This window comes from Variovorax sp. Varisp36 (assembly GCF_047304235.1).
GTDB lineage: Bacteria > Pseudomonadota > Gammaproteobacteria > Burkholderiales > Burkholderiaceae_C > Variovorax.
On the sequence record NZ_JBGLYU010000022.1, the window covers coordinates 1 to 55,807 of the forward strand.

Annotated in this window: 57 protein-coding genes and 1 pseudogene (1 of these 58 cut by a window edge); 42 read left to right on the plus strand and 16 right to left on the minus strand. The window is 66.1% G+C overall.

Annotated elements, in window-relative coordinates; all coding sequences use genetic code 11:
* Positions 1-269: 269 nt before the first annotated feature.
* The 6 genes from ACCD11_RS14840 to ACCD11_RS14865 all read right to left on the minus strand — a co-directional run bounded on the left by ACCD11_RS14840 (position 270) and on the right by ACCD11_RS14865 (position 6,803).
* On the minus strand, positions 270-1,706 hold the full coding sequence (locus tag ACCD11_RS14840) for an aldehyde dehydrogenase family protein (RefSeq protein WP_007836411.1): 1,437 nt from the start codon (positions 1,704-1,706) through the stop codon (positions 270-272).
* A gap of 85 nt (positions 1,707-1,791) precedes the next feature.
* The gene (gene gudD / locus ACCD11_RS14845; protein ID WP_413314439.1) at positions 1,792-3,147 is read right to left on the minus strand and encodes a glucarate dehydratase; all 1,356 of its coding nucleotides are present in this window, start codon (positions 3,145-3,147) and stop codon (positions 1,792-1,794) included.
* Positions 3,148-3,258: 111 nt separating this feature from the next.
* Positions 3,259-3,708 carry a nuclear transport factor 2 family protein gene (locus tag ACCD11_RS14850; RefSeq protein WP_413314440.1) on the minus strand — a complete coding sequence of 150 codons (450 nt, stop codon included), beginning with the start codon at positions 3,706-3,708 and terminating at the stop codon, positions 3,259-3,261.
* A 44-nt stretch (positions 3,709-3,752) separates the two neighbouring features.
* Positions 3,753-4,664, minus strand: a complete 912-nt coding sequence (kdgD, locus tag ACCD11_RS14855; protein ID WP_007836417.1) for a 5-dehydro-4-deoxyglucarate dehydratase — start codon at positions 4,662-4,664, stop codon at positions 3,753-3,755.
* A gap of 156 nt (positions 4,665-4,820) precedes the next feature.
* Positions 4,821-5,822 carry a Bug family tripartite tricarboxylate transporter substrate binding protein gene (locus ACCD11_RS14860; protein WP_413314441.1) on the minus strand — a complete coding sequence of 334 codons (1,002 nt, stop codon included), beginning with the start codon at positions 5,820-5,822 and terminating at the stop codon, positions 4,821-4,823.
* Between the two features lie 111 nt (positions 5,823-5,933).
* Positions 5,934-6,803, minus strand: a complete 870-nt coding sequence (locus tag ACCD11_RS14865) for a FadR/GntR family transcriptional regulator (protein ID WP_413314442.1) — start codon at positions 6,801-6,803, stop codon at positions 5,934-5,936.
* Positions 6,804-7,022: 219 nt separating this feature from the next.
* Between ACCD11_RS14865 and ACCD11_RS14870 the strand changes: the two genes are divergently transcribed.
* The 19 genes and pseudogenes from ACCD11_RS14870 to ACCD11_RS14960 all read left to right on the plus strand — a co-directional run bounded on the left by ACCD11_RS14870 (position 7,023) and on the right by ACCD11_RS14960 (position 28,749).
* Positions 7,023-7,838, plus strand: a complete 816-nt coding sequence (locus ACCD11_RS14870) for an NAD-dependent epimerase/dehydratase family protein (RefSeq protein ID WP_007836424.1) — start codon at positions 7,023-7,025, stop codon at positions 7,836-7,838.
* Positions 7,828-8,718, plus strand: coding sequence for an SMP-30/gluconolactonase/LRE family protein (locus ACCD11_RS14875; protein ID WP_413314443.1), 891 nt, complete (start codon positions 7,828-7,830; stop codon positions 8,716-8,718). Before ACCD11_RS14870 ends, ACCD11_RS14875 begins: the two co-directional genes overlap by 11 nt.
* 68 nt (positions 8,719-8,786) lie before the next feature.
* Positions 8,787-9,764: a TRAP transporter substrate-binding protein gene (locus ACCD11_RS14880; RefSeq protein WP_413314504.1), complete on the plus strand. Its 978-nt coding sequence runs from the start codon at positions 8,787-8,789 to the stop codon at positions 9,762-9,764.
* A gap of 57 nt (positions 9,765-9,821) precedes the next feature.
* A complete protein-coding gene (locus tag ACCD11_RS14885) occupies positions 9,822-10,316 on the plus strand; it encodes a TRAP transporter small permease (protein WP_007836430.1) in 495 nt (164 codons plus the stop codon).
* Positions 10,307-11,659 carry a TRAP transporter large permease gene (locus ACCD11_RS14890; protein ID WP_007836432.1) on the plus strand — a complete coding sequence of 451 codons (1,353 nt, stop codon included), beginning with the start codon at positions 10,307-10,309 and terminating at the stop codon, positions 11,657-11,659. The genes ACCD11_RS14885 and ACCD11_RS14890 overlap by 10 nt, the downstream gene beginning before the upstream one ends.
* Before the next feature lie 18 nt (positions 11,660-11,677).
* Entirely contained in the window at positions 11,678-13,261 is a 1,584-nt protein-coding gene (garD, locus tag ACCD11_RS14895; RefSeq protein WP_413314444.1) for a galactarate dehydratase, read from the plus strand.
* 22 nt (positions 13,262-13,283) lie between these two features.
* On the plus strand, positions 13,284-14,045 hold the full coding sequence (locus ACCD11_RS14900) for an SDR family NAD(P)-dependent oxidoreductase (RefSeq protein ID WP_413314445.1): 762 nt from the start codon (positions 13,284-13,286) through the stop codon (positions 14,043-14,045).
* Positions 14,046-14,117: 72 nt separating this feature from the next.
* Complete coding sequence (locus ACCD11_RS14905) at positions 14,118-15,095, plus strand: Bug family tripartite tricarboxylate transporter substrate binding protein (RefSeq protein ID WP_042673906.1); 978 nt, start codon at positions 14,118-14,120, stop codon at positions 15,093-15,095.
* Between the two features lie 10 nt (positions 15,096-15,105).
* Entirely contained in the window at positions 15,106-16,173 is a 1,068-nt protein-coding gene (locus tag ACCD11_RS14910) for a lactonase family protein (RefSeq protein WP_007836439.1), read from the plus strand.
* A 35-nt stretch (positions 16,174-16,208) separates the two neighbouring features.
* Positions 16,209-17,204 (plus strand): Bug family tripartite tricarboxylate transporter substrate binding protein, encoded by a 996-nt coding sequence (locus ACCD11_RS14915; protein WP_007836441.1) that lies wholly within the window; start codon positions 16,209-16,211, stop codon positions 17,202-17,204.
* A gap of 94 nt (positions 17,205-17,298) precedes the next feature.
* Positions 17,299-18,150, plus strand: a complete 852-nt coding sequence (gene asd, locus ACCD11_RS14920) for an archaetidylserine decarboxylase (protein WP_042673904.1) — start codon at positions 17,299-17,301, stop codon at positions 18,148-18,150.
* 176 nt (positions 18,151-18,326) lie between these two features.
* Positions 18,327-18,629: pseudogene (locus ACCD11_RS14925) on the plus strand (winged helix-turn-helix transcriptional regulator); the annotation flags it as partial.
* Between the two features lie 201 nt (positions 18,630-18,830).
* Positions 18,831-19,181 (plus strand): FKBP-type peptidyl-prolyl cis-trans isomerase, encoded by a 351-nt coding sequence (locus ACCD11_RS14930; RefSeq protein WP_007836448.1) that lies wholly within the window; start codon positions 18,831-18,833, stop codon positions 19,179-19,181.
* Between the two features lie 229 nt (positions 19,182-19,410).
* The gene (gene grpE, locus ACCD11_RS14935; protein ID WP_413314446.1) at positions 19,411-19,986 is read left to right on the plus strand and encodes a nucleotide exchange factor GrpE; all 576 of its coding nucleotides are present in this window, start codon (positions 19,411-19,413) and stop codon (positions 19,984-19,986) included.
* Positions 19,987-20,098: 112 nt separating this feature from the next.
* A complete protein-coding gene (gene dnaK, locus ACCD11_RS14940; RefSeq protein WP_007835137.1) occupies positions 20,099-22,036 on the plus strand; it encodes a molecular chaperone DnaK in 1,938 nt (645 codons plus the stop codon).
* 108 nt (positions 22,037-22,144) lie between these two features.
* Entirely contained in the window at positions 22,145-23,284 is a 1,140-nt protein-coding gene (dnaJ, locus tag ACCD11_RS14945) for a molecular chaperone DnaJ (protein ID WP_007835135.1), read from the plus strand.
* Positions 23,285-23,965: 681 nt separating this feature from the next.
* Positions 23,966-25,888 carry a PrkA family serine protein kinase gene (locus tag ACCD11_RS14950; RefSeq protein WP_413314447.1) on the plus strand — a complete coding sequence of 641 codons (1,923 nt, stop codon included), beginning with the start codon at positions 23,966-23,968 and terminating at the stop codon, positions 25,886-25,888.
* Positions 25,889-25,936: 48 nt separating this feature from the next.
* Positions 25,937-27,229, plus strand: coding sequence for a YeaH/YhbH family protein (locus tag ACCD11_RS14955; RefSeq protein ID WP_007835132.1), 1,293 nt, complete (start codon positions 25,937-25,939; stop codon positions 27,227-27,229).
* Positions 27,226-28,749 (plus strand): SpoVR family protein, encoded by a 1,524-nt coding sequence (locus ACCD11_RS14960; RefSeq protein WP_007835130.1) that lies wholly within the window; start codon positions 27,226-27,228, stop codon positions 28,747-28,749. Before ACCD11_RS14955 ends, ACCD11_RS14960 begins: the two co-directional genes overlap by 4 nt.
* 70 nt (positions 28,750-28,819) lie before the next feature.
* Here ACCD11_RS14960 and aroQ read toward each other — a convergent pair whose 3' ends face one another.
* A complete protein-coding gene (gene aroQ, locus ACCD11_RS14965; RefSeq protein WP_007835124.1) occupies positions 28,820-29,260 on the minus strand; it encodes a type II 3-dehydroquinate dehydratase in 441 nt (146 codons plus the stop codon).
* A gap of 27 nt (positions 29,261-29,287) precedes the next feature.
* On the minus strand, positions 29,288-30,259 hold the full coding sequence (locus tag ACCD11_RS14970; protein ID WP_413314449.1) for a LysR family transcriptional regulator: 972 nt from the start codon (positions 30,257-30,259) through the stop codon (positions 29,288-29,290).
* A gap of 195 nt (positions 30,260-30,454) precedes the next feature.
* On the opposite strand from ACCD11_RS14970, the gene ACCD11_RS14975 reads away from it, so the two are divergent.
* Genes ACCD11_RS14975 through ACCD11_RS15020 form a run of 10 tightly spaced genes read left to right on the plus strand, consistent with a single transcriptional unit; the run spans position 30,455 to position 37,550 of the window.
* Positions 30,455-31,132 carry a Rieske 2Fe-2S domain-containing protein gene (locus ACCD11_RS14975; RefSeq protein WP_413314451.1) on the plus strand — a complete coding sequence of 226 codons (678 nt, stop codon included), beginning with the start codon at positions 30,455-30,457 and terminating at the stop codon, positions 31,130-31,132.
* A 10-nt stretch (positions 31,133-31,142) separates the two neighbouring features.
* A complete protein-coding gene (locus ACCD11_RS14980) occupies positions 31,143-31,985 on the plus strand; it encodes an aromatic ring-hydroxylating dioxygenase subunit alpha (protein WP_413314453.1) in 843 nt (280 codons plus the stop codon).
* Entirely contained in the window at positions 31,982-32,632 is a 651-nt protein-coding gene (locus ACCD11_RS14985) for a glutathione S-transferase family protein (protein ID WP_413314455.1), read from the plus strand. The genes ACCD11_RS14980 and ACCD11_RS14985 overlap by 4 nt, the downstream gene beginning before the upstream one ends.
* 39 nt (positions 32,633-32,671) lie before the next feature.
* Positions 32,672-33,778, plus strand: coding sequence for an S-(hydroxymethyl)glutathione dehydrogenase/class III alcohol dehydrogenase (locus ACCD11_RS14990; RefSeq protein ID WP_413314457.1), 1,107 nt, complete (start codon positions 32,672-32,674; stop codon positions 33,776-33,778).
* Between the two features lie 20 nt (positions 33,779-33,798).
* Positions 33,799-34,722 (plus strand): alpha/beta fold hydrolase, encoded by a 924-nt coding sequence (locus tag ACCD11_RS14995; RefSeq protein WP_413314459.1) that lies wholly within the window; start codon positions 33,799-33,801, stop codon positions 34,720-34,722.
* Positions 34,719-35,597 carry an S-formylglutathione hydrolase gene (fghA, locus tag ACCD11_RS15000; RefSeq protein ID WP_413314460.1) on the plus strand — a complete coding sequence of 293 codons (879 nt, stop codon included), beginning with the start codon at positions 34,719-34,721 and terminating at the stop codon, positions 35,595-35,597. The genes ACCD11_RS14995 and fghA overlap by 4 nt, the downstream gene beginning before the upstream one ends.
* 43 nt (positions 35,598-35,640) lie before the next feature.
* Positions 35,641-36,135: a GNAT family N-acetyltransferase gene (locus ACCD11_RS15005; protein WP_237726109.1), complete on the plus strand. Its 495-nt coding sequence runs from the start codon at positions 35,641-35,643 to the stop codon at positions 36,133-36,135.
* A 25-nt stretch (positions 36,136-36,160) separates the two neighbouring features.
* Positions 36,161-36,550 (plus strand): VOC family protein, encoded by a 390-nt coding sequence (locus tag ACCD11_RS15010; protein WP_056520849.1) that lies wholly within the window; start codon positions 36,161-36,163, stop codon positions 36,548-36,550.
* Positions 36,547-36,942, plus strand: coding sequence for a TfoX/Sxy family protein (locus tag ACCD11_RS15015; RefSeq protein ID WP_413314463.1), 396 nt, complete (start codon positions 36,547-36,549; stop codon positions 36,940-36,942). The genes ACCD11_RS15010 and ACCD11_RS15015 overlap by 4 nt, the downstream gene beginning before the upstream one ends.
* A complete protein-coding gene (locus ACCD11_RS15020) occupies positions 36,939-37,550 on the plus strand; it encodes a 3'-5' exonuclease (protein WP_413314465.1) in 612 nt (203 codons plus the stop codon). Before ACCD11_RS15015 ends, ACCD11_RS15020 begins: the two co-directional genes overlap by 4 nt.
* Before the next feature lie 4 nt (positions 37,551-37,554).
* Here ACCD11_RS15020 and ACCD11_RS15025 read toward each other — a convergent pair whose 3' ends face one another.
* Complete coding sequence (locus tag ACCD11_RS15025) at positions 37,555-38,283, minus strand: alpha/beta fold hydrolase (protein ID WP_007835108.1); 729 nt, start codon at positions 38,281-38,283, stop codon at positions 37,555-37,557.
* 140 nt (positions 38,284-38,423) lie between these two features.
* Between ACCD11_RS15025 and ACCD11_RS15030 the strand changes: the two genes are divergently transcribed.
* From ACCD11_RS15030 to gnd, 4 genes are all read left to right on the plus strand, one after another.
* Positions 38,424-38,741: an ArsR/SmtB family transcription factor gene (locus ACCD11_RS15030; RefSeq protein WP_007835104.1), complete on the plus strand. Its 318-nt coding sequence runs from the start codon at positions 38,424-38,426 to the stop codon at positions 38,739-38,741.
* Complete coding sequence (locus tag ACCD11_RS15035; RefSeq protein ID WP_413314467.1) at positions 38,735-40,027, plus strand: arsenic transporter; 1,293 nt, start codon at positions 38,735-38,737, stop codon at positions 40,025-40,027. The genes ACCD11_RS15030 and ACCD11_RS15035 overlap by 7 nt, the downstream gene beginning before the upstream one ends.
* Entirely contained in the window at positions 40,024-40,455 is a 432-nt protein-coding gene (arsC, locus tag ACCD11_RS15040; RefSeq protein WP_007835100.1) for an arsenate reductase (glutaredoxin), read from the plus strand. Before ACCD11_RS15035 ends, arsC begins: the two co-directional genes overlap by 4 nt.
* Positions 40,456-40,632: 177 nt before the next feature.
* On the plus strand, positions 40,633-42,054 hold the full coding sequence (gnd, locus tag ACCD11_RS15045; RefSeq protein WP_413314470.1) for a decarboxylating NADP(+)-dependent phosphogluconate dehydrogenase: 1,422 nt from the start codon (positions 40,633-40,635) through the stop codon (positions 42,052-42,054).
* 94 nt (positions 42,055-42,148) lie between these two features.
* On the opposite strand, the gene ACCD11_RS15050 is transcribed toward gnd, so the two are convergent.
* The 3 genes from ACCD11_RS15050 to ACCD11_RS15060 form a co-directional block, all read right to left on the minus strand.
* Complete coding sequence (locus tag ACCD11_RS15050; RefSeq protein ID WP_413314471.1) at positions 42,149-42,823, minus strand: hypothetical protein; 675 nt, start codon at positions 42,821-42,823, stop codon at positions 42,149-42,151.
* Positions 42,824-43,188: 365 nt separating this feature from the next.
* The gene (locus tag ACCD11_RS15055; protein WP_413314472.1) at positions 43,189-44,115 is read right to left on the minus strand and encodes a LysR family transcriptional regulator; all 927 of its coding nucleotides are present in this window, start codon (positions 44,113-44,115) and stop codon (positions 43,189-43,191) included.
* Between the two features lie 344 nt (positions 44,116-44,459).
* Positions 44,460-45,554, minus strand: coding sequence for a PA0069 family radical SAM protein (locus tag ACCD11_RS15060; RefSeq protein ID WP_413314473.1), 1,095 nt, complete (start codon positions 45,552-45,554; stop codon positions 44,460-44,462).
* Between the two features lie 117 nt (positions 45,555-45,671).
* Here ACCD11_RS15060 and ACCD11_RS15065 point away from each other — a divergent pair, with 117 nt between their 5' ends.
* From ACCD11_RS15065 to ACCD11_RS15090, 6 genes are read left to right on the plus strand one after another with little or no spacing between them, the layout of a single operon-like run.
* Positions 45,672-46,256: a GbsR/MarR family transcriptional regulator gene (locus ACCD11_RS15065; protein ID WP_007835089.1), complete on the plus strand. Its 585-nt coding sequence runs from the start codon at positions 45,672-45,674 to the stop codon at positions 46,254-46,256.
* 60 nt (positions 46,257-46,316) lie between these two features.
* Positions 46,317-46,739: a thiol-disulfide oxidoreductase DCC family protein gene (locus ACCD11_RS15070; protein ID WP_413314475.1), complete on the plus strand. Its 423-nt coding sequence runs from the start codon at positions 46,317-46,319 to the stop codon at positions 46,737-46,739.
* Between the two features lie 32 nt (positions 46,740-46,771).
* Positions 46,772-47,731, plus strand: coding sequence for an SAM-dependent methyltransferase (locus tag ACCD11_RS15075; RefSeq protein ID WP_413314476.1), 960 nt, complete (start codon positions 46,772-46,774; stop codon positions 47,729-47,731).
* Between the two features lie 40 nt (positions 47,732-47,771).
* Positions 47,772-48,836, plus strand: a complete 1,065-nt coding sequence (locus ACCD11_RS15080) for an SRPBCC family protein (protein ID WP_413314478.1) — start codon at positions 47,772-47,774, stop codon at positions 48,834-48,836.
* 51 nt (positions 48,837-48,887) lie between these two features.
* A complete protein-coding gene (locus ACCD11_RS15085) occupies positions 48,888-49,091 on the plus strand; it encodes a DUF4166 domain-containing protein (protein ID WP_007835082.1) in 204 nt (67 codons plus the stop codon).
* A 7-nt stretch (positions 49,092-49,098) separates the two neighbouring features.
* Complete coding sequence (locus ACCD11_RS15090) at positions 49,099-49,446, plus strand: DOPA 4,5-dioxygenase family protein (RefSeq protein ID WP_007835080.1); 348 nt, start codon at positions 49,099-49,101, stop codon at positions 49,444-49,446.
* Here ACCD11_RS15090 and ACCD11_RS15095 read toward each other — a convergent pair whose 3' ends face one another.
* Positions 49,447-50,763, minus strand: a complete 1,317-nt coding sequence (locus tag ACCD11_RS15095) for a Rieske 2Fe-2S domain-containing protein (protein WP_413314479.1) — start codon at positions 50,761-50,763, stop codon at positions 49,447-49,449.
* Positions 50,764-50,783: 20 nt separating this feature from the next.
* The gene (locus ACCD11_RS15100; RefSeq protein ID WP_413314481.1) at positions 50,784-51,770 is read right to left on the minus strand and encodes a tripartite tricarboxylate transporter substrate binding protein; all 987 of its coding nucleotides are present in this window, start codon (positions 51,768-51,770) and stop codon (positions 50,784-50,786) included.
* 110 nt (positions 51,771-51,880) lie between these two features.
* Between ACCD11_RS15100 and ACCD11_RS15105 the strand changes: the two genes are divergently transcribed.
* Positions 51,881-52,708 carry a helix-turn-helix domain-containing protein gene (locus tag ACCD11_RS15105; protein ID WP_413314482.1) on the plus strand — a complete coding sequence of 276 codons (828 nt, stop codon included), beginning with the start codon at positions 51,881-51,883 and terminating at the stop codon, positions 52,706-52,708.
* A 21-nt stretch (positions 52,709-52,729) separates the two neighbouring features.
* On the opposite strand, the gene ACCD11_RS15110 is transcribed toward ACCD11_RS15105, so the two are convergent.
* Complete coding sequence (locus ACCD11_RS15110; RefSeq protein WP_413314483.1) at positions 52,730-53,386, minus strand: glutathione S-transferase; 657 nt, start codon at positions 53,384-53,386, stop codon at positions 52,730-52,732.
* An 81-nt stretch (positions 53,387-53,467) separates the two neighbouring features.
* On the opposite strand from ACCD11_RS15110, the gene ACCD11_RS15115 reads away from it, so the two are divergent.
* Positions 53,468-54,685, plus strand: coding sequence for a polyhydroxyalkanoate depolymerase (locus tag ACCD11_RS15115; RefSeq protein WP_413314484.1), 1,218 nt, complete (start codon positions 53,468-53,470; stop codon positions 54,683-54,685).
* Between the two features lie 5 nt (positions 54,686-54,690).
* Here ACCD11_RS15115 and ACCD11_RS15120 read toward each other — a convergent pair whose 3' ends face one another.
* On the minus strand, positions 54,691-55,656 hold the full coding sequence (locus tag ACCD11_RS15120) for a LysR family transcriptional regulator (RefSeq protein WP_413314485.1): 966 nt from the start codon (positions 55,654-55,656) through the stop codon (positions 54,691-54,693).
* 86 nt (positions 55,657-55,742) lie between these two features.
* Between ACCD11_RS15120 and ACCD11_RS15125 the strand changes: the two genes are divergently transcribed.
* A protein-coding gene (locus ACCD11_RS15125) for an adenosine deaminase family protein (protein ID WP_413314486.1) crosses the window boundary here: on the plus strand, positions 55,743-55,807 show its beginning. 1,027 nt of this gene lie beyond the right edge of the window; the window shows 65 of its 1,092 coding nt (coding positions 1-65); the start codon lies at positions 55,743-55,745; its stop codon lies off the right edge, out of view.

The window sequence follows — 55,807 nt, forward strand, 5'->3', positions numbered from 1 at the left end:
CCCGGGGGGCCCCCCCCCGCCACCCCCCCCCGCCTCCGCCCCACCCTTTATGGCCCGGGGGCCCCCCCCGGGGCCCCTTCGCACAATGGACGCTGCCGTTGTGCTGGCTGATCAACCAGTGCTCTGATCGATCATGCTGGCGGGGTGCTCTGCGCAGCGAAATAAAGGAGGAGGCCAAAGGCCGGGGGACATTCGCGGAGCAGAGTACCCGTCGGCGCGAGCGCACCCCGAACACGACAGCGTGCCCAGAGCCACCCACGACCAAAGGATCAGGCCAGTGTGTAAGCCGTCTTCACAGTGGTGAAGAACTCCTGCGCATACTTGCCCTGCTCGCGCGGACCATAGCTCGAACCCTTGCGGCCGCCGAATGGCACGTGGTAGTCGACGCCAGCCGTCGGCAGGTTGACCATCACCATGCCCGCCTGGCTGTGGCGCTTGAAGTGCGTGGCGTACTTCAGGCTCGTGGTCGCAATGCCCGCCGAGAGGCCGAACTCTGTGTCGTTGGCCGTTGCCAGCGCCTCTTCGTAGTTCTTCACGCGGATCACGCTCGCGACCGGCCCGAAGATCTCTTCCTTGTTGATGCGCATGGCCGCGGCCGATTCGCTGAAGAGCGCGGGCGACATGTAGTAGCCGTCGGTCTCCAGCTTCAGCAGCTCGCCGCCGGCAGCCAGCGTGGCGCCCTCGCCCTTGCCGATGGCAACGTATTCCATGTCCTGGTCGAGCTGCGACTTGGACGAGACGGGGCCGATGTCGGTGCCCTGCGCGAGCGCATCGCCGACCTTGATCTTGGCCATGCGCGCCTTCATCGCCTCGATGAACTTGGGGTAGATGCCTTCGGTCACGATGAGGCGGCTCGACGCGGTGCAGCGCTGGCCGGTGGAATAGAACGCGCTTTGCACGCTGAGCTCCACGGCCTGCGCGAGGTCGGCGTCGTCCAGGATCACCTGCGGGTTCTTGCCGCCCATTTCGAGCTGCACCTTCTTGTGGTTGGTGACGCACTGCACGGCGATGTTGCGGCCCACGCCGACCGAGCCCGTGAAGCTGATCGCATGGATGCCGGGGTGGTTGACCAGCGCGTTGCCGATCACGCTGCCGCGGCCCATCACGAGGTTGAACACGCCGGCCGGGATGCCCGAGCGGCTGATGATCTCGGCCAGCGCCCAGGCGCAGCCGGGCACGAGGTCGGCAGGCTTCAGGACCACGCAGTTGCCGAAAGCGAGCGCTGGCGCGATCTTCCAGGCCGGGATGGCGATGGGGAAGTTCCACGGCGTGATGAGGCCGACCACGCCGACCGGCTCGCGCGTGATCTCCACGCCGATGTTGGGCCGCACCGAAGGCAGCACCTCGCCCGACAGGCGCAGGCATTCGCCGGCGAAGAACTTGAAGATCTGGCCCGCGCGGGTGGCCTCGCCGATGCCTTCGGCGCGGGTTTTGCCTTCTTCACGGGCCAGCAGCGTGCCGAGTTCTTCCTTGCGCGCGAGGATTTCGGTACCGATCTTGTCGAGCGCATCGGAGCGCGCCTGGATGCTGCCCGTGGCCCAGGCCGGGAAGGCGGCGGTGGCGGCAGCCACGGCGGCCTCGACGTGCGACGCGTCGCCCTGCGTGTACTGGCCGAGCACGTCGGACAGGTTGCTGGGGTTGAGGTTGGGGCTGTAGCTTGCGCCGGCACGCCATTCGCCGCCGATCAGGTTGTCGAAGTTTTGCATGAGGGGTTCCTTGCTGCTCGATGGAAAGAAAGAAGCCGGAGCACTGGGTGTCCGGCTGCGGAAATGGAAACGGGAGACTAAACCTTCAACGGACCATGCAAGGTTTTTTGTTGTCGAAAGTCCATCCCGGAATCAAGTATTGCATCGCCTGCGCGTCGTTGCGCGCGCCCAGGCCGTGCTTCAGGTAGAGCTGGTGCGCCTTCTCGACTTCATCCATGTCGAGTTCCACGCCCAAGCCGCCGCGCGTGGGCACCTTCACGAAGCCGCCTTCGATCTGCAGCGGCTCTTTCGTCAGGTGCTGGCCGTCCTGCCAGATCCAGTGCGTGTCGATCGCGGTGACCTTGCCCGGCGCCGCGGCCGCCACGTGCGTGAACATGGCGAGCGACACGTCGAAGTGGTTGTTCGAATGCGAGCCCCAGGTCAGGCCCCAGGCCTGGCACAGCTGCGCCACGCGCACGGAGCCCTGCAGGGTCCAGAAGTGCGGATCGGCCAGCGGAATGTCGACCGACTGCAGCGACAGGCTGTGCACCATCTCGCGCCAGTCGGTGGCCACCATGTTGGTGGCGGTCGGCAGGCCGGTGGCGCGGCGGAACTCGGCCATCACCTCGCGGCCCGAGAACACGCCTTCGGCGCCGCACGGGTCTTCGGCATAGGCCATCACGCCGTGCAGGTCGCGGCACAGGCGAATCGCGTCGGCGAGCAGCCAGCCGCCGTTCGGGTCGAGCGTGACGCGCGCCTGCGGAAAGCGCTCGTGCAGCGCGCGGATGGCCTCGACTTCTTCCTCGCCGCGCAGCACGCCGCCCTTGAGCTTGAAATCGGTGAAACCATAGCGCGCATGCGTGGCCTCGGCGAGGCGCACGATGGCCTCGGGCGTCATGGCTTCTTCATGGCGCAGGCGGAACCAGTCGTTGTCGGCGCCGGGGTCGCTTTCGTACGGCAGGTCGGTCTTGTTGCGGTCGCCCACATAGAAGAGGTAGCCGAGCATCTGCACCGCGTCGCGCTGCTGGCCTTCGCCGAGCAGGGCCGCCACGGGCACTTCGAGATGCTGGCCGAGCAGGTCGAGCAACGCCGCTTCGACGGCCGTTACTGCATGGATGGTCACGCGCAGGTCGAAGGTCTGCAGGCCGCGGCCGCCGCTGTCGCGGTTGGCGAAGGCGCTGCGCATGCTGTTGAGCACGGCGTTGTGGCGGCCGATGGGCTGGCCGACGATGAGGCCGCGCGCGTCTTCGAGCGTCTGGCGGATCTTCTCGCCGCCCGGCACTTCGCCGACGCCGGTGTGGCCGGCGCTGTCGGTCAGGATCAGCAGGTTGCGCGTGAAGAACGGACCGTGCGCGCCGCTGAGGTTCATCAGCATGCTGTCGTGGCCGGCGACGGGAATCACGCGCATGCCGGTAACGACGGGGGCACCGGTGACGGGAGAAGTGGAATCTGAAGATGTCATTTTCGAATCAATCCAAAACCATGCCGACCCCTTCGGGAAACACCGCGGGACCGGCTCTGCCGGGGCCGCTGGTGTTGCTCCGGCAAGGGTGTGCGCGAAGCCTGGGGAGCATTAGATCCTCACGGCCTGGCGGGCGAGCAGCTTCCAGCTTCCGTCCTGCTTCTGCCAGATGCCGAGGATCTTCAGCGCCACCTTGCCTGGCTTGCCCGAATCGTTGGTGTCGGCCGCGAGCGTGTGGCGCACGATGGCAGTCTGGCCGTCGACCACCTTGATGGTCTGGTCGGTGATCGTGATGGCCACGAAGTCCGACTTGCCGTCCACCAGGTCGCCGATGAAGCTGGCCTTGGTGTCGACCTTGCCGCTCGAGTGGCCATAGCTCAGGTCGTCGGCCACCAGCGCGCCGAGCGCGGCGGCGGTCGGATCGATCATCGCAATGCGCAGGCGCTCGGCGGCGGCTGCCACTTCGGGCGAGGCCGATGCCGCATTGCCCGCCTGCATCATCGAGCACCCTGAGAACGCGGCCGCCGCGGCGGCAATCAGGAAGAGCTTCTTGAGGAACATTGCCTTGTCTCCGTGTTGTTGTTCATGTTCGACGGCTTGCCGGCTTACTGCGGGCCGAGCGCGTCGATCAGCGCCTTGAGCTGTTCCATCTCGGCGGGCTTCAGGTCGGTGAGCGGCGCTCGCACGGGGCCCGCGTCGTGGCCGACGATCTTGGCGCCGGCCTTCACGATGCTCACGGCATAGCCCGGCGTGCGGTTGCGCAGTTCGAGGTACGGCATGAAGAAGTTCTTCAGCAGGCGGTGCTGCGTCGGCAGGTCGTCGGCGGCCACGGCCTTGTAGAAGTCCATGGCGGTCTTCGGAATGAAGTTGAAGACGGCCGACGAATACACCGGCGTGCCCATTGCCTTGTAGGCAGCGGCATAGACCTCGGCCGTAGGCAGGCCGCCCAGGTAGGCGAAGCGGTCGCCCATCTTCTGGTAGATGGCGACCATGGCCTCGATGTCGCCGATGCCGTCCTTGAAGCCGACGAGATTCGGGTTGCGCTCGGCCAGGCCGGCGAGCGTGTCGGGTTTCAGGCGGCTGGTGGCGCGGTTGTAGACGATCACGCCGAACTTCACGCTCTTGCACACGGCCTCGACGTGCGCGGCCAGGCCTTCCTGGCCGGCTTCGGTGAGGTAGTGCGGCAGCAGCAGGATGCCGTGCGCGCCAGCCTTCTCGGCGGCTTGCGCGCACTGGATGGCGAAGCGCGTGGGGCCGCCGGCGCCGGCAATGATCGGCACCACGCCGCGGCAGGTGTCGACGGCCGTCTGGATGATGCCGGGGTACTCGTCGCCAGTCAGCGAGAAGAACTCGCCCGTGCCGCCGGCCGCGAACAGAGCGCTCGCGCCGTAGGGAGCGAGCCATTCGAGGCGCTCGACGTAGCCCTTCTTGTTGAAGTCGCCGTTGCTGTCGAAGTCGGTCAGCGGAAACGAGAGCAGGCCGGAGCCCATGATGGTCTTGAGTTCTTGCGGGTTCATCGGGAAGAGTCCAGTGAAGTTTTTGAAAAATGAAGAAGATTCAAAGGGCGGCGATGCGGCTGCCGCGAGGCCGCCCCAAGGCGGGCCGCGCCCCACCCTCGGGGGGTGGCGAATTACACGGAGCGAAGCGAGTGAAGAGCCGGGGGGCAGACATGACTAGTCGAGCCTGACGTTGGCCTCTTTGATGACTTGCGCCCAGCGCGCGCGCTCCTTGGCGAAGAACTGGTCCTGCTCGGGCGCGGTCATGGTCACGACCTCTGCGCCCTGCCCGGCGAGGCGCGCGCGGATGTCGGGCGTGCGGATGATGCGCACCAGTTCCTTGTTGAGCCGGGCGATCACCGCGTCGGGCACGCCGCGCGCCGCGACCACGCCCTGCCAAGTGCCCGACTCGTAGCCGGGGACGCCCTGCTCCGCGATGGTCGGCACGCTGCCGATCAGCGGCATGCGCGTGGCTTTCGACACGGCGATCAGCTTGAGCTTGCCGGACTGCACCTGTGGATAGGTGGCGAGCATGCCGTTCATCAGCACCTGCGTCTGGCCCGACACGGTGTCGAGCACCGCCTGCACGCCGCCCTTGTAGGGCACGTATTCCCACTTGGCGCCGACCTTGCGCTGCAGCTCGATGCCGGCCAGGTGCGCGGTGCTGCCGCTGGCGGTCACGGCGAAGTTGAGATCGCTTTTCTTCGAGAGCTCGACCAGTTCCTTCAGCGTGTTCGCCTGCACCGAGGGATGCACCACCAGCAGGTGCGGCGAGTAGGCCAGCATGGAAACGCTGCGCAGGTCCTTCGACGGATCGAAAGGCAGCTTGGGATACAGCGACGGGCTGATGGCCAGCGCGCCGAGGTCGCACAGCATCAGCGTGTAGCCGTCGGCCGGTGCCTTGGCCAGCAGGTCGGCGCCGAGGTTGCCGTTGGCGCCGGCCTTGTTGTCGATGATCACCGACTGGCCCAGCGCCTCCGACAGCGGCTGGCTGATGGACCGCGCAATGATGTCGGACGAGCCTCCCGGCGGGTACGGGACGATGATGCGGATCGGCTTCGAGGGCCAGTTGCCGCCCCCGCCCTGCTGCGCGCCCTGCGCGATGGCGCTCAGCGGCAGGCTGGCGGCCAGGGTGGTGGCGAGTGCGGCACCGAGTGCGCCGCGCCGGTTGATGGTCATGCTGCCTCCAGTTGTTCGATGGTTCGTCATGGCTTCGCCCGTGCCCGAGCGAGTTATCAGTCATCGTACAACTAGAAAAACAACTTGTCCAGCCTGGCCGGCAAGAAAAATTCAGCTGGAGGGAGTGTCGTCGGACGACGGCGCGGCCGTGCCTGCGGCCGCATCGGCCTTCGCCTTCTGCTGCGCGGCCTCCTGCGCCAGGCGCAGCCGCTCGCGGCTGTTGGTCAGGTGGATGCGCATGGCCGCGCGCGCCGACTCGGGATCGCGCCGCGCGATGGCCGCGTAGATCTCCTCGTGCTCGCGGTTGACCCGGTTCAGATAGGGCGCGCCACCCTCGTGCGTGCGGATGGCGCTGATACGCGTACGCGGAATGAGCGTGGTGCCCAGGTGCCGCATGATGTCCGCGAAATAGGGGTTGCCGGTCGACTCGGCGATCTGCAGGTGGAAGCGGAAGTCCGGCCCCACGGTGTCGCCCGCCACGACCACGTTGCGCTCGAAATCGTCGAGCGCCTGGCGCATGGCAACCAACTGCTCGTCGGTGCGGCGGCTCGCAGCAAGGCCGGCCGACTCGGTCTCCAGGCTGATGCGCAGCTCCAGCACGGCCAGCACGTCGACCGATGCGGCAATCTCCCCGGGATCGAGGCGAAACACCCCGCCCGCCCGCGGCTGCAGCACGAAGGTGCCCACGCCGTGCAGCGTCTCGACCAGCCCGCCGGCCTGCAGCTTCGACAGCGCCTCGCGCACCACGGTGCGGCTCACGCCATAGGCCTGCATGATGGCCGACTCGGTCGGCAGCTTGTCGCCCGGGCGCAGCGACTGGCTGCGGATTTTTTCGCCCAGGTCTTCCACCAGCCCATGCGCGAGGCCGCGTGCGCGCTGGCGCGGTCGCCCCACGAAAGCAGCTCCCGCAGCCGAAGCGGCAGACGCCGTTTCCACCGGCGCTTGTGATTCCAAGGGATTACCCGCAGTCGACTGAGCCATGGCCACGATGATAATCTCCAACTAGTTGTACGACAACAGATAACCCATCTCACATCTCCTGGCGCCGCCGGCCATTTCGCCTGCGGCTTTCGGCTTCCACGGCACCGACATGCAGCCCTTTGACTTTGCTCCGTCGGCATCGTACCGGCCGCTTTCAGAAAAGCACCGTGACGGCGGGCCCTCGGAAACCATGACTCCTGAATGTATGGACGCGCAACGATGACAGACAAGAAGATGAACCGCCTCCTCCTGACCGGCGCGGCCGGCGGACTCGGCAAGGTGCTGCGCGAGCGGCTCAAGCCCTTTGCCGGCACGCTGCGCCTGTCGGACATCGCTTCGCTTTCGCCAGCCGTGGACGCGAGCGAGGAAGTCGTGCCCTGCGACCTCTCGGACAAGGCGGCAGTGCATGCGCTGGTCGAAGGCTGCGACGCCATCGTCCACCTGGGCGGCGTGTCGGTGGAGCGCCCGTTCGAGGAAATCCTCGAAGCCAACATCAAGGGCGTGTTCAATGTCTACGAAGCCGCGCGCCGCCACGGCGTGAAGCGCGTGGTGTTCGCGAGTTCGAACCACGTGATCGGCTTCTACAAGCAAAGCGAACACATCGACGCGCACGCCGTGCGCCGGCCCGACGGCTACTACGGCCTGTCGAAATCCTTCGGCGAGGACATGGCGCAGTTCTACTTCGACCGCTGGGGCATCGAGACCGTGAGCATCCGCATCGGCTCCTCGTTCCCGGAGCCCGCCAACCGCCGCATGATGAGCACCTGGCTCAGCTATCGCGACCTGACGACGCTGATCGAGAAGTCGCTGTTCACGCCGGACGTGAAGCACACGGTGGTCTACGGCATGTCGAACAACCGCGACGTGTGGTGGGACAACAGCGCGGCCGCGCACCTGGGCTTCGTGCCGCAAGACAGCTCGGAGGTGTTCCGCGACAAGGTCGAGGCACAACCACCTGTCGCCCCCACCGACCCGAACGCCATCTACCAGGGCGGCGCCTTCACCGCGCAAGGCCCCTTCGGCGATGCAAGCTGAACTGGTTCTCGACGCGCGCAACGGCACCGGCGAAAGCCCGGTGTGGCATGCCGGGCAGCAGGCGCTGTACTGGGTCGACATTCCGGCGCGCACACTGAACCGCTGGCACGCGAGCGAAGGCCACACGCAATGGACGGCGAACGAAATGATCGCCTGCATCGCGCCGCGCGCCGACGTTCCCGGCGAATGGATCGCCGGCATGGAAAGCGGCCTGTTCTCGCTGAAGCCGCAGGCCGATGGCACGTTGGCCGCCAGCCCGCTCGCCCCCGTCGCGCACGCGGCACCGGCCATGCGCTTCAACGACGGCCGCTGCGACCGACAGGGCCGCTTCTGGGCCGGCACGATGCTGCTCGACATGGCGGCCGGCGCGCGCATCGGCCGCCTCTACCGCTACGGCAAGGGCAGCGACAACGCCGCTGAGCGCCTCGGCGATCTCATCGTGCCCAACGGCCTGGCCTTCAGCCCGGACGGCCGCACGATGTACCTCTCGGACTCGCACCCCGGCGTACAAGCCGTCTGGGCCTTCGACTACGACACGGACACCGGCACGCCCACCAACCGCCGCCTGTTCATCGACATGAAGCCCCTGCCCGGCCGTCCCGACGGCGCCGCCATGGACACCGACGGCTGCTACTGGATCTGCGGCAACGACGCCGGCCTGGTGCACCGCTTCACGCCCGACGGCCGGCTCGACCGCTCGCTCGAAGTACCGGTGAAGAAGCCCGCCATGTGCGCCTTCGGCGGCCCGGACCTCGACACCCTCTTCGTCACCTCCATCCGTCCCGGCGGCACCGACCTTTCGGACCAGCCGCTGGCCGGCGGCGTGTTCGCGCTGCGGCCCGGTGCGAAGGGCCTCGCGGAGCCCGCTTTCGGCATCTGACCCTGTTGTTCATCCACTGCGTTTTCTTTTCATCCACCGAGGAGCTATCAAGAATGAAATCACTACAAATGAAGAAGCTGTCGGGCCTGATCGCGATCGGCCTGGTCACCCTCACGGTATCGAACGCCGCCATGGCACGAACCTTCCGCTCCGCCGAAGTGCACGCCAAGGACTTTCCCACCAACCAGGCGGTGAAGTTCATGGGCGATGAGCTGTCGAAGGCCACGGGCGGCAAGGACAACATCAAGATCTTCGCCGACAGTTCGCTGGGCTCGGAGAAGGACACGGTCGAGCAGGTGAAGATCGGCGCGCTGGACATGGTGCGCGTGAGCAGCGCCTCGTTCCACGGCATCGTGCCGGAGTCGGTGATTCCGTCGCTGCCCTTCCTGTTCCGCGACATCGAGCATTTCCGCAAGGCCATGTACGGACCGACCGGCGACAAGGTGCTGGCCGCGTTCGAGAAGGCCGGCTTCATCGGCCTGTGCATGTATGAAAGCGGCGCGCGCTCGGTCTACGCCAAGAAGCCGATCAAGACAGTGGCCGACATGAAGGGCCTGAAGATCCGCGTGCAGCCCTCCGACCTGATGGTGAGCCTGGTGAGCGCCACCGGCGCCTCGCCCACGCCGATGCCCATCGCCGAGGTCTACACCGGCCTGAAGACCGGCCTGGTGGACGCCGCCGAGAACAACTACCCCTCGTACGACGAAGCCAAGCACTTCGAGGCCGCGCCGGTCTACTCCGAGACCATGCACGTCATGACGCCCGAAGTGCTGGTGTTCTCCAAGAAGATCTGGGACACGCTGAGCAAGGAAGAACAGGCCGCGATCCGCAAGGCCGCGAAGGACTCGGTGCCCTACTACGTGAAGCTGTGGGAGCCGCGCGAGAAGGACGCCAAGGCGGCCGTCATCAAGGGCGGCGCGAAAGTCGTGGCCGCCGCCGATATCGACCGCAAGGGCTTCGTCGATGCCGAGAAGCCGGTGTGGGACAAGTTCGCCACCACGCCGGAGCTGAAGGCGCTGGTGCAGGAAATCGTCAACACGAAATGACGCCCACGGCTTCTCTCCCTCACCTTTCGGAGGGAGGGGGCAAGGCAGGACTTCCAAATGCATTTGCTGACCCATCTGAACGCACGGCTTTCGCGCTGGGCGATGTACATCGCCTGCGTGTGCCTTGTCGGCCTGCTCGCAGTCGTCGTCTACGGCGTGGTGCTGCGCTACGTCTTCAATGACGCCCCGCCGTACGTGGAGCAGGTCGCGCTGCTGCTGGTGATCTCGGTCGCCATGTTCGGCGCTTCCGCCGGCGTGCGCGACGCCGGCCACATCGGCCTCGATTCGCTGGTGAAGGTACTGCCGCCCAAAGCGCAGTTCTGGTGCAAGGCGCTTGTCTATGTGCTGACCATCGGCTTCGCCATCGCATTGATCGCGGGCGGTGCCGAGATGGCCGTGTCCACACGCGAGTCGACCATTCCCACGCTGGGCATGTCCGAGGCCGTGCGCTACGTGCCGATTCTCTTTGCGGGGGTGCTGATCACCCTCTTCTCCCTCGAGCACCTGGCGGCTCAGTTCACAGACCAGAAGGTCGTTCCATCATGGCATTGACAGTGCTGTCGCTGAGCTTCGTGCTCTTCCTGCTGCTCGGCATGCCGGTGGCCTTCGCCATCGGGCTGAGCTGCCTGGCCACCTTTGCCTACGAGGGCCTGCCGTTCGAGACCGCCATCCAGATGATGGTGTCGGGCATGAACGTGTTCTCGTTCCTGGCCATTCCTTTCTTCATCTTCTCGGGCGAACTGATGCTGCACGGCGGCATCGCCGACAAGATCGTCGCCTTCGCGCGCAGCCTCGTCGGCCATTGGAAGGGCGGCCTGGGCCTGGCCAACGTGGTGGCATCGACGCTGTTCGGCGGCGTCTCCGGCTCCCCCGTGGCCGACACCTCGGCCATGGGCGGCGTGATGATCCCGATCATGAAGCGCGAGGGCTACAGCGCGGCGTATGCGGTGAACGTGACGACGCACGCCTCGCTCTCGGGTGCGCTGATGCCGACCTCGCACAACATGATCATCTACGCCTTCGCAGCGCAGGCCGCGGTGGGCACCATCGACGGGCACATCATCAAGGGCGTGTCCATCGGCGACCTGATGTTCGCGGGGCTGATCCCGGTGTTCTGGATCATGGTGTGCATGCTGGTGGCCGCCTACTGGCAGGCCGCCAAGCATGGCTACCCGAAGCGCACCGACGGCAGCACGATGGTCGAGCGCTTCCCCGGCTGGGGCATGGTGGCCAAGACCTTCCTGGCTGCGATTCCCGGCCTGATGGTGATCGTGATCATCCTGGTGTGCGTGATGAAGGGCGTGGCAACGGCCACCGAGGCGGCGGCCATCGCGGTGACGTATTCGCTGCTGCTCACGGTGGTGGCCTACCGCACGATGACGCGCGAGAAGCTCTTCAAGTCGCTGGCCAAGGCGTCGAAGACCACCGGCGTGATCCTGTTGCTGATCGGCGTGTCGAACATGCTGCGCTACCAGATGGCCTACCTGGAGATCCCGGACGCCATCGAGACCGTGCTGCTGGCCGCCACCTCCAGTCCCTGGCTGATGCTGCTGTACATCAACATCATCCAGATCTTCCTGGGCATCTTCCTGGACATGGCGGCGCACATCCTGATCACGACGCCGCTGTTCCTGCCGCTGGCCATCCAGATGGGCGTGGGCCCGGTGCAGTTCGGGATGATGCTGCTGCTGAACTGCGCGCTGGGCCTGGTGCACCCGCCGGTGGGCACGGTGCAGTTCATCGGCTGCGCGATCGGCAAGATATCCATCGGGGAGGCGACGAAAACCGCCTGGCCCTACTATCTGGCGATCTTCATCGCCATCACCCTGGTGACCTACGTGCCGGCCTTCTCCACCTGGCTGCCCACGATGCTGACCGGCCACAAGGTGCTGTAAGCAACAAAGGTCCTCACGATGAGCAATGCCGCCTCCGGAGCCTCGCCGCTCTACATCCGCATCCACGCCAACGACAACGTGGCCATCGTCGCGAACGACGGCGGCCTGAAGGCCGGCACCTCGTTCGCCGACGGCCTGGTGCTGGTGGACAACGTGCCCCAGGGTCACAAGGTGGCCCTGGCCGACCTGGCCGAGGGCGCGGCCATCGTCCGCTACAACGTGGTGATCGGCTATGCACAGAAAGCACTGCCGCGCGGCAGCTGGGTGCACGAGCGCGTAATGCGCATGCCGGTGGCGCCCGGCCTCGACGGCCTGCCCATCGCCACGGTCAAGCCCCCCGCCCTGCCCCCGCTGGAGGGCTACACCTTCGAGGGCTACCGCAACGCCGACGGCTCGGTGGGCACGCGCAACATCCTCGCGATCACGCAGACGGTGCAGTGCGTGGCCGGCGTGACCGACTTCGCGGTGCAGCGCATCAAGGCCGAGCTGCTGCCCAGGTACCCGAACGTCGACGACGTGGTGGCGCTGGAGCACAGCTACGGCTGCGGCGTGGCCATCGATGCGCCGGATGCCATCGTGCCGATCCGCACGCTGCGCAACATCAGCCTCAATCCGAACTTCGGCGGCGAGGTGATGGTGGTGAGCCTGGGCTGCGAGAAGCTGCAGCCCGAGCGGCTGCTGCCGCCGGGAAGCATTCCCATCATCGACAAGCGCGGCGATGCCGGCGGCGATGCGGCAGAGCTCGACGTGGTCTGCCTGCAGGACGACGAGCATGTCGGCTTCATGTCGATGATCGACTCGGTCATGCGCCAGGCCGACGAGCACCTCGCGCGGCTCAACAGGCGCAGGCGCGAAACCGTGCCCGCCAGCGAACTGGTGGTGGGCGTCCAGTGCGGCGGCAGCGACGCCTTCTCGGGCGTCACCGCCAACCCCGCCGTGGGCTTCTGCACCGACCTGCTGGTGCGCGCGGGCGCCACCGTGATGTTCTCGGAAACGACCGAGGTGCGCGACGGCATCGACCAGCTCACCTCGCGCGCGTCCACGCCCGAGGTGGCCGAGGCCATGATCCGCGAGATGGCCTGGTACGACGCCTACCTGCAGAAGGGCCGCGTCGACCGCAGCGCCAACACCACGCCGGGCAACAAGAAGGGCGGCCTGTCGAACATCGTCGAGAAGGCGATGGGCTCCATCGTCAAGTCGGGCTCGGCGCCCATCACCGGCGTGCTCGCGCCCGGCGAGAAGGCTGCGCAGAAGGGCCTGATCTACGCCGCCACGCCGGCCAGCGATTTCATCTGCGGCACGCTGCAGCTGGCGGCCGGCATCAACCTGCACGTGTTCACCACCGGCCGCGGCACGCCCTACGGGCTGGCCGAGGTACCGGTGATCAAGGTCGCCACGCGCAGCGACCTCGCGCGCCGCTGGCACGACCTGATGGACGTGAACGCAGGCCGCATCGCCGACGGCGAGGCCAGCATCGAGGACGTGGGCTGGGAGCTGTTCCGCCTGATGCTCGACGTGGCCAGCGGCCGCAAGAAAACATGGGCCGAGCACTGGAAGCTGCACAACGCGCTGGTGCTGTTCAACCCGGCACCCGTGACCTGATCCCTTCGCACGGAGCAAAGACATGGAAGACCTCAAGGACAAGACAGCGCTCGTCACCGGCGCCAGCACCGGCATCGGCGCCGCGGTGGCCGTCGCCTTTGCGGCGCGCGGCATGCGCGTGGCGGTGCACTACAACAGCTCGGCCGATGCGGCGAACGGGGTGGTCGACACCATCCGCGCGGCCGGCGGCACCGCCTTCGCGCTGAAGGCCGACGTGCGCGACACGGCCGCAATCCGCGAATGCGTGAAACAGGCCGCGGCGCAGCTGGGGCGCATCGACGTGCTCGTCAACAACGCCGGCAGCCTGGTCAAGCGCGTGCCGATCGCCGAGTTCGACGACGCGCTGTTCGACGAGGTGATGCACATCAACGCGCGCTCGGTGCTCGCCTACTGCCGCGAGGTGGTGCCGCTGATGCGCGCGCAGGGCAGCGGCAACATCATCAACGTGACCTCGGTCGCGGCACGCACCGGCGGCGGGCCAGCCGCCTATTTGTACGCGGGCTCGAAGGGCTTCGTGAGCACGGCGACGCACGGGCTCGCGAAGGAGCTGGTGGGCGACCGCATCCGCGTGAATGCCGTGGCGCCCGGCGTGATCCAGACGCCGTTCCAGGACCGCTTCTCGACACCCGCAATGCTGGAGAACTTCCGCGCCGGCATTCCGATGGGCCGCATCGGCGTGCCCGAGGAATGCGTCGGCGCCTTCCTGTACCTGGCGTCGGAGCAGCTCTCCGGCTACGTCACGGGGCAGGTGATCGAGGTGAACGGCGGCCAGTACATGCCCTGAGGCACGCACGAAGAACACGAGGAGGCCTTGCGCGAGGCCCCGGATCGGATCAACAACGGAGACGACGACATCATGAGAAGAATCCAGCTTGTTCGCGGCATCGCCGCCCTCTCGGCCACGGCAGCTCTTTCGCTCGGGCTGGCCACGCCGGCCGCGGCGCAGGCCGATTTTCCGAACCGTCCGATCGAGCTGCTGGTGCCCTACCAGCCCGGCGGCGGGACCGATGGCCTGGCACGCGCTTTTTCCGAGGCGAGCCGCAAGCACATCTCGCAGAGCATCGTGATCGTCAACCGCCCCGGCGCTGGCGGCGCCATCGGCTGGACGGAGGTGATCAACGCCAAGCCCGACGGCTACAAGCTCGCGGTGCTGACGGTCGAGCTGCTGACGCTGCCGCACCTGGGCCTTGCCAAGTTCAACTACGACGACTTCCAGCCGATCGCGCAGCTCAATGCCGATCCGGCGGCGATCACCGTGAAGGCCGACGCGCCGTGGAACACCATCGAGGAGTTCCTGGCGGCCGCGAAGAAGTCGCCCGAGGGCGTGCGCGTGGGCAACTCGGGCAACGGCTCGATCTGGCACCTTGCCGCCGCGGCGCTCGAAGACAAGACCGGCGCGAAGTTCGGCCACATCCCGTTCCAGGGCGCGGCGCCGGCGGTGCTGGCGCTGCTCGGCGGACACATCGAGGCCGTGGCGGTGAGCCCGGCCGAAGTCACCACGCATGTGCAGGGCGGCAAGCTCAAGGTGCTGATGGTGATGGCCGACAAGCGCGTGAAGGGCTTCGAGAAGGTGCCCACCGCCAAGGAACGCGGCATCGATCTGTCGATCGGCACCTGGCGCGGCCTCGGCGCGCCGAAGAACACACCGCCCGAAGTGATGGCGAAGCTGCGCGAGATGACGGCGAAGACCGCCGCCGAGCCGCTGATGCACGAGGTGATGGACAAGCAGAACCTGGGCTACGTCTACACCGACGGCGCCGTGTTCAAGGAGACGCTGGCCAAGGACAACGTCTACTTCAAGCAGCTCATCACCAAACTGAACATCAAACCCTGAACCGCGAACCATGAAAAGAAAAACCATCGCATCGCTGCTGTGGCTGGCCGCCATCGGCCCCGCCTCGGCCGCCACCTGGGTCTACGTGTCCAACGCGGACAGCCAGGAAATCTCCGTGCTCGAGCTCGACCGCGCCCAGGGTGCGCTCAAGCCGGTGCAGACGCTGAACGTCGGCGGCACGGTGATGCCGATGGTGGTGAGCCACGACAAGCGCGTGCTGTATGCCGCGCTGCGCTCGCAGCCGTTTCGCGTGGCCTCGCTGTCGATCGACGGTGCCACCGGCAAGCTGCAGAAGCTCGGCGAGGCGCCGCTGGCCGACAGCATGGCCAACATCGACCTGGACGCGAGCGGCAAGTGGCTCTTCGCGGCCTCCTACCAGGGCGGCAAGATCACGGTCAATTCCATCGGCAAGGACGGCGCCGCGGGCCCCGTCCATCAATTGATCCAGACCGGGCCCAACGCGCACGCGATCCACGCGGACGCCAGCAACCGCTTCGTGCTGGCCACCAGCCTGGGCGGCGACAACGTGTCGAGCTGGCGCTTCGACGCCGAGAAGGGCCTGCTGTCGCCCAACGATCCGCCGCTGACGACCACATCCACGAAATCGGGCCCGCGCCACTTCATCTGGGACAAGGCGCAGCGCCACGTCTATCTGCTGGACGAGCTCGACGCCGCCCTGCACGTGTTCGCATGGGACGCGGCGCGCGGCACGCTCAAGCTCGAACAGAGCACGACCACGCTGCCCGCCGGCTTCACCGGCAAGCCCTGGGCCGCCGACCTGCACCTGACGCCCGACGGGCGCTACCTGTACGCGTCGGAGCGCACCTCGAGCACGCTGTCGGCGTTCAAGGTCGATGCCGCCACGGGACAACTGCAGCCGCTGGGCCAGACCCCGACCGAGAAGGTGCCGCGCGGCTTCGCCATCGACTCCAGCGGGCGCTATCTCATCGCCGCGGGACAGGAATCGCACGGCATCTCGCTCTACGCCATCGACGCCGCCACCGGCGCGCTGGGCAGGCCCCAGCACCTGGACGTCGGCAAGAACCCGAACTGGATCGAGATCGTCGACATGCCCTGACGGCCCCGCACCACCCATCACAAGGAGACACCTGCATGCAACGCCGCACACTCATTCGCACCGCCCTCGCCTCTTCCCTCGCCGCCGGCCTTCCGGCCGCCTTCGCGCAGGGCGGCGGCAACTGGCCGACGGGCAAGGCCATCACCTACCTCGTGCCCTTTCCCGCCGGCGGCACCACCGACGTGCTGGCCCGCCTGATCGGGCAGAAGCTCGGCCCCGTGCTGGGCACGAGCGTGATCATCGACAACAAGGGCGGTGCCGGCGGCAGCGTGGGCTCGGAGGTCGGTTCGCGCGCCGCGCCCGACGGCTTCACGATGGTCGGCGGCACGATCAGCTCGCACGCGATCAACGTGAGCCTGTATCCCAAGCTGGGCTACGACCCGCAGAAGTCGTTCGCGCCGGTGACGCTGATCGGCACCAACCCGGTGGTGCTGGTGGTGAACCAGGCAAGCCCGTACAAGACACTGAAGGACGTGATCGCAGCCAGCAAGGCCAAGGCCGGCGGGCTCTCGTCGGCCTCGGCCGGCACGGGCACCTCGCAGCACCTCGCGCTGGAACTGATGGCCTTCAAGTCGGGCGTGAAGTTCACGCACATTCCGTACAAGGGCAGCGGCCCGGCAATCCAGGACGTGATCGGCGGGCAGGTCGACATGATGTTCGACACCACGGTGGTCGCCGGCCCTCACATCCAGAGCGGCAAGCTGCGCGCCATCGCGGTCACCTCGTCGAAGCGGCTGGCCTCGATGCCGGACGTGCCGACGGTGGCCGAGTCGGGCGTGCCCGGCCTGCAGGACTTCGAGGTCGTGTCATGGCAGGCGATCTTCGTGCCCGCGGGCACACCGGCACCGGTGGTCGACCGGCTGCACACCGAGATCCGCAAGATCCTCTCCGCGCCCGAGATGCAGGACAAGCTCAAGAGCTTCGGCATGGAGCCGGCCGACCTGAGCACCGCGCAGATCGCGGCGTTCCAGAAGGCCGAAGTGGAAAAGTGGGCGCAGGTGATCAAGGCCGCGGGGATCAAGGCCGACTGACGGCGGGACGCGAACCAAGGGAAGCTTCCTACGTTCCCGGGGAGAAGCGCTTTATAGAATGCCCTTCCGATTCCGCATTCCAGGCTTCTCCCACGTGTCCGACCGCTCCGCAGTACTGCCCCAATACCTGTTCCCCAAGCAGGCCCTGACCAATTTCGCCGGCTGGGTCGCGGGCAAGGAACGGGGCGCCGTCACGACGTGGATCATCCGGCGCTTCGTGGCCAAGTACGGCGTGGACATGGGCGAGGCGCTCGAGTCGGACATCCACCACTACAAGAGCTTCAACCAGTTCTTCACGCGCGCGCTCAAGCCCGGCGCGCGGCCGCTCGCACAGGCAGACCTGGTCTGCCCCGTGGACGGCGCGATCAGCCAGTTCGGCGCGATCCGCGGCGACCAGATCTTCCAGGCCAAGGGCCACGACTACACGACCACCGCGCTGGTCGGCGGCGACGCCGCGCTGGCCGCGAAGTTCGCGCACGGCAGCTTCGCGACGCTCTACCTGAGCCCGAAGGACTACCACCGCATCCACATGCCCTGCGACGGGCGGCTGGTGCGCATGATCCATGTGCCGGGCGACCTGTTCTCGGTGAACCCGACCACGGCGCGCGGCGTGCCCGGCCTGTTCGCACGCAACGAGCGCGTGGTGTGCGTCTTCGAATCGGCGCACGGGCCCTTCGTGCTGGTGCTGGTGGGTGCCACCATCGTCGGCAGCATGGCCACTGTGTGGCACGGCGTGGTCAATCCGCCGCGCGTGGGCGAACTGCGCGAGTGGAGCTACAACGACCGGCAGATCGACATCCGCAAGGGCGACGAGATGGGCCGTTTCTTGCTCGGCTCGACAGTGGTCATGCTCTTCCCGGCGCCTGCGCTGGCCTTCAACCCGGCGTGGTCGCCAGGCCGCGCGATCCGGCTGGGCGAAGCCATGGCCGACTACGCCAACTTGTGAGGCTTTGTCTCACAACCCGCATGCAGTATGCCCTGGCAGCTATAAAACTAGTAGCATCCTCATCATTTGCGCTATAGTCGCCGGCCAACGAAACGGTCCGTAACCCACCACAAGAACGCGAAGCATCGCCCTGCCCCAAGGTCGACGGCCCGCCCAGCTTCGAGGAGATGATGTCGATGAGTACCAAGGAAAACGCAGCCGTCAGCCAGCTGCTCGCCCTGCTCGAAGCCCGTTATGCACTGCGCGTGCTCTGGGCCCTGCGCGATGGCCATGCGCAGACCTTCCGGCTGCTGCAGGACAGCGTGGGCGGCATCACTCCCAACACGCTCAACACCCGCATCAAGGAACTGCGCGAGGCCGGCATCGTCGGCCACGGCAGCGACGGCTACAGCCTCACGCTGAGCGGGCAAGACCTGCTCAAGCGCCTGTCCGACCTGCAGGCCTTCGCAGGCAAGTGGCAACTGGGGCAGCTCAAGAAGGCAGCAGCCCCGGCACCAGCCGCCGCAGCTTCGCCAGCGGCCGCACCCGCTCCGGCCCCTGCGGCGGCCCCTGCTCCCACACCCGCGCCGCCCTCCGACGACACCAGCCAGACCTGAAGGACGACAGGTCGCCCTGCCCGGCCTCGGTAAACTCCGCGCCTTCGATCCATTGATCTCACATCGACGCAAGGAGCGTTTCCCATGCCCACCACCCCCTCCGGCCTGCAATACGAAGACACCGAAGTCGGCACCGGCACCGAAGCCAAGGCCGGCCAGCACGTGCACGTGCACTACACCGGCTGGCTCTACAACGACGGCACGCAAGGCGCCAAGTTCGACTCCAGCCGCGACCGCAACGACCCCTTCGCGTTCTCGCTGGGCGCCGGCCAGGTCATCAAGGGCTGGGACGAAGGCGTCGCCGGCATGAAGATCGGCGGCAAGCGCACGCTGATCATTCCCGCATCGCTGGGCTACGGTGCCCGCGGCGCCGGCGGCGTGATCCCCCCGAACGCCACCCTGAAGTTCGACGTCGAGCTGCTCGACGCCCACTGATCAGGGCTCGCCCCCAGGCTGCGCGGCACTTCGTGTCCGCTGCGCCAACCCCCTACCGGGGGCGACACCTGAGGCCCGGCGAAGCCGGTTCCTCGGTGTCCCTCGCGAAAACCACTTCGCGACCCGTATTACGGCCCTTTCGGCCGCATTTTTACGCTTGAAAAGCTTTAGAGCAGCCCCATGTGGCTGGCTATCGTTTGTTTTCCGGCGCACGCCGGTTCTTTGAAAAATGTCTGACCCGCAACAATCCGCACAGAATTCCCAAATGCTGCAAGGCGAGCCAAGCCCCGAAGAACTGGAGGCAGCGCAAGCCGCCAATGAAGCCGAGGCGCTCGACGCCCTGGCCGTGGCACAAGGCGAGCTCGCTGCCCTGCAGACCAAGAATGCCGAACTGGCCGACCAGTACCTGCGCGCGCAGGCCGACGTGCAGAACGCCCGCCGCCGCGCCGACGACGAGATCACCAAGGCCCGCAAGTTCGCCGTCGAGGCCTTTGCCGAGAGCTTGCTGCCGGTGACCGACAGCCTCGAAGCCGGCCTGGCCATCAAGGACGCCACGCCCGAGCAGATCCGCGAAGGCGCTGAAGCCACGCTGCGCCAGCTCAAGAGCGCGCTCGAACGCAACAAGGTGATCGAAGTAGCCCCCGCGCCCGGCACCAAGTTCGATCCGCACCAGCACCAAGCCATCTCGGTGGTGCCCGCTCCCGAGCAGGAACCCAACACCGTGGTGAGCGTGCTGCAGAAGGGCTACACCATCAACGACCGGGTGCTGCGCCCGGCGCTGGTCACGGTCAGCGCGCCGAAGTAATCGGCGCGGCACACAAGATTCCCACAGGAAATCCCCGCTCCATCCCTTGAATCGAGCTGGGTTATCCACAAGTTCATAACAACATATTTTTCAGGCTTTCAGGAGTAAGAACATGGCAAAGATCATCGGCATCGACCTCGGCACCACCAACTCGTGCGTGTCGATCATGGAAGGCAACACTACGCGTGTGATCGAGAACTCGGAAGGTGCACGCACCACGCCGTCGATCGTCGCTTATCAGGAAGACGGTGAAGTGCTGGTCGGTGCCTCGGCCAAGCGCCAGGCCGTCACCAACCCCAAGAACACGCTGTACGCGATCAAGCGCCTGATCGGCCGCAAGTTCGAGGAAAAGGAAGTCCAGAAGGACATCGACCTGATGCCCTACACCATCGCCAAGGCCGACAACGGCGACGCATGGGTGGAAGTGCGCGGCAAGAAGATCGCCCCGCAGCAAGTCAGCGCCGACATCCTGCGCAAGATGAAGAAGACGGCCGAAGACTACCTCGGCGAAACCGTGACCGAAGCCGTGATCACGGTGCCGGCCTACTTCAACGATGCCCAGCGCCAGGCCACGAAAGACGCCGGCCGCATCGCGGGCCTCGACGTGAAGCGCATCATCAACGAACCCACCGCTGCTGCCCTGGCCTTCGGCCTGGACAAGCAGGACAAGGCCGACCGCAAGATCGCCGTGTATGACCTGGGCGGCGGTACCTTCGACGTGTCGATCATCGAGATCGCCGACGTGGACGGCGAGAAGCAGTTCGAAGTGCTGTCGACCAACGGCGACACCTTCCTGGGCGGCGAAGACTTCGACCAGCGCATCATCGACTACATCATTGCCGAGTTCAAGAAAGAGCAAGGCGTCGACCTGAGCAAGGACGTGCTGGCCCTGCAGCGCCTGAAGGAAGCCGCCGAGAAGGCCAAGATCGAGCTGTCGAACAGCGCGCAGACCGACATCAACCTGCCCTACATCACGGCCGATGCCTCGGGTCCGAAGCACCTGAACATCAAGCTCACCCGCGCCAAGCTGGAAAGCCTGGTCGACGAGCTGGTCGAGCGCACCATCGCGCCCTGCCGCCTGGCCATCAAGGACGCCGGCATCAGCGTGAGCGACATCAACGACGTGATCCTGGTCGGCGGCATGACCCGCATGCCCAAGGTGCAGGAAAAGGTGAAGGCCTTCTTCGGCAAGGAACCGCGCAAGGACGTGAATCCCGACGAAGCCGTGGCCGTCGGCGCCGCCATCCAGGGCCAGGTGCTCTCGGGCGACCGCAAGGACGTGCTGCTGCTGGACGTGACCCCGCTGTCGCTGGGCATCGAGACCATGGGCGGCGTGATGACCAAGATGATCGCCAAGAACACCACGATCCCGACGAAGTTCGCGCAGACCTTCTCGACGGCGGAAGACAACCAGCCGGCCGTGACCATCAAGGTGTTCCAGGGCGAGCGCGACATCGCCGCGGGCAACAAGGCCCTGGGCGAGTTCAACCTCGAAGGCATTCCGCCGGCATCGCGCGGCACGCCGCAGATCGAGGTGAGCTTCGACATCGACGCCAACGGCATCCTGCACGTCGGCGCGAAGGACAAGGGCACCGGCAAGGAAAACAAGATCACCATCAAGGCGAACTCGGGCCTGTCCGAGGACGAGATCCAGAAGATGGTGAAGGACGCCGAACTGAACGCGGCCGACGACAAGAAGAAGCTGGAGATCGTGCAGGCACGCAACCAGGGCGAAGCCATGGTGCACAGCGTGAAGAAGTCGCTGGGCGAACATGGTGCGAGCCTCGAAGCCGCCGAGAAGGACGCGATCGAAGCCGCGATCAAGGACCTGGAAGAAGCCCTCAAGGGCGAAGACAAGTCCGCGATCGAGGCAAAGACCAACACGCTGATGACCGCGAGCCAGAAGCTCGGCGAGAAGATGTATGCCGAATCGCAGGCGGCCGCAGGCGCCTCGGGCGCATCGGGCCCGGCTGGCGCGGAAGCTGCTGCGCATGCGCAGGCCGACGACAACGTGGTCGACGCCGAAGTGAAGGAAGTCAAGAAGGGCTGATCTTCAGTCCATTGACCGAGGCTGGAACACCTGAAAGGGTGCTCCAGCCTTTCTCGCTTCAAGCTGCCCGAGTTCCCGCTGCTCCCCTGATCCGCTGATCGACCTGCCATGGCCACCAAACGCGACTACTACGAAACCCTCGGCGTCCCCAAGAACGCGAGCGAGGATGAAATCAAGAAGGCTTATCGCAAGCTTGCGATGAAGCACCACCCCGACCGCAACCACGGCGACACCTCGAAGGAGGCCGAGGCCAAGTTCAAGGAGGTGAAGGAAGCCTACGAAATGCTGTCCGACGGACAGAAGCGCGCGGCCTACGACCAGTACGGCCATGCCGGCGTCGACCCCAACATGCGCGGCGGACCGGGCGCAGAGGGCTTCGGCGGTTTCGCGGAAGCTTTCGGCGACATCTTCGGCGACGTGTTCGGTGGCGGCGGCCGCGGCCGCACCAGCAGCGGGCGCCAGGTGTTCCGCGGCAGCGACCTGAGCTATGCGATGGAGATCACGCTCGAGGAGGCCGCCGAAGGCAAGACCACCGAGATCCGCATCCCGACCTGGGACGAGTGCGACACCTGCCACGGCTCGGGCGCGAAGCCCGGCACCAAACCCATCACCTGCACCACCTGCCACGGCGCGGGCGCGGTGCAGATGCGCCAGGGCTTCTTCAGCGTGCAGCAGACCTGCCCCACCTGCCACGGCAGCGGCAAGATCATTCCCGAGCCCTGCACCGTGTGCCACGGACAGGGCAAGATCAAGCGCAACAAGACGCTCGAAGTGAAGATCCGCGCAGGCATCGACGATGGCCAGCGCATGCGCGTGACCGGCAGCGGCGAGCCCGGTGTCAACGGCGGCCCGCCGGGCGACCTGTACATCGAGATCCGGCTCAAGAAGCACGAGATCTTCGAGCGCGACGGCGACAACCTCCATTGCGTCGTGCCTGTGAGCATGACCACGGCGGCGCTGGGCGGCGAGATCAACGTGCCCACGCTCAAGGGCGCGGCGGCCATCGACATTCCCGAAGGCACGCAAAGCGGCAAGCAGTTCCGCCTGCGCGGCAAGGGCATCAAGGGCGTGAACTCGAGCTACCCCGGCGACCTGTACTGCCATGTGCGCGTCGAGACGCCCGTGAAGCTCACCGAGCACCAACGCAAGGTGCTGAAAGAACTCGACGAGTCGCTCAGGAAGGGCGGCGACAAGCACAGCCCGACCGACAAGGGCTGGTTCGACAAGGCGAAGGAATTCTTCAGCTGAACCGGACCCGCTTCTTCCGTCCGACATGCGACCCCGGAGACTTCACCTCCGGCGGATGCATCTGACTCCAACAAGGGCCGCTTAGCGGCCCTTTGCAATGTGGGGTCCGCAGCTGGTGCATCGACGCTGCGGCGACCCTTGGCAGGCACATCGACGGTGCACGTCCCGCCCCTTCGCGGGACATGCCGACCTGCACCCAAGCAACTTTCCCACGCCAACATGCGCAAGCCGCCCATCGAAAAGCGGCGCGGGGATTGCTTTTATATTTTTTTTCGATGTGCAATAAACCAAACGACAGATCGCGCGTTATTGCAGGAGACGTCTGTTTTTTGAGCCCAAGGCTCAATAGACGGTGCTTTCCCGGAGAAAAGGCAAAAACGGACGATGGCCATCAGGCATAGGTGTTTTCACCCGGAGAGAATTAGGAACGCGAGCCTTTGAATTTAACTGAAATCCGAAAAGTAGTTCCTTGTTTTTTGTGGAACTTTACTTGCCGGTGTGGTTCTGAATTTAAGAATGATTTGCCAGGTTCAATCTTTGCTTTATGCTGATTGTTAGCAGATTGTAGTAAGGGAGTTTTCCGCGGCATGCAGCCATGGGCAGGCAACCTTTAAGTGTTGCGCAAGGCCTTTGCTGCAAGCCATCGGGCCAAAAGCCCACTGACTTGATGGAGGCGTGACCATGGATGTGATCAGCAACTTTGCCGCCCGCTACGAGCGCACCCGCGAGGAAGTCATCTCGCTGCAGGACTACCTGGACATCTGCAAGCGCGATCCCACGGCCTATGCCACCGCGTCGGAGCGCATGCTCAAGGCCATCGGCGATCCCGAGCTGGTTGACACGCGCAACGATCCTCGCCTCTCGCGCATCTTCGCGAACAAGGTCATCAAGATCTATCCGGCGTTCAAGGAGTTCTATGGCATGGAAGACGCCATAGAACAAGTGGTGTCCTATTTCCGCCACGCCGCCCAGGGGCTGGAAGAAAAGAAGCAAATCCTTTACCTGCTGGGTCCGGTCGGCGGCGGCAAGAGTTCGATCGCAGAACGCCTGAAGCAGCTCATGGAGCACGTGCCCTTCTACGCGATTCAGGGCTCGCCGGTCAACGAATCCCCGCTCGGCCTCTTCGACTCGATCGAGGACGGCGAGATCCTTGAAAAGGAATACGGCATTCCCCGCCGTTACCTGAACCGAATTCTCTCGCCCTGGGCCGTCAAGCGGCTCGAGGAGTACGGTGGCGACATCCGCCAGTTCAAGGTCGTCAAGCGCTTCCCGTCCGTGCTGCGGCAGATCGCCGTCGCCAAGACCGAGCCGGGCGACGAGAACAACCAGGACATCTCCTCGCTGGTCGGCAAGGTCGACATCCGCAAGCTCGAAACCTATGCCCAGGACGATCCGGACGCGTATGCCTACTCCGGCGGCCTGTGCCTCGCGAACCAGGGCCTGCTGGAGTTCGTGGAAATGTTCAAGGCGCCCATCAAGGTGCTCCACCCGCTGCTGACCGCTACACAGGAAAGCAACTTCAAGGGCACGGAGGGCTTCGGCGCCATCCCGTTCGACGGCATCGTGCTTGCGCACAGCAACGAGAGCGAGTGGAAGGCCTTCCGCAACAACAAGAACAACGAGGCTTTCCTCGATCGCATCTACATCGTCAAGGTGCCGTACTGCCTGCGCGCCTCGGAAGAAATCAAGATCTACGAGAAGCTGGTGCGCAACTCGTCGCTGGCCCAGGCGCCCTGCGCCCCTGGAACGCTGCGAATGATGGCCCAGCTCTCGGTGCTCACGCGCCTGAAGGAGCCCGAGAACTCCAGCACCTTCAGCAAGATGCAGGTATACGACGGCGAGAACCTCAAGGACACCGACCCCAAGGCCAAGTCGATCCAGGAGTACCGCGACTACGCGGGCGTCGACGAGGGCATGAGCGGCGTCTCCACGCGCTTCGCGTTCAAGATCATCTCGAAGGTGTTCAACTTCGACAGTTCCGAAGTGGCCGCGAACCCGGTGCACCTGATGTACGTGCTCGAACAGCAGATCGAGCGCGAGCAGTTCGCGCCGGAGATCGAGCAGAAGTACATCAGCTACATCAAGGAGCTGCTGGCGCCGCGCTATGCCGAGTTCATCGGCAAGGAGATCCAGACTGCCTACCTCGAGAGCTACAGCGAGTATGGCCAGAACATCTTCGACCGCTACGTGACCTACGCCGACTACTGGATCCAGGACCAGGAGTTCCGCGACGTGGACACCGGCGAAGTTTTCGACCGCGCATCGCTCAATGCCGAACTCGAGAAGATCGAGCGGCCGGCAGGCATCGGCAACCCGAAGGACTTCCGCAACGAGATCGTCAACTTCGTACTTCGCGCGCGGGCTGGCAACGCAGGGCGCAACCCGGCGTGGACCAGCTACGAAAAACTGCGCTCGGTGATCGAGAAGAAGATGTTCTCCAACACCGAGGAGCTTCTGCCGGTGATCAGCTTCAACACCAAGAGCAGCGCCGACGAGCAGAAGAAGCACGAAGACTTCGTGACCCGCATGGTCGAGAAGGGCTATACGGCCAAGCAGGTCCGCCTGCTCTGCGAGTGGTACCTGCGGGTGCGCAAGAGTTCATAACGACGACCCTTCGTTCGTCCTCTTTTTGCAAGGAGCTCTGAAACCATCGTGGCCATCCTGCAGCAGATCATCGACCGCCGGCTATCGGGCAAGAACAAGTCCATTGGCAACCGCGAGCGCTTCCTCCGGCGCTACAAGGGGCAGATCCAGGAAGCGGTGAGGCGCGCCGTCAGCGGCCGCAACATCCGCGAACTGGAGCAAGGCGAAGATGTGACCCTGCCGCGCCACGACGTGTCCGAGCCGGTGTTCGGGCATGCGCGCGGCGGCGACCGCGAATACGTGCATCCGGGCAACCAGGAGTACCTGAAGGGCGACCGCATCAAGCGCCCCGAAGGAGGAAGCAGCAGCGGCTCCGGCAGCGGCGAGGCCGGCGACAGCGGCGAAGGCGAGGACGACTTCGTCTTCCGCCTGACGCGCGAAGAGTTCATGCGCGTGTTCTTCGACGACCTCGCACTGCCGCACCTCATCCGCACGCAGATCGCCGACGTGCCCGAGTGGAAGAGCCACCGGGCCGGCTTCACGAGCGACGGCTCGCCCAACAACCTGCACGTGGTGCGCTCGATGCGCGGCGCGCTCGCCCGCCGCATCGCGCTGGGCGGCGAGCCTCGCAAGGAGCTCAAGCGCCTCGAAGCGCACCTCGAACACCTGAAGCAGCACCCGCAGGCCGACCAGGCGCTCATCCAGAAGGAAATACGCGAGACCGAAGAGCAGATTGCCGAACTGCGCCGCACCATGCGGCACGTGCCCTACATCGACCCCATCGACCTGCGCTACCGCAACCGCGTGAAGACGCCCGTGCCCAGCGCCAAGGCCGTGATGTTCTGCCTGATGGACGTGTCGGGCTCGATGGACGAGGCGCGCAAGGACATGGCCAAGCGCTTCTTCATGCTGCTCTACATGTTTCTCACGCGGCACTACGAGACCATCGACCTGGTGTTCCTGCGTCATCACACGCAGGCGCAAGAGGTGACGGAAGAAGAGTTCTTCCACGCCACGGAAACCGGCGGCACCGTGGTGTCGAGCGCGCTGGTGCTGATGGACGAGATCATCAAGGCACGCTATCCGAGTGGCGAGTGGAACGTGTACGGCGCGCAGGCCAGCGACGGCGACAACTGGCACCAGGACAGCGGCCGCTGCCGCGAGCTGCTGGTCAACGACATCCTGCCCGTGGTGCGCTATTACGCCTACGTGCAGGTGGCCGAGACCGAGCAGAACCTGTGGCAGGAATACCAGCAGCTCGAGGGTGTCGAGCCCAACTTTGCGATGCGCAAGGTGTCGGACGCGCAAGACATCTACCCTGTGTTCCGCGATCTGTTCAAGAAGGAAGGGGTGGCATCATGATCACCGAACGAGCGCTCGACCGCCTGCCCAGCCCTTCCGACTGGACCTTCGAACTCATCGAGACCTACCACACCGAGATCGCCCTTACCGCCAAGGGCTACGGCCTCGACGTGTACCCGAACCAGCTCGAAGTCATCACCGCCGAGCAGATGATGGACGCCTACGCCAGCGTGGGCATGCCCATGATCTACCGCCACTGGTCGTACGGCAAACAGTTCATCTCGACCGAGAAGAACTACAAGCGCGGCCACATGGGGTTGGCCTACGAGATCGTCATCAACTCCGATCCGTGCATCGCCTACCTGATGGAAGAGAACACCATGGCCATGCAGGCCCTGGTGATCGCGCATGCGGCCTACGGCCACAACAGCTTCTTCAAGGGCAACTACCTGTTCCGGATGTGGACCGACGCCTCATCCATCATCGATTACCTGGTCTATGCGCGGCACTACATCGCCGAGTGCGAGGAGCGCCACGGCCTCGATGCGGTGGAAGAACTGCTCGACTCCTGCCATGCGCTGATGAACTACGGCGTCGACCGCTATCGCCGTCCGCAGAAGCGTTCGCTGGCGCAGGAAAGCATCCAGCGCGCCGACCGCGAACGCCACATGCAGCAGCAGGTGAACGACCTCTGGCGCACGCTGCCCCGGCGGGCCGAGCAAGCGGCCGAGTCCGATGCAGCGCGGCGCTTTCCGTCGGAGCCGCAGGAGAACCTGCTCTACTTCATCGAGAAGAACGCTGCGCTGCTCGAACCCTGGCAGCGCGAGGTGGTGCGCATCGTGCGCAAGATCGCACAGTACTTCTATCCGCAGCGCCAGACGCAGGTCATGAACGAAGGCTGGGCCACCTTCTGGCACTACACGCTGCTCAACACCATGTACGACCGCGGCCAGCTGGCGGACGGCTTCATGATGGAGTGGCTCAGCTCGCACACGGGCGTGATCTTCCAGCCGCCGGTGGGCCACCGCGCCTACAGCGGCATCAACCCCTATGCCCTCGGCTTCGCCATGATGACCGACCTGCGCCGCGTGTGCGAGAAGCCGACCGAGGAAGACCGCCGCTGGTTCCCCGATTTCGCGGGCACCGACTGGGTCAAGACGCTCGACTACGCGATGCGCAACTTCAAGGACGAGAGCTTCATCGGCCAGTTCCTGAGCCCGAAGACGATGCGCGACTTCCGCCTGTTCTCGATCCGCGACTACCAGAGCGAGGCCGAGCTCGAGGTGTCCGCCATCCACGACGACAGCGGCTACCACGCATTGCGCGAATCGCTCTCACGCCAGTACGACATCAGCAGCCGCGAGCCCGACATCCAGGTGTGGAGCGTGGCCACACGCGGCGACCGCTCGCTGACGCTGCGCCACACGCAGCGCAACAACCTGCCTCTGCACGACGGGGCGGAAGAAGTGCTGAAGCACGTCGCCCGGCTCTGGGGTTTCGACGTGCACCTGGAAAGCATCGACAGCGCCGGGCGCATCAGCCGCAGCTGGAAGGCCGCGGCGCCCAAGCAGCAGTATTGAGCCCCCCTTGCAGGGGGCAGCACCAGCGGCCCGGCAAAGCCGGTTCCGCGGTGTTCCGCGAAAACTCCCCTCAGGGAACCAAGGCCGCGATGGCAAGCGTGTAGCCCTTCACGCCCAGCCCCACGATGATCCCGCGCGCCGCAGGCGAGATGTACGACTTGTGGCGAAACTCCTCGCGCGCATGCACGTTCGAGATGTGCAGTTCGATCAGCGGCACGCTCGCGCCTTTGATCGCATCGTGCAGCGCGATCGAGGTGTGGGTGTAGGCACCGGGGTTCATCACCACGCCGAGCATGTTGCCGGCAGCAACTTCACGGCCGGCTTCCTGGATCCAGTCGACCAGCACGCCTTCGTGGTTCGACTGGCGGCATTCGATCTCGACGCCGAGCTTCGCGCCCGTGTCCTTGCACAGGCGCTCGACATCGGCCAGCGTGTCGCGTCCGTACTGTTCAGGCTCGCGAGTGCCGAGCAGGTTGAGATTGGGGCCGTTGAGGACGAGTATTTTCTTCATGATGGATGAGGCGTCAGGCGACCTCCATTATGGTCTCGCTACCGCCCGGGGCGGCTTGGCTGCTGACGAGCCGACGTAGTAGTTGTACGAATCGATGTCGACCACGCAGCGCGCCATGAGATCGACGAACGCCCGCAGCTTCTGTCCCATGTAGCGCTGCCGCTGGAAGGCGCAGTAGATGCGCCGCGGCTCCGGCTGCCATTGCGGCAGCACCGGCACCAGCACGCCCTGCACCACTTCGGGCCGGGCGAAAAAGGCTGGCAGCAACGCGATGCCGAAGCCGTCGATGCAGAAGGTCTTCATCACCCAGTGGTCGTTGGTCTCGAAAGCCGGCTCCGGGCGAAACGCATAGCTGTCCGACGCGCCAGACACCAGCAGCACCTGCGACGGCCCCGAGCCCTCCTTCATCACGATCGACCGATGACGCAGCAGCTCGTCGGGCGCCTGTGGCATGCCTTGGCGCTCAAGATACTGCGGGCTTGCATAGAGGCCGTAGTTCAGGCGCCCAAGCAGCTTGGCAACAAGGTTCGGCACATCAGGCGGCTCCGAGCAGACATAGCAGTCCACCTCGCCGATCTGCGGCGCGTTCAGGCGACTCGCCACGTCGAGATGGCAGCGTACGTTGGGGTGCGATTCGAGGAACAGCTTCACCACATGGCAGACGAAGGAGGTGCTGAACTGGGTATCGGACAGCAGCGACAGGCTGCCCGAGACGCCGGCCGTGATCTCCTGGATTTCGGTGCACGCCGTTTCCAGCCGGCCCGTCACCTCGTCGAGCAGGCCTTCGCAGCGCGCGAAGAACGCGCGCCCCGCCTCGGTCGGCGTGACGCTGCGCGAACTGCGCATCAGCAGTTGCGCACCCAGCAGTTCCTCCAGCCGCGTGAGCTGCCGGCTCAGCGTGGCCTTGGACACACCCGACAGGCTCTCGGCCTTCGTCAGGCTGCCGCTCTGCACGACGAGCACGAAGGCTTCGATCAGCGCGAGATCGATGCGGCTCATGCGGGCCAGCGTTTCAGGAATGAAAAGTAGCGTCTCGGCATTTGGCTTTCATCAAGGGAACAGAAACGGTAGGTTCGGTGCTTGCTGGCGGCACACCGAATGCTATGCCATCCCCACCGAGCCCCGAGCTCCCACGACCGGAGAAAACCCCATGCGCAGCTCTACCCGACGTACCCTGTTTTCAACCGGGGCAGCATGACGAATCCACACGCTTGCACCTGGCATCCAGTGGCGCCCTCCGCCGGCGTGCGCCCCGGCGCCAACATCGTCGCCGGCTTTGCGGAGGGCCAGGAACTCGCGCTCTGGCGCTCGGCCGACGGCGCCGCCCAGGCGTGGGAAAACCGGTGCCCGCACCGAAGCGTGCGCTTCACGCTCGGCCAGGTGATCGAAAACCGCCTCTCCTGCGCTTACCACGGCTGGCAGTACGCCGCGGGCAGCGGACAGTGCACCCACATTCCGGCCCATCCGACCATGCAGGCGCCGCGCAACGTCTGCGCCAAGGTGTTCGCCGCGGTGGATGCCGCGGGCATGCTGTGGGTCAACCTTGCGCAAGATATTTCCGCCGCACCGCCGTCGCTGTCCGGCGCCGTACCGGCCGGCTGGCACTTCTGCCGTACGCTGACCGTCCGCGCCGGCGCGCAGGCCGCGCGCGAAGCCCTCGCACGGCAGGGCTTCGCAATCGACGCTGGGTCGGGTGCCTGGCAAGGCACGCTCAGCGAGGTGAAGACCGTCGCGCTGCTGCTCGAAGCGCAGCCCCGGCTCACCTTCGCCCACCTGTGGACGGAGGCTGCCCCCGGCTCCAGTGCGATGAAGACGCTGCACGCAGCCGCGCGGAACCTGCGCTCCGAGATCGAAGCACGACCACAAGGCTGAAGGAACCACCATGCCCTTCGTCACAGACGATCCCAACATGCTCGACGACTGGCTGGTCGTCGGGCCTGCCGCGCCCATGCCCCGGACGACCCGCCTGCTGGGCGAAACCGTGCAACTCCGCACTGATGCCGATGGCGCGCCTCACTGCTGCCTTGGCGACCGGCCGCTCGCCGTGCAGTCGCGCTACGGCTATCTCTGGGTCTGCCCGAGCGGCCGCCCCGCGCGTCCCCTCTTCGAGTTTCCGGAATACGCCGAGCCCGGCCGCCGCATCGTCGACTGCGGCGGCATCGGCGTGGCGGTGTCGGGCCTGCGCGTGATCGAGAACTTTCTCGACATGGCGCACTTTCCCTTCGTGCACGCCGACTACCTCGGCAAGGTGCCACACACCGAGGTGGCGCAATACGAGGTGCAGGTCGATCCCGGCAGCGGTGAGATCTGGGCCACCGACTGCCGCTTCTGGCAGCCGCGCGCCTCTGCCGCGCACGATTCGGGCAGCGAGGTGCTCTACAAGTACCGTGTAATGCAGCCCTTCTCGGCCATGCTCTACAAATCGAGCTTTCGCGCGGGCGAACTCGACGCCATCGGCCTCTTCCTGCAGCCCATCGACGACGAACACGTGATCGCCCACACCGTCCTCGCCTGCTACGACGAAGACTCCACCAATGCCGAGCTCATCGCCTTCCAGCACACCATCTTCGGCCAGGACAAGCCGATCCTCGAGAACCACGCCTTCAAGCGCATGCCGCTCGAAGGCCGCGCCGAGACACCGACGCGCGGCGACACCTCCTCCGTCACCTACCGGCGCTGGCTGCGCGAGCGCGGCATGCGCTTCGGCGTGAGGGCTGCGGCATGACGACAACGATCAAGCTCTACGACTACCCGCTGTCGGGCAACTGCTTCAAGGTGCGGCAGATGCTGGCTTGGCTGGGCATCGCGTACGACACGGTGCCAGTCGATTTCTTTCCGGGACGCGAGCACAAATCCGCCGCGTTCATTGCAAACGTCGACCCGCTCGGCCAGCTCCCGGTGCTCGATGACGACGGCTTCCTGCTGCGCGATGCGCAAGCCATCCTGGTGTACCTCGCAAGCTTCTACGACACGCAAGGCCGGTGGTATCCCGGCGACGCGAAGCTGCGCGGCCAGATCGCGATGTGGCTCGCCACCGCCGACGAGATCACGCGCACGGCATCGGCCGCGCGGCTGCACGATGCGCTCGGCTACCACAACCTCGACATCGAGGCCTGCCGCAGCGGCGCGCGCGCGGTGTTCCGCGTGCTCGACGACCATCTCGCCGAACAGGCGAGCGCCGGCCTGCACTGGCTGGCCTCGGCGCCCGGTCCGACCATTGCCGACCTTGCCTGCTTCCCGTATGTCGCGCTCGCTGGCGAGGGCGGCATTTCGCTCGACGAATTCCCCGCGCTGAGAGACTGGGTCTGGAATGTTCGCCACCTGCCCGGGTTTATCGGCATGTCGGGTATCTTCCCTGCCGGCCCTGCCTGAGTATCCTTAACGTTTTTTGCTTCTCCCCCGAAACCCGCCATGAAAACCAAAGCCGCCGTCGCCTGGAAATCCGCAGCCCCGCTCACCATCGAAACCGTGGACCTCGAGGGCCCGAAATTCGGCGAGGTGCTGGTCGAGATCAAGGCCACCGGCATCTGCCACACCGACTACTACACGCTCTCGGGCGCCGACCCCGAAGGCATCTTCCCGGCCATCCTCGGCCATGAAGGCGCGGGCATCGTGGTCGACGTGGGCCCCGGCGTCACCACACTCAAAAAGGGTGACCACGTCATTCCGCTCTACACGCCCGAGTGCCGGCAGTGCAAGTTCTGCCTGAGCCGCAAGACCAATCTGTGCCAGCTGATCCGCGGCACGCAGGGCAAGGGCCTGATGCCCGACGCCACCTCGCGCTTCAGCCTCGACGGCAAGCCCATCTTCCACTACATGGGCACCTCGACCTTCAGCAACTACACGGTCGCGCCCGAGATCTCGCTGGCCAAGATCCGCGAGGATGCACCCTTCGACAAGGTCTGCTACATCGGCTGCGGCGTCACCACCGGCATCGGCGCGGTGATCTTCACGGCCAAGGTGGAAGCCGGCGCGAACGTGGTGGTGTTCGGCCTCGGCGGCATCGGGCTGAACGTGATCCAGGGCGCGAAGATGGTGGGCGCCGACAAGATCATCGGCGTCGACCTGAACCCCGAGCGCGAGGCCATGGCGCGCAAGTTCGGCATGACGCACTTCATCAACCCGAAGGACACCGAGAACGTCGTCGACGCCATCGTGCAGCTGACCGACGGCGGCGCGGACTACAGCTTCGAATGCATCGGCAACACCAAGGTGATGCGCCAGGCGCTCGAGTGCACGCACAAGGGCTGGGGCCGCAGCATCATCATCGGCGTGGCCGAGGCGGGTGCGGAGATCAGCACGCGCCCGTTCCAGCTGGTCACCGGCCGCAAGTGGGAAGGCTCGGCCTTCGGCGGTGCACGCGGACGCACCGACGTGCCGAAGATCGTCGACTGGTACATGGAAGGCAAGATCGACATCGACAGCCTCATCACGCACACGATGCCGCTGGAAGACATCAACAAGGGCTTCGATCTGATGAAGCGCGGCGAGTCCATCCGCGGCGTCGTCCTTTACTAAGACCACTGCAGGCACCGGCCATGACCCGCATGGAGCCCCTGCACAAGATCGAGGCCGGTGTGCTCGAAGTTGCGTACTTCGAAGCCGGCCCCGCCGATGGCCCGCCAGTGCTGCTGATGCACGGCTTTCCGTACGACATCCACACGTATGCCGAAGTCGCGCCGATGCTGGCCGACCAGGGCTGCCGCGCGATCGTGCCGTACCTGCGCGGCTACGGCGCCACGCGCTTCCTGAGCGAGGCCACGCCGCGCTCGGGCGAGCAGGCCGCGCTGGGCGCCGACCTGCTCGCGCTGCTCGATGCGCTGAAGATCGAGCGCGCGGTGCTGGCTGGCTACGACTGGGGCGGCCGCGCCGCCTGCGTGGTCGCGGCGCTGTGGCCCGAACGCGTCGCGGGGCTGGTGTCTTTCAACAGCTACAACATCCAGGACATCGCCAAGGCGATGGAGCCGGACACGCCGGCCAACGAGCACAGCCTCTGGTACCAGTACTACTTCCACAGCGACCGCGGCTGCGCCGGCCTCGGGAAAGACCGCAAGGCGCTCACGAAGCTGCTGTGGAAGCTGTGGTCGCCCACGTGGAAATTCGACGACGCCACTTTCGAGCGCAGCGCCGCCGCCTTCGACCATCCCGACTTCGTGGACGTGGTGATCCAGTCGTACCGCCATCGCTTCGGCCTCGTGCCGGGCGACCCGGCCTATGCGTACATCGAACGCCGCCTGTCGGCCCAGCCCACGATCACAGTGCCCACCATCACCTTCGACGGCCTCGACGACGGCGTGCGCCCGCCCGCCGACGCATCGGCGCACGCGCACCGCTTCAGCGGGCCGCGTTCGCACCGCCTTGTGCCCGGCGTGGGCCACAACATGCCGCAGGAAGCGCCGCGCGTCTTTGCCGATGCCGTGCTCGAACTCGTACCCGCCCTGCGCAGCCAAAACCCGCAATGACCGACAACAGCCCCAAGACTCTTTCCGAACACCACGCCTTCGGCGGCGTGCAAAGCTTCCACGAGCACCGCTCGCATGAAATCGGCTTGCCGATGCGCTTCTCGGTGTACCTGCCGCCGCAGGTCGCGCACGAGCGCGTGCCCGCCCTGCTCTACCTCGCGGGCCTGACCTGCAACGAGGAAACCTTCGCGGTGAAGGCCGGCGCACAGCGCATGGCCGCGAGCCTGGGCATCGCGCTGATCGCGCCCGACACCAGCCCGCGCGGCCCCGCCGCCGAGTGCGTGCCTGGCGCGAAGGACGACTGGGACTTCGGCATCGGCGCCGGCTTCTACCTCGACGCCACGCGCGAGCCGTGGGCCACGCACTGGCGCATGGAAAGCTGGATCGTGCACGAGCTGCTGCCGCTTGTGGCCCGGCACTTCGCCATCGACGGCGAGCGCATCGGCATCTCCGGCCACTCGATGGGCGGCCACGGTGCGCTGACGCTGGCGCTGCGGCATCCGGGGCGCTTCAAATCGCTCTCGGCCTTTGCGCCGATCTGCGCACCCACGCAGTGCCCATGGGGCGAGAAGGCGTTCGGCGGCTACCTGGGCCATCCCGGCGCCGACCGCGCGCAGTGGCTGGCGCACGACGCGAGCGCGCTCATGAAATCGCAGGTCGCGGCGCCCTACCCGCAAGGCATCCTCGTCGACCAGGGCCTGGCCGACAAGTTCCTCGCCGAGCAGTTGCACCCCGAGGCGTTCGAGGCCGCCTGCTTCGCAGCCGGCCAGCCGCTCACGCTGCGCCGCCACGCGGGCTACGACCACGGCTACTACTTCATCCAGAGCTTCATGGCCGACCACATTGCGCACCACGCGCAAACGCTGCGCGCGTAAAGTCTCATCGACCGCGGCGGCCTCGCGCCGTATCATGAAACACATGTCCGCCGCCCAAATTCCCGCCTTCCATCTGCGGTCGCGCGAAGGCACTGCCGAAGAGAACATGGTGCTGGCCGGCATCTGGCGCCGCGCGTGGATCGCGGCCAACCGGGGCCTCCCCCATATCGAGCCGATCGCTCACTGGCTGCGCCGCGTGCAGACCGAATTCGGGGCGCCTGCCGACGTGGTGCTGGCGGAGCGCGACGGGCAGGTGCTGGCGTTCATGGTGCTGCTGGAGCGGCGCGAGTACGTGGCGCAACTCTTCGTCGAGCCCCACCTGCGCAACCAGGGCTTGGGCAAGGCCCTGCTCGACGAGGCCTGCGTGCGCCTTCCGACCGGCTGGTGGCTGCACGTGGCCGCCACCAACACGCCGGCGCAGCGCTTCTACGAGCGCTATGGCCTCCAGCGCGGTGCGGTCGACCGCCATCCGACGAGCGGCCGCGAACGCATCGCCTACCATTGGTCGCCCGCGCGCCCGCCATGGCGCATCGGCTGAACCCGTTCCAATTTTTCCCCGCTCCATGCGCATCGACCACATCGCACTCTGGACCACCGATCTCGAGCGCTGCAAGCGCTTCTATGTCGACTATTTCGGCGCCACCGCCGGCGCGGGCTACGTCAATCCGGCCAAGGGCTTTGCCTCGTGCTTCCTGAGCCTTGGCGACGGCGCACGCATCGAGGCCATGACGACGAGCACGCTCTCTCCCGTGACGGCGGAGGCCGGCGCACAGCGCATGGGCTGGACGCACCTCGCGATCAGCGTGGGCTCCGACGCAGCAGTCGACGAACTCACGCAACGCCTGAAGGCCGACGGCCATCCGCTGCTCGACGGCCCGCGCCGCACCGGCGACGGCTACTACGAAAGCGTGGTGCTGGACCCGGACGGCAACCGCATCGAGATCACGGCATGAGCGATTTCGTCGATAGCCTGCACGAAACCTTCGAGCGCCTGGGCCGCATCCGCACGCGCCGCATGTTCGGCGGCCATGGCGTGTGGCACGAGGACCGCATGATCGCCCTCGTGGCCAACGACACGCTCTACCTCAAGTCGGATGCCGAGAGCGCGCCGTACTTCGACGCGCTCGACCTGCCGCCGTTCACCTACGTGCGCCAGGGCCAGTCGATGCCGATGTCGTACCGGCAAGCCCCGGCGGACCTGTTCGAGGACCGGAACGAAGCCGCACTCTGGGGCCGCCGGGCCTACGAGGCGGCGCTGCGCTCGGGCCAGCCGCCGAAGCCGAAGAAAACACCCGCCAAGAAAGCCGCAGTGAAGAAAAAGACAAGCAAGGCAGCCTCCCGGTGAGCGCCCACAACCCGACGCTCCCGCCCCTTCCCGAACGCGAACAGATCGCGCTGCTCGAACCCTTCGAAGGCCTCGGTCCCAAGGACATCGTCGTCGTCACCACGCTGCAGGAGGCCGAGCGCGCGGCCGCCACGCTGCTGGCAGCCGGCATCGCCGGCTTCGACACCGAATCGAAGCCCACCTTCGCGAAGAACGAGGTGTCGGGCGGCCCGCACGTGGTGCAGTTCTCGACGCGCGACACGGCGTGGCTGTTCCAGCTGCACCGCACCGAGTGCAACCCGGTGGTGGCCGCGCTGATCGCCTCGGCCGAGCTGCGCAAGGTCGGCTTCGGGCTCTCGGGCGATCTCACGCTGATCCGCCTGCGGCTCGGCATCGAGCCGAAGGCGGTGTTCGACATCGACACCGAATTCCGCCACCGCGGCTACCGCAAGTCGGTTGGCGTGAAGGCGGCCGTGGCGCTGGTGTTCAACCGCCGCTTCATCAAGTCGCGCAAGGCGACCACGTCAAACTGGGCCAACCGGCAGCTCACCGAGGCGCAGATCCGCTACGCGGCCAATGACGCCTATGCATCCATCCGCGTGTACGACGCGCTCTTCGGCGGCAGCTGACCGGTCAGTCCCGCCCCGCCTCCAGGATCGCCTGCGCGAGCCGCCCGGGGTTCGAGAAGAACATCTCGTGGCTGCCGGGGCACTCCACCAGGCGGAACAGGCCCAGCCGCTCCGACAGGCGCGGATGCCACGGCATGCCGTGCGGCATCGCGGTGTCCTGCTGGCAGTTGACGTACGACTTGCCCAGCGCCAGCGCGGCCAGCGGCTGCCGCAGCCTGATCTTGTCGGTGAAGGTGCGATACGGATGCGGGTTGAGCTTTTCGTAGGCCGCCTGCGCGGTCGCCAGGTCGGCGTCGTTGATGAAGGCTTCGCGCCAGATCTCGAAAGGCAGGGTCACCGCGTTGGCGTTGGCCGCCGCCACGGCGTCGAACATCGCGACGTATGGCGGCGGCACCATGTCGTTGAGCGACTCGCCATCGAGCGGCACGAAGGCGTTGATGTACACCAGCCGCTTCAGGCGTGGCGCGATGCGGTCCGCCACGCCCGAGATCACCATGCCGCCGTAGCTGTGGCCCGCGAGGCGGACCTCGGTGAGATTCTTCTCCTCGATGTAGCGCACGGCCGAGGCGATCGCGTCCTCCAGCGTGGTGCTGGCGCGGTCGTCGCCGGGGTTGTTGCCGGCAAGCGTGGGGCAGTACGCGGTGTGGCCGGCTGCGCGCAGGCCGTCGGCCACGGCTTCGATCTCGGCGCCGGTATGCCACGCGCCGTGGACTAGAACGTAGGTGTCGGACATGGGGGCTTGTCTCCTTCGTTGTGAGGGGAATGACTGTAGGGGCAATGGTGTACTGCGGGTGGCCGTTGTGCGCCAGCGCGATGACCGGCCCGCGCCGGATCGACGCTGCTATGATTCAATAATTCAACGATATTTGAAATATGAAAGAAGATGACGTCGTCCACGCCCTGGCCGCACTGGCGCAGCCCGTTCGCCTGCGGGTGTTCCGTGCGCTGGTGGAGGCAGGCCCGGCCGGCCTCACGCCCGGCGCGCTGACCGAAGCGCTCGAGGTGCCGGCAACGGGGCTGTCGTTCCACCTCAAGGAACTCATGCATTCGGGGCTCGTCTCCCAGGAGCGGCAGGGCCGCAACCTCATCTACCGTGCGGCGTTCGACCGGATGAACGGCCTGCTTGCCTACCTCACGCAGAACTGCTGCCAGGGCGAACCCTGCACCACCGGGTGCCCGCCGGCATGCTGAGCGCCGTCGCAATCTTCATCTTCACGCTCGTGCTGGTGATCTGGCAGCCGCGCGGGCTGGGCATCGGCTGGAGCGCTTCGCTCGGGGCGGCGGTCGCGCTGTTGCTCGGCGTGGTCCAGCTGTCCGACATCCCCGTCGTCTGGGGCATCGTATGGAACGCGACCGGCACTTTCATTGCCGTGATCGTCATCAGCCTGCTGCTCGACGAAGCGGGCTTCTTCGAATGGGCCGCGCTGCACGTGGCGCGCTGGGGCGGCGGACGCGGGCGGCTGCTGTTCGCGTTCATCGTGCTGCTGGGCGCTGCCGTGTCCGCGCTGTTCGCCAACGACGGCGCGGCACTGATCCTCACGCCCATCGTGATGGCGATGCTCGTCGCGCTGGGTTTCTCGCCGGCGGCCACGCTCGCCTTCGTGATGGCGGCGGGCTTCATCGCCGATACGGCCAGCCTGCCGCTGATCGTGTCGAACCTGGTGAACATCGTCTCGGCGGACTTCTTCAAGATCGGCTTCGGCGAATACGCCTCGGTCATGATTCCCGTGAACATCGCGGCGGTGCTCGCGAGCCTGCTGGTGCTGCTGCTTCGCTTTGGACGCGGCGTCCCGACAAGCTACGACGTCGGCCAACTCCAGCCGCCGGCCGCTGCGATCCGCGACCCCGCGACCTTCCGCGCGGGCTGGGTCGTGCTGTTGCTGCTGCTCGTAGGCTTCTTCGGACTGGAGCCCCTGGGTGTGCCGGTCAGCGCGGTGGCGGCCTTTGGCGCGGTCGTGCTGCTGGCGGTCGCGGGACGCGGCCCGGTGATCAGCATCAGGAAGGTGCTGCATGGCGCGCCCTGGCAGATCGTGGTCTTCTCGCTGGGCATGTACCTCGTGGTCTACGGGCTGCGCAACGCGGGGCTGACGGGCCACATCGCCGCACTGCTGAATGTCTTTGCGCAAGGCGGCGTCTGGGGCGCGGCGATGGGCACGGGCTTTCTCGCGGCGGGGCTCTCGTCGGTCATGAACAACATGCCGACGGTGCTGGTGGGCGCGCTGTCCATCGACGCATCGAACGCGAGCGGCGCGGTGAAGGAAGCGATGGTCTACGCCAACGTGATCGGCTGCGACCTCGGCCCCAAGATCACGCCCATCGGCAGCCTTGCCACCCTGCTCTGGCTGCACGTGCTCGCCAGGAAGGGCACGGCCATCGGCTGGGGGTATTACTTCAAGATCGGCATCGTGCTGACGCTGCCTGTGCTGTTCGTGACCCTTGCGGCATTGGCACTTCGATTGAGCATTCCACTTCCATGAACGACATCACGATCTATCACAACCCCGCCTGCGGCACGTCCCGCAACGTGCTCGCGCTGATCCGCAACACGGGCGACGAGCCCAGGGTCATCGAGTACCTCCAGCACCCGCCCGACCGCGCCACGCTGAAGCAGCTCATCGCCGCGATGGGCATTCCGGTGCGCGAGGTGCTGCGCCGCAAGGGCACGCCGTACGACGAACTCGGCCTCGACGACCCGAAGTGGACCGACGAACAGCTGATCGACTTCATGCTGCAGCACCCCATCCTCATCAACCGGCCGATAGTGACGACGCCGCTCGGCACGCGGCTGTGCCGGCCTTCGGAAGCTGTGCTCGACATCCTGCCGCATCCGCAGCAAGGCGCTTTCCTGAAGGAAGACGGCGAGGTGGTCATCGACGCGAAGGGCCAGCGCGCCGCCAAGCCCTGAGCTGCCCAGGCTCGACGCGGGGCACTTCGCGGACCGCGCCCACACCCCAAGCCATGCCCGCTTGCCAAGCGGGAATAAAACGCGCCCATCTCTGTCCCAGGCCCGACACCGGCAAAATGTTCCGCGAATCAAACCGGTGCGCTGGCATTCCGGCGCACGCACATGAAAGAAGGGGCCATGAGCAACAAAAGCGATTTCGGATTGATCGGCCTGGCCGTGATGGGCCAGAACCTCGTGCTGAACGTGGAAAGCCGCGGCTTCCAGGTCAGCGTGTACAACCGCACCGAGGCGACCACCGAAGCCTTCATCGCGGCCAACCCCGGCAAGAAGCTGGTCGGCGCGAAGACGCTCGAGGAGTTCGTTCAGAGCCTGGCCAGGCCCCGCAAGATCCAGATCATGGTGAAGGCCGGCGCGCCGGTCGACCAGGTGATCGAACAGTTCATCCCGCTGCTCGACAAGGACGACATCGTCATCGACGGCGGCAACAGCCTCTACACCGACACCGAGCGCCGCGACGCCTACCTTGCAGCCAAGGGCCTGCGCTTCATCGGCGCGGGCGTGTCGGGCGGCGAGGAAGGCGCGCGCAAGGGCCCGTCGATCATGCCGGGCGGCCCGCTTTCCACCTGGGAGGTGATGAAGCCTATCTTCGAGAGCATCGCGGCCAAGGTGGACGGCGAGCCCTGCGTGATCCATATCGGCCCCGGCGGAGCCGGCCACTACGTGAAGATGGTGCACAACGGCATCGAGTACGGCGACATGCAGCTGATCTGCGAGGCCTACAGCCTGTTCAAGGCGGCCGGTTTCAGCACGGACGAGATGGCAGCGATCTTCAACGAATGGAACAACGGCGAGCTGCAGAGCTATCTGATCCAGATCACCGCCAAGGCGCTCGAACAGAAGGACCCGGAAACGGGCAAGCCCATCGTCGACCTCATCCTCGACAAGGCGGGCCAGAAAGGCACGGGCCAATGGACGCTGATCAACGCGGCCGAGAACGCGGTGGTCATCAGCACCATCAACGCCGCGGTCGAGGCGCGTGTGCTGTCGTCGCAGAAGAAGGCGCGCGTGGCGGCGAGCAAGGTGCTGCAGGGCCCGAAGATCGAACTCTCGCTCGAGAAGAAGGCGCTGGTGGCCAAGGTGCACGACGCGCTGTATGCCTCCAAGGTGATCAGCTACACACAGGGCTTCGACCTCATCAAGACGATGGGCGACAAGAAGCAATGGAGGCTCGACCTCGGCGGCATCGCCTCCATCTGGCGCGGCGGCTGCATCATCCGCGCGCGTTTCCTGAACCGCATCACCGACGCCTTCCGCACCGACCCGGCGCTGGGCAACCTGATGCTCGATCCGTTCTTCAAGGACCTGCTGAACCGCACGCAGCAGAACTGGCGCGAGGTGGTGGCGCTGGCGGTGAGCAACGGCATTCCGGTGCCGGCGTTCAGCGCCTCGCTGGCCTACTACGACAGCTACCGCACAGAGCGCCTGCCGGCGAACCTGCTGCAAGCGCAGCGCGACTTCTTCGGCGCGCACACGTATGAGCGCACCGACAAACCCGAAGGACAGTTCTTCCATACGGACTGGCCTGAAGTCATTGGGTGACTTGGCTCTCCCTCGAAGTGATCACCGCGCAGCCGTCGCCAATACGGTGGCGCGGCGGGACCGGACCTCCCTCAGAAGTTCCTTCATCCTTCCTTCAGCATGAAGTTCGCAGGCCCAGCCGGCGGCGGATGCCGTTGATGAGACCTGGCCCGAAGTCGCGTCGCACTGCCCCGTCGCTGCGCGGCGCGTGGGAGAGCACAGCCGGCCCCACATGCAGTTCAAGCACACCGGCCGTTTGCAGCGAATGCAGGAATAAAACGCACTGGGAGAACGGAAGCTGGCTGATGTCGGCCAGTTCGCCCGCGTTCAATGCACGCCGTGCCAGCAGGCTCGCCATGCGGATGTTGTCGAGGTCGTTGCGCAACAGCAGGGCTGGCGGCCAGCGGCGGAGCATGAAGCGCACCGAATCGGAAACCTCGATCTCCATGGCGGCTGCGTCGTCCAGCGTCGACCGCGCGGGCATGGCCTCGCGCAGCGCGTGCTCGGTGGTCTTGAGCCATTGCTGCAGCCTGTCGGCACGTATCGGCCGCTCCAGCGTGTCCGGCTTTCCGCCCGAATGCATGCGCGTGAGCCTGAGCACGGCAGCGGCCATGCCGGCCACCTGCGGGCAGCCCTCTTCCACGGCGGCACCATCGACCAGCAGCGCGTCGTACGGCGGCGCATTGACCAGCTGCCACGGGAACGCGGCGTCGCTCGCATACAGCCGCACGATCGTCTGGATCACGACGACTTCGGCAAGCGGCAGCTTGTAGACGCCGAGCCTCAGCAATGGGCGTGTCCTGCTTGCGGCGCTCATGTCAGTTCACCGCCGGCACTTCGCGCCAATTCGATCAATTTGCATCCGCTATCTCCTTGCCAAATAAAGTTCGATCCATCTTGAAAACGATGAAAATGGATGAATTGGCCCGTACTGAAAGATGCGTTCAATTCGAAGCAGTCCGCAAGGACATTCCGCATGAAACGAATCAGCGCACGCGACAATTTTTTACTACTTTATGACTCGTTACTGGCGCCGCAAGTGGGAGTCAGCCACTCAGTTTTGAGGCAATGGGCATGACACATTGCATGTCATGCACCAAGAAAAATTTCAATTCCCCAGTATGGGTCGCGCCAATTGAGGCCACCCACCCTCGTTCACACAGGCTCCGCGCTGGACAGCGGCATCCATTCCTGCAGGCAGAGTTTTTCCACCGCCATGTCGACGAATGCCGAAACCGCCAGGGGGCGCTGTTGGCGGCTGGGATACACCACGCTCATCCCGCGTCCCGCTCGCATGTACAGCGGCAGCACGGGCACCAGCTGGCCCGTGGCCACTTCCGATGCCGTCAGGACCGCCGGCAACGCGACGATGCCGAGCCCGGCGCAGGCGGCCCTGCGCAGCGCCACCTGCACGTTGCTGGTGAAGCGCCCTCTCACTCGCACTTCTTCCTCTGTGCCGTCAGGCCCCTGCAGGCGCCAGGTGGCGTGGCTGCCGGTTTCCGGTGGCTGCGTCAGGCATTCGTGCTCGCTCAGCTCTTGCAGCGTGGCGGGTACACCGTGCGCCGCCAGGTAGGCGGGGCTGGCCAGGAGGCCAGCGTGGCTCGCGAAAATCCTTCGGGAAACGTAGCTCGAATCGGCCAGCGGGCCGATGCGAAATGCCACGTCGATGCGATCGGCAATGAGATCCGCTGGGACATCGCTGAGAACGAAGTCGAGTTGGACCAACGGATGCGCATCGAGAAACGCCGTCACCCATTCCATCTCGAAGTATTCGAAGAAGCTGGCCGATGCAGCCACCCGTACCGGGCCGCACGGCTCCTGGCTGCCGGAGACGTGCGATTGCCCTGCTTCGATCAGCTCCTCGACCGCGGGGCCGCATCGTTCACGAAAGGTTTCTCCCGCGCTGGTCAGCGTGAGTTTGCGGGTCGAGCGCTGCATCAGCCGGGTGCCCAGGCGCGCCTCGAGCTGCTGGATGCGGCGGCTCACCGTTGCCGAGGGCATGCGCAGCTGCCGCGCCGCCTCGGCAAAACTGCCGAAGCGCGCGACTTGGACGAACATTGCGACTTCATTCAGGTCGAGCACGAGATTCTTTCTGTCAATAGGTGACTGCAATTTCGCTTGTGGCGCTTCGATTTATCAATTCTATTTTTGCTATCGATCAATCTCTGCTTTGCAATCGATTAAAGTCTATGAGGTGCGGATACAATTACAAGAAACTGAACGGCAACTGACCAATTATCGTCGACGGGTGCCTTCGCAAAATAAATTTCAAATAGGTCATCGCCGGAGGGCTATTTCGCGCGGCTGCCATTTATATGGAAATAGCAGATAGTTGATCTAATCCACTATCTCCGCCAAGACGTTTTTTCCGCAATTGGCCCTTTGCCGATTCATATATGAATCTTTGCTGCTTCCAGCCCGCACCACTAGAACAAGCTGCCCTGCCCCACGGCGCCCGGCGGCCGGAACGCGGTGATGTCCAGCGGAATGCGCTCGCGGTTGAAGCCGAGGCGGTTCGCAGCCTTCTCGAAACGCTGATGGATCAGGTCGGCCCACAGGCCTGAGCCTTTCATGCGCGTGGCGAAGTCGGCGTCGTAGTCCTTGCCGCCGCGCATCTCGTGGATGCGCGCCATGATGCGGTCGGCGCGCTGCGGATAGTGCAGCGCAAGCCATTCCTTGAAGAGCGGCGCGACCTCCCAAGGCAGCCGCACCACCGTGTAGAAGGCGCTGCGCGCACCGGCTTCCCACGCGGCCTCGAGCACCAGTTCCATGTCTTCGGTCACGAAGGGAATCTGCGGCGCTACGCTCACACCCACCGGCACGCCGGCCGCGGCCAGCGTGCGGATGGCTCGCAGCCGTCGATGCGGCGCTGCGGCGCGCGGCTCCAGCTTGCGGGCGAGTTCGCCGTCGAGCGTGGTCACGGTGACGTACACGGCCGCAAGGCGGTCGGCCGCCATGGGCGCGATCAGGTCGAGGTCACGCTCGATGGCGCTCGACTTGGTGACCAGCGCGAACGGATGCCTCGTTTCCTTCAGCAGTTCGATGATCGAGCGCGTGAGCCGCAATTCGCGCTCGATGGGCTGGTAGCAGTCCGTGGCGGTTCCGATGGCGATGTAGCTGGGCCGATAGCTCCTGCGCCCAAGTTCGGCGCGCAGCACCTCGACGATGTTGCGCTTGGCGATGAGCTTGGTCTCGAAGTCGAGGCCCGGAGAGAGATTCAGGTAACTGTGCGTGGGCCGGGCAAAGCAATAAATGCAGCCATGCTCGCAGCCGCGGTACGGATTGATCGAACGGTCGAAGGGGACGTCGGGCGAGTCGTTCTCGTTGAGCACCGACTTCACGTCCTCGAAGCGGATCTCGGTGGCGATGGGCTGCAGCTCGTCGGCCTCGGCCACGCCTTCCTCGAGCGTGCCCCAGCCGTCGTCGAAGGCGCTGCGCTCGTCCTTCGAGAAACGGTGCGCGAGTTGCGTGGCCGCACCGCGGCCCTTGATGGCGTGAACGGGGATCCGTGCAGTTGGCATGGCAGCTCCTTGGGCTGAAATACTGTGTATTCATACAGTATTTCACCGATTCACATTCGTCGCCAATTTTTCTATTTCTCTGTTGACAGAAATTTCGTAAATCCTAAACTCGACGCCATGGAACTCACCGACATTCAACGCAAGTTCGTGCTGCACTGGGGTGAAATGGGCTCGATGTGGGGCGTCAACCGCACCGTCTCGCAGATCCACGCGCTGCTCTTCGCGCACGGCAAGCCGATGAACGCGGAGGAACTGAGCGAAACGCTCGGCGTGGCCCGCTCCAACATCAGCAACAGCCTCAAGGAACTGCAGGCCTGGAACCTCGTGCGCGTGACCCACACGCTGGGCGACCGCCGCGATTATTTCGAGACCAGCGTCGACGTGTGGGAGCTGTTCCGCACCGTCGTGCGCGAGCGCAAGGAACGCGAATTCGACCCGACCGTGCGCGTGCTGCGCGAGCTGGTTTCCAGCCCCGACTTCCAGAAGGAGCCCGCCGATGCGCAGGACCGCATCCGCTCCACCATGGAACTCATGGACAAGCTCGCCACCTGGGCCGACGAAATGCTGCGGCTGTCGCCCGGCACGCTCGACAAGGTGATGACGCTGGGCGCCAGCGTGCAGAAGTTCGTTCGCGGCGAATCGGCGTCGCCCGGCAAGGGCGATGACCCCGACGCGCACCACGCCAGCCTGCCGATGATCTGAGGTCTCTTTTTTTGCCCATTTATTTCTGTTTTGACAGAAATATCGATAACAAAGAACGCCATGAGCCGCCCCGCCCTTCCCGCCTACCCGCTCACGATCTACTTCGACGCCAGCTGCGCGATCTGCTCTGCCGAAATGGGCAGCCTCAAGGCGCGCGACGCGGAAGCCCGGCTGCAACTGGTCGACTGCTCGCCAGTGGCGTTCAGCAGCGGTCCGGCCCCGCGCAGCGCGCTGATGGCGGCCATCCACGTATCGGACGCCGAAGGCCGGGTCTTCGTCGGCGTGCCGGCGATCCGCATCTGCCGCACGGCGGTCGGCCTGTCCAGCGGCAGCTTCCTGCTCGACCTGCCTCTGGTCGCACCGCTGGCCGACCGCGCCTATGCGCTGCTGGCGCGCAACCGCTACCGCATTCCGCGCTGGCTGGCCGCAAGGCTGGCGGGGCGCGTCGCGCCCTCCTGCGACGACGGCAACTGCCGCCTCTGAGAACCAACGAACAACCATCTGAGGGAATCGCCATGTCCACTGTTTTCCGGCCCGACTTCCGCACGCCCCACGACACGCCCCTGCGTATCCCGGCGAGCCACGCAAGCGCGCCCATCACGGCCGAGGACACGCAGGACTACTTCACCGAAGTCGCAGTCGACTACAGCGCGTGGAGTCCCAGCTACAACATGCACTTCGGCTTCTGGCGCGCAGGCCTGAACCCACTGCGGCGCGAAGGCATGCTGGTGGAAATGAATCGCGTGGTCGGCCGCGCGCTGCAGCTCGGCCAGGCACGGCCCGGCAGCGCGGCGCAACACCGCTGCGTGATCGACCTGGGCTGCGGCGCCGGCGCCACCGCGCGCACGCTGGTTGGCGACCACGAATCGCTCTACGCCATCACCGTGACCAACGTCGCCGTGCAGAACCGCATCGCCGCGAAGCTCGACGCCGCCGCGGGCGTGACCGACCGCATGGCGCACATCGAGGCCGACTACACCCGCACCGGCCTGCCCGCAGCACAGGCCGATGGCGCGTGGGCCGTGGAAAGCGCCTGCTATGCCGGCGGCACCAGCAAGGCCGACTTCATCCGCGAAGCCGCGCGGCTGCTGAGGCCAGGCGCGCGCCTCGCGGTGGTCGACGGTTTCCTGCTTCGCCGCAGCCCCGGTCGCCTCGCGGGCTGGCTGCACCGCCTGTGGGCCGACAGCTGGGCCGTGCCCACACTGGCCGTGCGCGAAGACTTCATCGCTGCACTGCATGAGCACGGCTTCGACGACGTGGAAGTGAAGTCGCTGCGCTGGCGCGTCGCGCCCAGCGCGCTGCACATCCCGGTACTGGCCACCCGCTTCACGCTGGCCGAACTCTGGAAGGCGCGCGGCAGGCTCAGCCCATGGCGGCGCAAGCACATCGTGGCCAGCTACTGCGCGTTGGCGCTGGGCATGTTCTGGCGCGACTTCGACTACTGCATGGTCACCGCCAGGCGCCGCGCCGACTGAGCGCAACACGAATACAAACAGACAGGAGAAGAGGCTTTTCATGCAAAACGATCCCGAAGAAAGCAGGTTCGCCGGGCTGCCCCCCGTCGAGCCGCAGCCCGCGATGAGCGAAGAAGCACAGCCCAAGCCCGTTCGCGGCATGCCCTTCGGCTGGTTCTGGCCGATGACCATCGGCGCCGCGGTCGCGCTCGTGCTGCGCCTCTTTTTCAGCAGCGCCCCCGGCAAGCCCTACTCGGCCATGCTGGCTTCCTTCGTCTACTTCGTGCCCGCGGTATGCGGCGCGGTCACGGTGTACATGGCCGAGCGCATCGAGCGCCGCAGCTGGGGGTACTACATCTGGGCGCCGTGGGTGGCGACCTCGCTCTTCGTCGGCGGAACGCTGCTGGTGTTCATCGAAGGCCTGATCTGCGCCATCGTCATCGTGCCGCTGTTCGCCACCATGGGCAGCGTGGGCGGGCTCGCGATGGGCATCGTGTGCCGCGTCACCAACTGGCCCAAGCAGGCCATCTACAGCTTCGCGATGCTGCCGCTGGTGCTCGGCGCCATCGAGCCCCAACTGTCCAACCCCGACCGCTTCTCCAACACCTCGCGCGCGCTCTTCATCGCAGCGCCGCCCGAGCGGGTGTGGCACGAGCTCAATGCCGCGAGCGACATCCGCCCCGCCGAGGTCGGCGACGCATGGGCCTACCGCATCGGCGTGCCGATGCCGGTGTCGGGCGTGACGGTCGACGCGCCCGAGGGCCGCGTGCGCCAGGTGCAGTGGCAGAAGAACGTGCATTTCGAAGAGGTCATCACCGAGTGGGAGCCCAACCGCCTGCTGAAGTGGCGCTTCCGCTTCTCGCCCGATTCCTTCCCGGCCGGCGCGCTCGACGACCACGTGATGATCGGCGGCCAATACTTCGACCTGCGCGACGCCACCTACACGCTGACACCACGCGACGGCGGCACCGAGCTTCGCGTGGCGGTGTCGTGGCGGCTGAGCACCAGCTTCAACTGGTATGCCGACCGTGTCATGCATCTGCTGCTGGACGACGCCTCGGAGAACATCCTGCGCTTCTACAAGGCGCGCAGCGAAGCCACGGCAATGCCGCCCACCGCCGGATGACGACGGTGCAGCCCGTCTTCCAGCAAGCGCTGGGCCCCGCCTGGGACTGACATGGGCTATGTCTGGCGCATCGCGGGGTTGCGCATTCCGCTGCCGCTCTGCCTCTTTCTCGGCACCGCCTACGTCGAAGAACGGCCCGACCCGGCCGATGCCGACCGCTTCACGATCAAGATGCTGCTGCGCCACCGCTGGCTCGGCGACGTGTTCCGATACAGCGGGCGCTTTCACCTCGGCCCGCGAACGGGATCACAATGAGCGCACCATGCCGCGCCGCCCAGAGAACCTCTACGCCCAGTATCACGCCCACGTCTATTTCGGGCCCGACACGCTCGCGCAGGCCAAGGCCCTTTGCGAGCGCGCGGGCCGCGAGCTGATGGTGGTGGTCGGCCGCGTGCACGAGCGGCTGGTGGGGCCGCATCCGCACTGGAGCTGCCAGATCGCCTTCGACGCCGCCGAGTTCGACCAGGTCATCGGCTGGCTCGAAGCCAACCGCGACGGGCTCGACGTGTTCGTGCACGGCGTGACGGGCGACGACCTTGCCGACCACACGGCGCATGCCATGTGGCTCGGCGAAGAAAGCGCACTCGACCTGCGGATGTTCCGGCACTGACTAGGCCTTCTCTTCCGAGCCGGCACCGTGCACCTTGAAGAAGGTCGCGCCCTCGACCTTCTGGCCGATGGCCTGTTCGTAGGCTGCGCGCACGTCGTCGGGCTGGCCGGCCTGCCCGAAGAAGTCCTTCAGGTACGGGCCCAGCAGCGGATGCGCGGCCAGTTCGGCACGCGGCAGGCCGCTCAGCATCTCGTCGCGGCAGGCCGAGGGCAGGAACACATCGCGGTTCTTCTCCGCGTCGCGGATCAGCCCTTTGGGCTCGTGCGCCGGATCGGCCTGCATCGCCTCGATCTCCTCGAAGAAGCGGCGGCGCATCATCACGATGCCCTTGTCGCTCTGGCCCAGCTTCTCGCGCGTGCGGTCGGTGACGGTGCCCTGCCCCACCCACACCACGAAGTCCTGGTTGGCGACGTGGCTGGTGATCCAGCGGCCGGTGGCCGGGTCCTTGATGGGCCCGTACCACGAGGGGATGCGCTCCTGCACATAGGGCTCCTGCTCGGTCGGCACGCGGCTCAGCACCCACAGCACGCTGAGCGTATGGTGGTCGTCGATGGGCACACGCCATTCGAAGTGATGGCCCAGGAAGAAGCCGTTGGGCCACAGCGTGACGCGGCCGGTGGTCCACATCACGTTGTCTTCGCGCTCGCCGCCGCGCAGGCGCTTGTAGACGAACCCGTGCTCGAACTCCTCGAAGGCCAGCTTCAGATGCGTGGGCACGTACGGCCCTTCCTCGCCCTGCAGGCGCGTGGTCCAGTTGTTGTGGGTCCACTCGAAGTGCACGGGGTCGATGGAGTTTTCCTGGCACTGGAACCAGTTGCACGGAATCTCCGCGAACACCGCCTGCGCGAAGCCGTTCTTGTAGTTGAACAGCTCCCAGTCAGGCAGCAGCGGCGCGGGCAGCGGGCCCATGTAGGCCCAGAGCAGGCCGGCCTTCTCCTGCACCGGGTAGGCCTTGATCTTTGTGTTCCTGCGCATGCGCGCACCGGGGTCCAGCGTTTCCTCGAAGGGCTGGTGAATGCACTGGCCGCCCTGGTCGTATTGCCAGCCGTGGTAGCTGCAGCGCAGGCCGCATTTCTCGACGTAGCCGTAGGACATGTCGGCATTGCGGTGCGGGCAGCGGCGGTTGACCAGTCCGTAGTTGCCGCTCAGGTCCTTGTAGAGCACGAGGTCTTCGCCGAGGATGCGCAGCGGCTTCACGGCCTTGCCGTCGAACTCGCTGGCGCCGGCGATCGGGTGCCAGTAGCGGCGCAGGTAGTCGCCCATCGGCTTGCCGGGGCCCACTTCGGTCAGCAGGCGGTTTTTTTCTTCGCTCAACATGCTTGTCGTCTCCCCGTCCTTCAATCGGCGCGGATGCCGAACTCGCGCACCAGCTTTCCGAAGCGCTGGTCGTCATCCAGGATCTGGCGCGCCAGCACGGCGGGCGCGCCACCGACGGGCTCGATGCCGAGCGCGGCCATCTTGGCCTGCACGTCGGGCATCTTCAGGATTTCGTTGAAGTGCTGGTTGAGCGCCTGCACGACATCGGCGGGCATGGCCTTCGGGCCGAGCAGGCCCATCCATGCGCTCACGTCCACGTCCCGGTAGCCCAGTTCGATGAAGGTGGGCACGTTGGGCATCAGCTTCGTGCGCTGGCGCTCGGCGACCGCGAGCGGGATCAGCTTGCCGGCGGCGATGTGGCCCGACACGGCACCGGGCGTGATCCAGCCCACGCTGACGTGGCCGCCGAGCGTGTCGTTGACCACGGGGGCTACGCCGCGGTACGGCGCATGCGTCGCGGCAATGCCCGCGTCCTTGTTGAGCAGCTCGCCCGCGATGTGCATCGGCGAGCCCGCGCCCGGCGTGCCGTAGGTGAAGGCCTTGCCGGCCTTCGCGCCGGCCACGAGCTGCGCCACGCTCTGGATGCCGGTCGCAGGCGCGGTGACCAGCAGCAACGGGATGTTGCCGGTCTTCACGATGGGCGTGAAGTCCTTCACCACGTCATGCGCCACGCCGGGACCGGTCTTCAGCACATGCTGCGCGATCGGAAAGGTACTGGGCGTGAACAGCAGCGTGTAGCCGTCGGCCTGCGCCTTGGCGACCCACACGTTGCCGATCATGCCGCTCGCGCCGGGCCGGTTGTCGACAAGCACCGGCTGGCCGACGCGCTGCGACAGCTTCTCGGCATAGGTCCGCGCGATGGCGTCGGTGTCGCCGCCCGCCGGATAGGCCACGACGATGGTGATGGGCTTCGTGGGCCATGCCTGCGCCATGGCCGCAGTGGCGGCACATAGCGAAAGAACGGCTGCAGCAGCGGCGCGGGCCGCGTTTCGGTGGTGAAACAACATGCTCTTTTCCTTCTCGGTGGGACGACGTTGGGGTCGAACGCACTGTAGGAACGACGCTGCATGGCCAGAAGATATAGTTTCACTCAGTGAACCTTTTTCTGGAGGCCGGCATGTCCGACACCATGGGCACGCAGAGCGTGAAGTCGATCGACGCGCTGCGCCGCGGGCTCGACGTGATGCTGGCCATCCAGCGCTCCTCGGCCGTGACGCTGCAGGAGCTGCACCGGCAGACCGGCGTGTCGAAAGCCACGCTGCTGCGCATCCTCAAGACGCTGCAGCAGGGGGGCTGGGTCGAGCGCAGCGAGCACGACAAACGCTATGTGCCCGCGTCGGCGACCGGCCAGTCGGGGCCCGTGGCGGCGTGGCGCACGCGGCTTTCGGCGCTTGCCGCTCCCGCGCGCGCCACGCTGCAGCGGCTGGTGCCATGGCCCATCGACCTGGGCGTGCGCGACGGCACGGCCATGCTCATCCTCGACACCGACCGGCCGCGCAACGGCCTGGCGGTCAACTACCGCGCGCTGGGTTTCCGCCCGCCGATGCTGCTGTCGTCGCTGGGCCGCTGCTACCTGTCGTTCTGTCCCGAGGACGAACGGCGCGAGATCCTCGCCGCGCTGGCACGCTCGCCGAACGACTTCGACCGCGCCGCACGGCGCCCCGAGAACGTCCGCCGCATGGTGGCGCACGCGCGCGACCTGGGCTATGTGGCGCGCGACCCCACCTCGACCAGCCTGGATTCGCCCGATCGCTTCGGCGCGGTGTCGGTGCCGCTGCGCCACGAAGACAGGGTGGTTGGCTGTCTCAGCTGCGCGTGGCTGCCGGCGGTGAAAAGCGAGCGCGAGATCGTGTCCGCGCACCTCGCCGACATGCAGCAGGCCGCGCAGAACATCGAGCGCAAGCTGGCGCAGGGCGGCTTCGAGCCGCCGCCCGCCAATGAATGAAGTGCGAGGCAGGGCCGGAGTTCAGAACTCCGCATCCAGCTCGTCGATCTCGTCGGGTTCCTGCTTCGCCGCAGCCACCCATTCCTTCATGGCCGGCAGTTCCATCACCCGCTTGCAGTAGGCCGCGCACACGCTGTCCAGCGCCACGTCGTAGCTCAGGAAACGCGTGACCACCGGCGCATACATCGCGTCGGCCATGCCCGGCTGGCTGCCGAAGAGGAACGGGCCGCCGTAGGCCTTGAGGCACTCGCGCCAAATGGCAACGATGCGGTCAATGTCGGCCTGCGCGCGCGACCACACCTTGAAGTTCTTGAAATGGGCCTTGATGTTCATCGGCAGCGCGCCGCGCATCGAGGCGAAGCCCGAATGCATCTCGCCGCAGATGGCGCGGCAGTGGGCGCGGGCCGCCACGTCGGCGGGCAACAGGCCGGCCTTGGGCTTGATCTCGTTGAGGTACTCGCCGATGGCCAGCGTGTCCCACACCTTCACGCCGCCGTGCTGCAGCGAGGGGACCAGCATCGAGGACGACAGCAGCAGCATCTCGGCTTTCATGGCCGGGTCGTCGGGCGGGATGACCTTCTCGCTGAAATCCAGCCCGGCCAGCCTGCACATCAGCCAGCCGCGCAGCGCCCACGCGCCGTAGTTCTTGCTGCTGATGGTGAGAACGGGTTTGGCCATCGTCTAGCTCCTTGGGCTTTGCGCAGTTGCGTGCAAGCGCCATGCCATCTGGCTGGCCCGCAACTTGCCTGCTCGAGACCCATGCTGTACCGGGCCTACCAGAACCAAGCCGACCTGCTCTCTCCGGCGCGGCTCGCGGCGCAATACCTGGGCCAAGCCCTTTGGAAGGAAGGCACCGAACGCACCATATTGCGGCGCATGGCGGCCCAATTCGAGGTGTTCTCGCGCATGCGGCTGACCCACACCCGGCCCGACTACGGCATCCACAGCGTGGTTTCCGACGGCGCCGAGGTGGCCGTGCACGAGGAGAAAACCCTCGTCTCGCCCTTCGGCACCCTGCTGCACTTCCGCAAGAACACCGATGCGGTGCATCCGCCAGTGCTGCTGGCCGCGCCACTGTCGGGCCATTTCGCCACGCTGCTGCGCGAAACGGTGCGCACCCTGCTGCGCGACCACGACGTGTACCTGACCGACTGGCACAACGCGCGCGACGTGCCGCTGTGGCATGGCGGCTTCGGGCTGGACGACTACACGCTGCAGCTCATCGGCTTCCTGGAGGCCGTGGGCCCGGGCGTGCACATGGTGGCGGTGTGCCAGCCCTGCGTGGCCGCACTGGCCGCGACCGCGCTGATGGCCGAGGACGACAACCCCGCCACGCCGCGCAGCCTGACGCTGATGGCCGGCCCGGTCGATTGCCGCATCAACCCCACGGCGGTGAACAAGCTCGCGACCGACCGGCCCATCGACTGGTTCAGGCGCAACCTCATCAGCCATGTGCCGTGGCCGCACGCCGGCATGATGCGGCGCGTGTACCCGGGCTTCCTGCAGCTGTCGGCCTTCATGAGCATGAACCCCGAGCGGCACAAGAAGCAGTTCCAGGACATGTACAGCCACCTGGTCGAAGGCAACGTCGAGAAGGCCCGCACCATCGGCGCCTTCTACGACGAATACCTGGCGGTGAACGACCTGCCCGCCGAGTTCTACCTGGAGACAGTGGAGCGCGTGTTCCAGACCTACGACCTGCCGCTGGGCAAGCTCACCGTCGGCGAGCGCACCGTGAACCCGGCCGCCATCCGCCGCACCGCGCTGCTCACGGTGGAAGGCGAGCGTGACGACATCTGCTCCGTGGGGCAGACGGTGGCGGCGCAAGACCTCTGCACGGGCATCCGGCCCTACCTCAAGGCACACCACCTGCAGGCCGGCGTCGGGCACTACGGCGTGTTCAGCGGCAGCAAGTGGAACGCGCAGATCTATCCGCGCGTGCGCGAGACGATCCACGCCGCGGCCGAGCTGGGCTGAATTGACTACGGTTGGCGCCGCGCCCGCGCGCCCTTGCCGCTCACGCGCCGCACCGTCGCCTCGCCGGCCTGCGGCAGGCGCTCGCGCAGGAAGGCAATGAGTTCCTGCGCCACCACGTTGCGCATCGGCCCCGGCAGGTAGGCCAGCACCACGCGGCGCTCGATGCGCGGCTTCAGCAGCGGCACCACGGCCAGTTCGGGGTCGCGCAGCGACGAGGTGTACAGACGCGGCATCAGCCCCAGCGCCTGTCCGCTGCGCACCAGCGCATAGAGCGTCTCGGAATAGCTCACCCGGTACGGCTGCGCACCCTGCGCGAACTGCGCGCGCGCCGGGTTGCCCAGCGCCGGCATGCTGCCGCTCTCGAACAGCACCAGCCGCTCGCTGCCGATGGCCTCCCAGTTCGCGCCGCCGGCCGCGGCCAGTGCGTGGTCGCGCCGCACCACCAGCACCAGCGGGTCACGGAACAGGTCGATGCAGGTCAAGCCGCCCGGCGGCTCGGTGATCGCGGCCACCGCCATGTCGATCTGGCCGCTGCGCAGTTCGGCCAGCAGCGTGTTCGACGGCGCGTCGCGCCAGGCCAGTTCCACCTCGCGCTCGCCGCCACTCTTGAGGAATTCGCTGGCCGCCGCCGCCACGCGCGCGCTGGCCGAGGGAATCACGCCGATGCGCACGAAGGCGCGGCCGCGCTGCACTGTGCTCTCGATGTCGCGCAGCGCCACCTCGAAGGTGTTGACGAGAAAGTCGGTGCGCGCCAGCACTTCGGCGCCCACGGGCGTGAGTTCGAGCCGGTGGGTGGAACGCGACAGCAGTTCGGCGCCGAGCAGCTTTTCCATCTGCTTGATGGCATTGCTCAAAGCCGGCTGCGTGATGGCCAGCCTGCGGGCCGCGCGGCCGAACTGGCCTTCTTCCACCAGCACCGAGAAGAACTGCAGCTGGCGCAGCGTGAGCGCACGCAGGGGCAAGGCGGCCATGGGCACTTCCGGTTATTGATTCAGCGAATCAAATTATAGAAATTCAAAATTTTCCTTATGAGGCCTCCGTTACTAGACTGGCCCGCATGACCAGCCCCACCCCTGCCCTGCTCACGCTGGAATCGATGCTCCGCGCCATCCCCAAGGCCGA

Coding starts and splice junctions, on each gene's coding strand:
- ACCD11_RS14840 (WP_007836411.1), bottom strand. CDS start 1,706: ATGCAAAACTTCGACAACCTGATCGGCGGCGAATGGCGTGCCGGCGCA.
- gudD (WP_413314439.1), bottom strand. CDS start 3,147: ATGACATCTTCAGATTCCACTTCTCCCGTCACCGGTGCCCCCGTCGTT.
- ACCD11_RS14850 (WP_413314440.1), bottom strand. CDS start 3,708: ATGTTCCTCAAGAAGCTCTTCCTGATTGCCGCCGCGGCGGCCGCGTTC.
- kdgD (WP_007836417.1), bottom strand. CDS start 4,664: ATGAACCCGCAAGAACTCAAGACCATCATGGGCTCCGGCCTGCTCTCG.
- ACCD11_RS14860 (WP_413314441.1), bottom strand. CDS start 5,822: ATGACCATCAACCGGCGCGGCGCACTCGGTGCCGCACTCGCCACCACC.
- ACCD11_RS14865 (WP_413314442.1), bottom strand. CDS start 6,803: ATGGCTCAGTCGACTGCGGGTAATCCCTTGGAATCACAAGCGCCGGTG.
- ACCD11_RS14870 (WP_007836424.1), top strand. CDS start 7,023: ATGACAGACAAGAAGATGAACCGCCTCCTCCTGACCGGCGCGGCCGGC.
- ACCD11_RS14875 (WP_413314443.1), top strand. CDS start 7,828: ATGCAAGCTGAACTGGTTCTCGACGCGCGCAACGGCACCGGCGAAAGC.
- ACCD11_RS14880 (WP_413314504.1), top strand. CDS start 8,787: ATGAAGAAGCTGTCGGGCCTGATCGCGATCGGCCTGGTCACCCTCACG.
- ACCD11_RS14885 (WP_007836430.1), top strand. CDS start 9,822: ATGCATTTGCTGACCCATCTGAACGCACGGCTTTCGCGCTGGGCGATG.
- ACCD11_RS14890 (WP_007836432.1), top strand. CDS start 10,307: ATGGCATTGACAGTGCTGTCGCTGAGCTTCGTGCTCTTCCTGCTGCTC.
- garD (WP_413314444.1), top strand. CDS start 11,678: ATGAGCAATGCCGCCTCCGGAGCCTCGCCGCTCTACATCCGCATCCAC.
- ACCD11_RS14900 (WP_413314445.1), top strand. CDS start 13,284: ATGGAAGACCTCAAGGACAAGACAGCGCTCGTCACCGGCGCCAGCACC.
- ACCD11_RS14905 (WP_042673906.1), top strand. CDS start 14,118: ATGAGAAGAATCCAGCTTGTTCGCGGCATCGCCGCCCTCTCGGCCACG.
- ACCD11_RS14910 (WP_007836439.1), top strand. CDS start 15,106: ATGAAAAGAAAAACCATCGCATCGCTGCTGTGGCTGGCCGCCATCGGC.
- ACCD11_RS14915 (WP_007836441.1), top strand. CDS start 16,209: ATGCAACGCCGCACACTCATTCGCACCGCCCTCGCCTCTTCCCTCGCC.
- ACCD11_RS14930 (WP_007836448.1), top strand. CDS start 18,831: ATGCCCACCACCCCCTCCGGCCTGCAATACGAAGACACCGAAGTCGGC.
- grpE (WP_413314446.1), top strand. CDS start 19,411: ATGTCTGACCCGCAACAATCCGCACAGAATTCCCAAATGCTGCAAGGC.
- dnaK (WP_007835137.1), top strand. CDS start 20,099: ATGGCAAAGATCATCGGCATCGACCTCGGCACCACCAACTCGTGCGTG.
- dnaJ (WP_007835135.1), top strand. CDS start 22,145: ATGGCCACCAAACGCGACTACTACGAAACCCTCGGCGTCCCCAAGAAC.
- ACCD11_RS14950 (WP_413314447.1), top strand. CDS start 23,966: ATGGATGTGATCAGCAACTTTGCCGCCCGCTACGAGCGCACCCGCGAG.
- ACCD11_RS14960 (WP_007835130.1), top strand. CDS start 27,226: ATGATCACCGAACGAGCGCTCGACCGCCTGCCCAGCCCTTCCGACTGG.
- aroQ (WP_007835124.1), bottom strand. CDS start 29,260: ATGAAGAAAATACTCGTCCTCAACGGCCCCAATCTCAACCTGCTCGGC.
- ACCD11_RS14970 (WP_413314449.1), bottom strand. CDS start 30,259: ATGAGCCGCATCGATCTCGCGCTGATCGAAGCCTTCGTGCTCGTCGTG.
- ACCD11_RS14975 (WP_413314451.1), top strand. CDS start 30,455: ATGACGAATCCACACGCTTGCACCTGGCATCCAGTGGCGCCCTCCGCC.
- ACCD11_RS14980 (WP_413314453.1), top strand. CDS start 31,143: ATGCCCTTCGTCACAGACGATCCCAACATGCTCGACGACTGGCTGGTC.
- ACCD11_RS14985 (WP_413314455.1), top strand. CDS start 31,982: ATGACGACAACGATCAAGCTCTACGACTACCCGCTGTCGGGCAACTGC.
- ACCD11_RS14990 (WP_413314457.1), top strand. CDS start 32,672: ATGAAAACCAAAGCCGCCGTCGCCTGGAAATCCGCAGCCCCGCTCACC.
- ACCD11_RS14995 (WP_413314459.1), top strand. CDS start 33,799: ATGACCCGCATGGAGCCCCTGCACAAGATCGAGGCCGGTGTGCTCGAA.
- fghA (WP_413314460.1), top strand. CDS start 34,719: ATGACCGACAACAGCCCCAAGACTCTTTCCGAACACCACGCCTTCGGC.
- ACCD11_RS15005 (WP_237726109.1), top strand. CDS start 35,641: ATGTCCGCCGCCCAAATTCCCGCCTTCCATCTGCGGTCGCGCGAAGGC.
- ACCD11_RS15010 (WP_056520849.1), top strand. CDS start 36,161: ATGCGCATCGACCACATCGCACTCTGGACCACCGATCTCGAGCGCTGC.
- ACCD11_RS15015 (WP_413314463.1), top strand. CDS start 36,547: ATGAGCGATTTCGTCGATAGCCTGCACGAAACCTTCGAGCGCCTGGGC.
- ACCD11_RS15025 (WP_007835108.1), bottom strand. CDS start 38,283: ATGTCCGACACCTACGTTCTAGTCCACGGCGCGTGGCATACCGGCGCC.
- ACCD11_RS15030 (WP_007835104.1), top strand. CDS start 38,424: ATGAAAGAAGATGACGTCGTCCACGCCCTGGCCGCACTGGCGCAGCCC.
- ACCD11_RS15035 (WP_413314467.1), top strand. CDS start 38,735: ATGCTGAGCGCCGTCGCAATCTTCATCTTCACGCTCGTGCTGGTGATC.
- arsC (WP_007835100.1), top strand. CDS start 40,024: ATGAACGACATCACGATCTATCACAACCCCGCCTGCGGCACGTCCCGC.
- gnd (WP_413314470.1), top strand. CDS start 40,633: ATGAGCAACAAAAGCGATTTCGGATTGATCGGCCTGGCCGTGATGGGC.
- ACCD11_RS15060 (WP_413314473.1), bottom strand. CDS start 45,554: ATGCCAACTGCACGGATCCCCGTTCACGCCATCAAGGGCCGCGGTGCG.
- ACCD11_RS15065 (WP_007835089.1), top strand. CDS start 45,672: ATGGAACTCACCGACATTCAACGCAAGTTCGTGCTGCACTGGGGTGAA.
- ACCD11_RS15070 (WP_413314475.1), top strand. CDS start 46,317: ATGAGCCGCCCCGCCCTTCCCGCCTACCCGCTCACGATCTACTTCGAC.
- ACCD11_RS15075 (WP_413314476.1), top strand. CDS start 46,772: ATGTCCACTGTTTTCCGGCCCGACTTCCGCACGCCCCACGACACGCCC.
- ACCD11_RS15080 (WP_413314478.1), top strand. CDS start 47,772: ATGCAAAACGATCCCGAAGAAAGCAGGTTCGCCGGGCTGCCCCCCGTC.
- ACCD11_RS15085 (WP_007835082.1), top strand. CDS start 48,888: ATGGGCTATGTCTGGCGCATCGCGGGGTTGCGCATTCCGCTGCCGCTC.
- ACCD11_RS15090 (WP_007835080.1), top strand. CDS start 49,099: ATGCCGCGCCGCCCAGAGAACCTCTACGCCCAGTATCACGCCCACGTC.
- ACCD11_RS15095 (WP_413314479.1), bottom strand. CDS start 50,763: ATGTTGAGCGAAGAAAAAAACCGCCTGCTGACCGAAGTGGGCCCCGGC.
- ACCD11_RS15100 (WP_413314481.1), bottom strand. CDS start 51,770: ATGTTGTTTCACCACCGAAACGCGGCCCGCGCCGCTGCTGCAGCCGTT.
- ACCD11_RS15105 (WP_413314482.1), top strand. CDS start 51,881: ATGTCCGACACCATGGGCACGCAGAGCGTGAAGTCGATCGACGCGCTG.
- ACCD11_RS15110 (WP_413314483.1), bottom strand. CDS start 53,386: ATGGCCAAACCCGTTCTCACCATCAGCAGCAAGAACTACGGCGCGTGG.
- ACCD11_RS15115 (WP_413314484.1), top strand. CDS start 53,468: ATGCTGTACCGGGCCTACCAGAACCAAGCCGACCTGCTCTCTCCGGCG.
- ACCD11_RS15120 (WP_413314485.1), bottom strand. CDS start 55,656: ATGGCCGCCTTGCCCCTGCGTGCGCTCACGCTGCGCCAGCTGCAGTTC.